The 50943-nt window shown below is 64.2% G+C and carries 51 protein-coding genes and 1 pseudogene; 38 read left to right on the forward strand and 14 right to left on the reverse strand.

What is annotated here, in order from left to right; all coding sequences use genetic code 11:
• The 4 genes from KBY72_RS06370 to KBY72_RS06385 form a co-directional block, all read left to right on the forward strand.
• Window positions 1–1060 (forward strand): class II fumarate hydratase (locus KBY72_RS06370; RefSeq protein ID WP_254993284.1); only part of this gene is annotated, 1060 nt, incomplete at its 5' end.
• A gap of 78 nt (window positions 1061–1138) precedes the next feature.
• A complete protein-coding gene (locus tag KBY72_RS06375) occupies window positions 1139–2830 on the forward strand; it encodes a putative bifunctional diguanylate cyclase/phosphodiesterase (protein WP_254993285.1) in 1692 nt (563 codons plus the stop codon).
• Between the two features lie 74 nt (window positions 2831–2904).
• On the forward strand, window positions 2905–3090 hold the full coding sequence (locus tag KBY72_RS06380; protein WP_254961575.1) for a hypothetical protein: 186 nt from the start codon (window positions 2905–2907) through the stop codon (window positions 3088–3090).
• Between the two features lie 161 nt (window positions 3091–3251).
• A complete protein-coding gene (locus tag KBY72_RS06385) occupies window positions 3252–4808 on the forward strand; it encodes an HAD family hydrolase (protein ID WP_254961576.1) in 1557 nt (518 codons plus the stop codon).
• Between the two features lie 15 nt (window positions 4809–4823).
• On the opposite strand, the gene KBY72_RS06390 is transcribed toward KBY72_RS06385, so the two are convergent.
• Window positions 4824–6206, reverse strand: a complete 1383-nt coding sequence (locus KBY72_RS06390) for a PhoH family protein (RefSeq protein ID WP_254961577.1) — start codon at window positions 6204–6206, stop codon at window positions 4824–4826.
• A gap of 94 nt (window positions 6207–6300) precedes the next feature.
• Here KBY72_RS06390 and KBY72_RS06395 point away from each other — a divergent pair, with 94 nt between their 5' ends.
• The 15 genes from KBY72_RS06395 to fba all read left to right on the forward strand — a co-directional run bounded on the left by KBY72_RS06395 (window position 6301) and on the right by fba (window position 19257).
• A complete protein-coding gene (locus tag KBY72_RS06395; RefSeq protein ID WP_254961579.1) occupies window positions 6301–7497 on the forward strand; it encodes a F420-0:Gamma-glutamyl ligase in 1197 nt (398 codons plus the stop codon).
• Between the two features lie 75 nt (window positions 7498–7572).
• Window positions 7573–8661 carry a GNAT family N-acetyltransferase gene (locus KBY72_RS06400; protein ID WP_254961580.1) on the forward strand — a complete coding sequence of 363 codons (1089 nt, stop codon included), beginning with the start codon at window positions 7573–7575 and terminating at the stop codon, window positions 8659–8661.
• On the forward strand, window positions 8658–9149 hold the full coding sequence (gene ruvX / locus KBY72_RS06405) for a Holliday junction resolvase RuvX (RefSeq protein WP_254942299.1): 492 nt from the start codon (window positions 8658–8660) through the stop codon (window positions 9147–9149). The genes KBY72_RS06400 and ruvX overlap by 4 nt, the downstream gene beginning before the upstream one ends.
• A gap of 19 nt (window positions 9150–9168) precedes the next feature.
• Window positions 9169–9729 carry a DUF3727 domain-containing protein gene (locus KBY72_RS06410; RefSeq protein WP_106501587.1) on the forward strand — a complete coding sequence of 187 codons (561 nt, stop codon included), beginning with the start codon at window positions 9169–9171 and terminating at the stop codon, window positions 9727–9729.
• Window positions 9729–10238: a YqeG family HAD IIIA-type phosphatase gene (locus KBY72_RS06415; protein ID WP_254961581.1), complete on the forward strand. Its 510-nt coding sequence runs from the start codon at window positions 9729–9731 to the stop codon at window positions 10236–10238. Before KBY72_RS06410 ends, KBY72_RS06415 begins: the two co-directional genes overlap by 1 nt.
• Window positions 10238–11326, forward strand: a complete 1089-nt coding sequence (gene proB / locus KBY72_RS06420) for a glutamate 5-kinase (RefSeq protein WP_254961585.1) — start codon at window positions 10238–10240, stop codon at window positions 11324–11326. The genes KBY72_RS06415 and proB overlap by 1 nt, the downstream gene beginning before the upstream one ends.
• Window positions 11327–11364: 38 nt before the next feature.
• On the forward strand, window positions 11365–12417 hold the full coding sequence (gene lpxD, locus KBY72_RS06425; protein ID WP_254961586.1) for a UDP-3-O-(3-hydroxymyristoyl)glucosamine N-acyltransferase: 1053 nt from the start codon (window positions 11365–11367) through the stop codon (window positions 12415–12417).
• Window positions 12418–12443: 26 nt separating this feature from the next.
• Window positions 12444–13526: a 3-isopropylmalate dehydrogenase gene (gene leuB / locus KBY72_RS06430; RefSeq protein WP_254961587.1), complete on the forward strand. Its 1083-nt coding sequence runs from the start codon at window positions 12444–12446 to the stop codon at window positions 13524–13526.
• A 48-nt stretch (window positions 13527–13574) separates the two neighbouring features.
• Window positions 13575–14477 carry a phosphoribulokinase gene (locus tag KBY72_RS06435; protein ID WP_254961589.1) on the forward strand — a complete coding sequence of 301 codons (903 nt, stop codon included), beginning with the start codon at window positions 13575–13577 and terminating at the stop codon, window positions 14475–14477.
• Between the two features lie 5 nt (window positions 14478–14482).
• Window positions 14483–14881, forward strand: coding sequence for a hypothetical protein (locus KBY72_RS06440; RefSeq protein ID WP_254961590.1), 399 nt, complete (start codon window positions 14483–14485; stop codon window positions 14879–14881).
• Window positions 14882–14888: 7 nt separating this feature from the next.
• Window positions 14889–15734: a prepilin peptidase gene (locus KBY72_RS06445; protein ID WP_254961591.1), complete on the forward strand. Its 846-nt coding sequence runs from the start codon at window positions 14889–14891 to the stop codon at window positions 15732–15734.
• A gap of 37 nt (window positions 15735–15771) precedes the next feature.
• On the forward strand, window positions 15772–16647 hold the full coding sequence (gene accD, locus KBY72_RS06450; RefSeq protein WP_254961592.1) for an acetyl-CoA carboxylase, carboxyltransferase subunit beta: 876 nt from the start codon (window positions 15772–15774) through the stop codon (window positions 16645–16647).
• A complete protein-coding gene (locus KBY72_RS06455) occupies window positions 16644–17048 on the forward strand; it encodes a hypothetical protein (protein ID WP_254961593.1) in 405 nt (134 codons plus the stop codon). Before accD ends, KBY72_RS06455 begins: the two co-directional genes overlap by 4 nt.
• On the forward strand, window positions 17045–18142 hold the full coding sequence (locus KBY72_RS06460; protein ID WP_254993286.1) for a Gfo/Idh/MocA family protein: 1098 nt from the start codon (window positions 17045–17047) through the stop codon (window positions 18140–18142). The genes KBY72_RS06455 and KBY72_RS06460 overlap by 4 nt, the downstream gene beginning before the upstream one ends.
• A 41-nt stretch (window positions 18143–18183) precedes the next feature.
• Window positions 18184–19257: a class II fructose-bisphosphate aldolase gene (gene fba, locus KBY72_RS06465; protein WP_106501579.1), complete on the forward strand. Its 1074-nt coding sequence runs from the start codon at window positions 18184–18186 to the stop codon at window positions 19255–19257.
• A 47-nt stretch (window positions 19258–19304) separates the two neighbouring features.
• Here the strand turns inward: fba and KBY72_RS06470 are convergent, their stop codons facing one another.
• Complete coding sequence (locus tag KBY72_RS06470) at window positions 19305–22175, reverse strand: UPF0182 family protein (protein WP_254993287.1); 2871 nt, start codon at window positions 22173–22175, stop codon at window positions 19305–19307.
• A 133-nt stretch (window positions 22176–22308) separates the two neighbouring features.
• On the opposite strand from KBY72_RS06470, the gene thrC reads away from it, so the two are divergent.
• From thrC to KBY72_RS06485, 3 genes are all read left to right on the forward strand, one after another.
• The gene (thrC, locus tag KBY72_RS06475) at window positions 22309–23574 is read left to right on the forward strand and encodes a threonine synthase (RefSeq protein ID WP_254960665.1); all 1266 of its coding nucleotides are present in this window, start codon (window positions 22309–22311) and stop codon (window positions 23572–23574) included.
• Window positions 23575–23586: 12 nt separating this feature from the next.
• On the forward strand, window positions 23587–23904 hold the full coding sequence (locus tag KBY72_RS06480) for a MoaD/ThiS family protein (RefSeq protein ID WP_254960667.1): 318 nt from the start codon (window positions 23587–23589) through the stop codon (window positions 23902–23904).
• A gap of 62 nt (window positions 23905–23966) precedes the next feature.
• A complete protein-coding gene (locus KBY72_RS06485; RefSeq protein WP_254960614.1) occupies window positions 23967–24935 on the forward strand; it encodes a cupin in 969 nt (322 codons plus the stop codon).
• Here KBY72_RS06485 and ftsH read toward each other — a convergent pair.
• Entirely contained in the window at window positions 24873–26705 is a 1833-nt protein-coding gene (gene ftsH, locus KBY72_RS06490; RefSeq protein ID WP_254960615.1) for an ATP-dependent zinc metalloprotease FtsH, read from the reverse strand. The two genes, KBY72_RS06485 and ftsH, sit on opposite strands and share 63 nt — an antisense overlap.
• Window positions 26706–26823: 118 nt before the next feature.
• Here ftsH and KBY72_RS06495 point away from each other — a divergent pair, with 118 nt between their 5' ends.
• On the forward strand, window positions 26824–27003 hold the full coding sequence (locus tag KBY72_RS06495; RefSeq protein ID WP_106501574.1) for a 50S ribosomal protein L32: 180 nt from the start codon (window positions 26824–26826) through the stop codon (window positions 27001–27003).
• A gap of 17 nt (window positions 27004–27020) precedes the next feature.
• Here the strand turns inward: KBY72_RS06495 and KBY72_RS06500 are convergent, their stop codons facing one another.
• The 3 genes from KBY72_RS06500 to KBY72_RS06510 are packed head-to-tail and all read right to left on the reverse strand — an operon-like array spanning window position 27021 to window position 28935.
• Complete coding sequence (locus KBY72_RS06500) at window positions 27021–27839, reverse strand: hypothetical protein (RefSeq protein WP_254960616.1); 819 nt, start codon at window positions 27837–27839, stop codon at window positions 27021–27023.
• Complete coding sequence (locus KBY72_RS06505; RefSeq protein WP_254960617.1) at window positions 27839–28186, reverse strand: DUF565 domain-containing protein; 348 nt, start codon at window positions 28184–28186, stop codon at window positions 27839–27841. The genes KBY72_RS06500 and KBY72_RS06505 overlap by 1 nt, the downstream gene beginning before the upstream one ends.
• Complete coding sequence (locus KBY72_RS06510) at window positions 28183–28935, reverse strand: HAD-IA family hydrolase (protein ID WP_254960618.1); 753 nt, start codon at window positions 28933–28935, stop codon at window positions 28183–28185. Before KBY72_RS06510 ends, KBY72_RS06505 begins: the two co-directional genes overlap by 4 nt.
• 97 nt (window positions 28936–29032) lie before the next feature.
• On the opposite strand from KBY72_RS06510, the gene recJ reads away from it, so the two are divergent.
• Together recJ and KBY72_RS06520 are read left to right on the forward strand one after the other, a co-directional pair.
• The gene (recJ, locus tag KBY72_RS06515; protein WP_254993288.1) at window positions 29033–30934 is read left to right on the forward strand and encodes a single-stranded-DNA-specific exonuclease RecJ; all 1902 of its coding nucleotides are present in this window, start codon (window positions 29033–29035) and stop codon (window positions 30932–30934) included.
• A gap of 1 nt (window position 30935) precedes the next feature.
• Window positions 30936–32261: a chloride channel protein gene (locus KBY72_RS06520; RefSeq protein WP_254993289.1), complete on the forward strand. Its 1326-nt coding sequence runs from the start codon at window positions 30936–30938 to the stop codon at window positions 32259–32261.
• Here KBY72_RS06520 and psb30 read toward each other — a convergent pair.
• Window positions 32240–32413, reverse strand: coding sequence for a photosystem II reaction center protein Ycf12/Psb30 (psb30, locus tag KBY72_RS06525; RefSeq protein WP_254960621.1), 174 nt, complete (start codon window positions 32411–32413; stop codon window positions 32240–32242). The two genes, KBY72_RS06520 and psb30, sit on opposite strands and share 22 nt — an antisense overlap.
• 85 nt (window positions 32414–32498) lie before the next feature.
• Between psb30 and KBY72_RS06530 the strand changes: the two genes are divergently transcribed.
• The 11 genes from KBY72_RS06530 to fmt all read left to right on the forward strand — a co-directional run bounded on the left by KBY72_RS06530 (window position 32499) and on the right by fmt (window position 42832).
• Window positions 32499–32870: a YkgJ family cysteine cluster protein gene (locus KBY72_RS06530; RefSeq protein ID WP_254960622.1), complete on the forward strand. Its 372-nt coding sequence runs from the start codon at window positions 32499–32501 to the stop codon at window positions 32868–32870.
• Window positions 32867–33217 carry a TMEM165/GDT1 family protein gene (locus KBY72_RS06535; protein WP_106501568.1) on the forward strand — a complete coding sequence of 117 codons (351 nt, stop codon included), beginning with the start codon at window positions 32867–32869 and terminating at the stop codon, window positions 33215–33217. Before KBY72_RS06530 ends, KBY72_RS06535 begins: the two co-directional genes overlap by 4 nt.
• A 15-nt stretch (window positions 33218–33232) precedes the next feature.
• Complete coding sequence (locus KBY72_RS06540) at window positions 33233–33535, forward strand: TMEM165/GDT1 family protein (RefSeq protein ID WP_106501567.1); 303 nt, start codon at window positions 33233–33235, stop codon at window positions 33533–33535.
• 135 nt (window positions 33536–33670) lie between these two features.
• Window positions 33671–36007, forward strand: coding sequence for an RNB domain-containing ribonuclease (locus KBY72_RS06545; RefSeq protein WP_254993290.1), 2337 nt, complete (start codon window positions 33671–33673; stop codon window positions 36005–36007).
• A gap of 3 nt (window positions 36008–36010) precedes the next feature.
• Window positions 36011–36694 (forward strand): flavin prenyltransferase UbiX, encoded by a 684-nt coding sequence (locus KBY72_RS06550; RefSeq protein ID WP_254960624.1) that lies wholly within the window; start codon window positions 36011–36013, stop codon window positions 36692–36694.
• A 27-nt stretch (window positions 36695–36721) separates the two neighbouring features.
• Window positions 36722–37210, forward strand: a complete 489-nt coding sequence (locus KBY72_RS06555; RefSeq protein WP_254960625.1) for a hypothetical protein — start codon at window positions 36722–36724, stop codon at window positions 37208–37210.
• Between the two features lie 59 nt (window positions 37211–37269).
• A complete protein-coding gene (locus tag KBY72_RS06560) occupies window positions 37270–37686 on the forward strand; it encodes a DUF2996 domain-containing protein (protein ID WP_254942098.1) in 417 nt (138 codons plus the stop codon).
• Window positions 37687–37734: 48 nt separating this feature from the next.
• Window positions 37735–38841, forward strand: coding sequence for a magnesium-protoporphyrin IX monomethyl ester (oxidative) cyclase (gene acsF / locus KBY72_RS06565; protein WP_254960627.1), 1107 nt, complete (start codon window positions 37735–37737; stop codon window positions 38839–38841).
• 181 nt (window positions 38842–39022) lie between these two features.
• On the forward strand, window positions 39023–40402 hold the full coding sequence (locus KBY72_RS06570) for a TldD/PmbA family protein (protein WP_254960669.1): 1380 nt from the start codon (window positions 39023–39025) through the stop codon (window positions 40400–40402).
• A 2-nt stretch (window positions 40403–40404) separates the two neighbouring features.
• On the forward strand, window positions 40405–41781 hold the full coding sequence (locus tag KBY72_RS06575) for a TldD/PmbA family protein (protein WP_254960628.1): 1377 nt from the start codon (window positions 40405–40407) through the stop codon (window positions 41779–41781).
• 10 nt (window positions 41782–41791) lie between these two features.
• Entirely contained in the window at window positions 41792–42832 is a 1041-nt protein-coding gene (gene fmt, locus KBY72_RS06580) for a methionyl-tRNA formyltransferase (protein ID WP_254960629.1), read from the forward strand.
• 247 nt (window positions 42833–43079) lie between these two features.
• On the opposite strand, the gene KBY72_RS06585 is transcribed toward fmt, so the two are convergent.
• The 4 genes from KBY72_RS06585 to KBY72_RS06600 all read right to left on the reverse strand — a co-directional run bounded on the left by KBY72_RS06585 (window position 43080) and on the right by KBY72_RS06600 (window position 45868).
• Window positions 43080–43295 (reverse strand): hypothetical protein, encoded by a 216-nt coding sequence (locus KBY72_RS06585; RefSeq protein WP_315859527.1) that lies wholly within the window; start codon window positions 43293–43295, stop codon window positions 43080–43082.
• A 65-nt stretch (window positions 43296–43360) separates the two neighbouring features.
• Complete coding sequence (locus tag KBY72_RS06590; protein ID WP_396093466.1) at window positions 43361–44638, reverse strand: DEAD/DEAH box helicase; 1278 nt, start codon at window positions 44636–44638, stop codon at window positions 43361–43363.
• Window positions 44639–44756: 118 nt separating this feature from the next.
• Window positions 44757–45104: a DUF6464 family protein gene (locus KBY72_RS06595; protein WP_106501557.1), complete on the reverse strand. Its 348-nt coding sequence runs from the start codon at window positions 45102–45104 to the stop codon at window positions 44757–44759.
• Entirely contained in the window at window positions 45101–45868 is a 768-nt protein-coding gene (locus tag KBY72_RS06600) for a TerC family protein (RefSeq protein ID WP_254960631.1), read from the reverse strand. The genes KBY72_RS06595 and KBY72_RS06600 overlap by 4 nt, the downstream gene beginning before the upstream one ends.
• A 43-nt stretch (window positions 45869–45911) precedes the next feature.
• On the opposite strand from KBY72_RS06600, the gene KBY72_RS06605 reads away from it, so the two are divergent.
• Window positions 45912–46664 carry a hypothetical protein gene (locus KBY72_RS06605; protein WP_254960632.1) on the forward strand — a complete coding sequence of 251 codons (753 nt, stop codon included), beginning with the start codon at window positions 45912–45914 and terminating at the stop codon, window positions 46662–46664.
• Here KBY72_RS06605 and KBY72_RS06610 read toward each other — a convergent pair.
• The 3 genes from KBY72_RS06610 to KBY72_RS06620 all read right to left on the reverse strand — a co-directional run bounded on the left by KBY72_RS06610 (window position 46653) and on the right by KBY72_RS06620 (window position 49550).
• Window positions 46653–48437: an EAL domain-containing protein gene (locus KBY72_RS06610; protein WP_254993291.1), complete on the reverse strand. Its 1785-nt coding sequence runs from the start codon at window positions 48435–48437 to the stop codon at window positions 46653–46655. The genes KBY72_RS06605 and KBY72_RS06610 overlap by 12 nt on opposite strands.
• Window positions 48430–48843, reverse strand: a complete 414-nt coding sequence (locus KBY72_RS06615; RefSeq protein ID WP_254993292.1) for a PAS domain S-box protein — start codon at window positions 48841–48843, stop codon at window positions 48430–48432. The genes KBY72_RS06610 and KBY72_RS06615 overlap by 8 nt, the downstream gene beginning before the upstream one ends.
• A gap of 74 nt (window positions 48844–48917) precedes the next feature.
• A complete protein-coding gene (locus KBY72_RS06620; RefSeq protein ID WP_254993293.1) occupies window positions 48918–49550 on the reverse strand; it encodes a hypothetical protein in 633 nt (210 codons plus the stop codon).
• Between the two features lie 221 nt (window positions 49551–49771).
• On the opposite strand from KBY72_RS06620, the pseudogene KBY72_RS06625 reads away from it, so the two are divergent.
• Window positions 49772–50943 (forward strand): annotated as a pseudogene (locus KBY72_RS06625) (transcription-repair coupling factor); the annotation flags it as partial.

Raw genomic sequence — 50943 nt, forward strand, 5'->3', positions numbered from 1 at the left:
GGTGATCGCCAATCGGGCGATCGAAGCCGCCGGTGGGGTGCTGGGCAGCAAGAGCCCGGTGCACCCCAACGACCATGTGAACCTCAGCCAATCCAGCAACGACACCTTCCCCGCGGCCCTGCATGTAGCCGTGGCGATTGAGCTGGAGCGCACTCTGTTGCCCGCCGTGGAGGCGCTGCGCGCCGCTCTGGCCGCAAAGGCCGAGGCCTTTGCCGCGATCATCAAGATCGGCCGCACCCACCTGCAGGATGCGGTGCCCCTGAGCCTGGGCCAGGAATTCAGTGGCTACGGAGCCCAACTGGATCTAGCCCTGGAAACCATCCGCGCCAGCCTGCCCCAGGTGCGCCAGCTGGCCATCGGCGGCACGGCTGTAGGCACCGGGCTGAATGCCCCCAGCGGCTTCGGCGAAGCGGTGGCGGCGCGACTGGCCGAGCGCCTCGGCCTGCCCTTCAGCAGCGCGCCCAATAAGTTTCAGGCCCTGGCCGGCCATGAGCCCCTGGCCGCGGCCCACGGGGCCCTAACGGTGCTGGCCGGCTCACTGCTGAAGATCGCCAACGACATCCGCTGGCTGGCCAGTGGCCCCCGCTGCGGCCTGGGGGAGCTGGTGATTCCGGAAAACGAACCTGGTAGTTCAATCATGCCGGGCAAGGTGAATCCCACCCAGGCCGAGAGCCTGACCATGGTGGCCGTGCAGGTGATGGGCAACAACACCGCGGTGCAGCTGGCCGCCAGCCAGGGCAATTTCGAGCTGAATGTGTTCAAACCAGTGATCGCCCACAACGTGCTCGAAAGCATCGAGCTGCTCGCTGGCGGCTGCACCAGCTTCCGCCAGCATTGCGTCGAGGGGCTCAGGGCCAATGAAAGCCGCATCGAAACCCTGCTGGATCAGAGCCTGATGCTGGTAACGGCCCTCACCCCGGCGATCGGCTACGACCGGGCCTGCGCCATCGCCAAGCACGCCCACAACCACCAGCTCAGCCTCAAGGAGGCCGCCCTGGTGCTCGGTGAGATCAGCGCTGAAGAATTCGATCGCTGGGTGCAGCCCCAGCAGATGGTCTGAAGCTGCCAAAACCAATAAACCTGCCAGCATTAAGCAAGAGGGTTCTGCCCTTCACGGACCAAGCTGAGAGATGAGGCCATGCCCCAACTTTTAAGCGACAGCGCCTTTGCTGACGCCGGCATCCCAATGGCCTTTGTTGTTCCCAGCGCCGAGCGGGGTGGTCTGGGCGAGATCCAGTCAGCCAATGGGGCCATGGCCTTTTTTACCGGCCGCTCGATGGAGGACCTGACGGGGCTGGCGTTTGCAGAGCTTGTGCACCGCGACGATGTCGCCCTCGGGGAAGACCAGCTCGCCAGACTCAGCAGTGGCCAGGTAGAGAGCTGCAGCTTTGAGAAACGCTTTGAGCACGCCGATGGCCATCGCACCTGGGGACTAGTAACGGTGGCCGAAGGCCACGACACTGGTGGCAGCCGCCAGGGGACCTGGGTGGTGCAGGTGCATGACATCTCCGAGCGCAAGCATTTCGTCGGCCAGCTGGAATACTTCGCCGACCACGATCCCCTCACCTCCCTCTTCAACCAGCGGCGCTTTCGCATCGACGTTGACAGCCAGCTCGCCTACGGCCGCCGCCACGGCTGTGGTGGGGCGGTGTTAATGCTCGACCTCGACAACTTCAAGGAGGTCAACGACCAGTACGGCCATGCCGCCGGAGATGCCCTGATCATTGCGGTGGCCACAGCCCTGAGCGGCAATTCCCGGGAAACCGATGAGGTTTCCCGCCTGGGAGGTGATGAATTCGCCGTGTTACTGCCTGAATCAGACCTAGCCGAGGCCGAAAGCCACGCTGAAAAGCTGCTGCGCGCCATCGCTGCGGTGGTAGTGGAAGGAGCCGGCCAAGGCATCACCGTGGCCGCCAGTTGCGGCGTGGCCGGCTTCACAACCGATGACGGCCAGTGCGCCGACGACCTGCTGATCAACGCCGACCTGGCGCTGTATCAGGCCAAGGAATCCGGCCGGGGCTGCGTCAAGGTGTATCACACCGACAGCGGCCTGCACGAAAAGGTGACTGCTCGTTTGATGTGGTCAGAGCAGATCCGAGAAGCCCTTGATCATGACGGTTTTGTGCTTCACGCCAAGCCGGTGATCGAGTTGCAAACCGATGCGATTGCCTTCTACGAGTTGGCAATCCGATTGCGGTCCCCAGGTGGGATTTTGATTCCGGCGGCGGTGTTTCTCTACATAGCCGAGCGCTTCGGCATGGCCACAGATATAGATGAATGGGTTACCGCGCAGGCCATCAACCTGCTTGAGCATACGAAGACCAAGCCGCCCCTCGCCCTGGGGATAAATATCAGTAGCGCCTCGCTGCAGGGGGATCGTTTCCTGCGATTTCTGCAGTCCCACTTAGCAGCCACCAGCTTTCCCCCTGAGCTGCTGATCTTCGAGCTCACGGAGGCTGTGGCGATGGCCAACTTGCAACGGGCCCGGCAGTTTGGTCAGGGCCTGGCCAAACTCGGCTGCCGGCTGGCGCTCGACGACTTCGGCGCCGCCTTCGGCAGCTTCTACTACCTGAAGCACCTACCCGTAGACCTGCTCAAAATCGCTGGCGAATACGTCCGCGGCCTTGGCACGGCAAACGATCCCGCCGACCACCTGATCATCGAGGCGGTGGTGAAACTGGCCAAGGGACTTGGCACCCTGGTGGTGGCGGAGTTTGTTGGCGACCGAGAAACCCGCCAGGAACTGCTTGCTATGGGGGTAACCCTGGGCCAAGGAGCCTTCCTGGGGCCATCGCGCGACGTTCACGACATCCCAGCCCTCCAGCCTTAGGACCGCCAGCAGGACCCTCGAATGGTCACATCCCCTACCGAAGCCGGGGCCACCGGCCTGGTGGGATAGGGACCATGGCCCAACCCAACCCACCCCTGCTAGAGCGCGATGCGCTTGCCAGCCTCAACCAGCTGCGTGATGGCCCCGCAGCCGTGCGCCTAGCCAGTCACCTGTTTATGACTTTTGCCGGCGGCCTGGTGTGGGCCCAGCAACCCTGGCCCCTGGTTCTGAGGCTTGCGGTCAACCTGGCGAGGCCCTAGATGCCTTCAATGCCGACTCGGCCCTGCGCCGGCGCCAATGGCAGCGCGAACGCGGCGACATCAGCGACACTGAGCGCCGCGCTTGCCTGGATTGTTGAGCCAGGCAAGCGACCGGCGAAAATAGGCTCAAACTTTTGACTGCTACTCGCAGCACTGCGCCGATGCCCCTGATAGCAATCAACGTCCTGCTGGAACCAGATGCTGCCACGGTTGAGAAAGCAAAGGCGATAAACGCTCGGCTGCGAGAAAACTACCCAGCCAGTTTTCCCCTAAATGCCAACCATGCTCCTCACATCACCCTTCTCCAGTTATATATAAAAACTGCAGACCTGGGCCTAGTAGCAGCTGCCGTGGCCAACGTGCTGCGTACAGAGCCCCCGATCAATATTGAAGGCAAAGCAACTGGCTACTTTGCATTAGCCAGCGAGAATCTAAAATTAGTGGGATTCAACATCGAGGCGACTCTCGAGCAGCTCCGACTCCAGCAAAAAATCATCGCTGCCATCGCGCCATTTGCCGTAAAACACGGCACAAATGATGCCTTTGCACCTCGCCTTGACGGCGGCGCAATCAGCCAAGCGACTATTGACTACGTGAACAACTTCAGCGATACGCGAACTGGCCCGAACTACCAGCCCCATCTGACCCTGGGCATTGGCACAAGTGATTTTGTTGAAGCTTTAGTAGCAGAGCCCTTTGAGACCTTTAGCTTCCAAACAGCCTCCGTGAGCCTTTACCAAATAGGCGATTTCGGTGTGGCCCAAAAAAAGCTGTACAACTTCTCTCGCCAAGTAGATCCGCTGCCCTCCTGGAATGAAGGGCATGTCAAACGAGCCATTGTTGCATTCATCGCCAAAGTCACAAATAAAGACTCACCCGCATACCTGCCTTCAGCCGAACGTATTGCTGTGCATGACAATGACGGCACGCTCTGGCCGGAAAATCCGCTGCCTTTTCAGGCAGCTTTTGCCATCGACGAACTGAAGCTGCGCATCCTCACCGAACCGAGCCTCACCTCAAACCCCATGGTGCAAGCTGCCTTGGACGGCGATCTTGCAAAACTCCTCGAAGGCAAACACTTCGATGGCCTGATGCAGATCCTGGCGATCACCCATGCAGGCATGACGGTAGAAGAATTTCGAGATGCCGTGCATGCATGGTTTACATCGGCCAACCATCCGCGCTATGGCAGGGCCTATGGCGAGCTCACCTACCAACCCATGCAGGAGCTGCTTCGCTATCTAAGCGATAACGGCTTTAAGAACTTCATTGTTTCAGGTGGCGGCGCCGACTTTATGCGGGCCTGGGTGGAACAGGTTTATGGCATACCACCAGAGCAAGTTGTTGGCTCAACATCGCGAGCCGTATTCGAACTGCGGGACGGCAAACCAGTAATCACCAAAACCCTCGATTACTTGTTCGTAAATGATAAGGCTGGCAAGCCAGTTGGCATCCATCAGTTTATCGGTCGCAGACCTGTGATTTGCTGTGGCAACAGCGATGGCGATTTAGCAATGTTGCAGTACACCACGATCAACAATCCTCGACCGAGTTTAGGGCTGATCGTCCATCACACCGACGCTGAACGTGAGTATGCCTACGACGCCAAGACGAACAGCAGCGGCAAGCTTGTAGAAGCCCTAAAGGAGGCGCCCCAGCAGGGCTGGCTAGTTGTGGATATGAAGCAGGATTGGAACGTCGTCTTCCAGCCCCAGTAAAAGAAACTGGCCGCGCTATAGCAAATTTGCAGCCAGCTCGGCCAGTTCACTGCGCTCACCCCGCAGCAGGGTCACGTGGCCGGCGAGCCGCTGGCCCTTGAAGCGCTCCACCAGCCAAGTGAGGCCGTTGCTTTCAGCATCCACATAGGGATTGTCGATCTGGTAGGGATCCCCGGTGAGCACAATTTTGGTGCCCTCGCCCACCCGAGTCACGATCGTCTTCACCTCATGGGGGGTGAGGTTCTGGGCCTCGTCCACCACCATGAATTGGCGCGGAATTGAACGACCGCGGATATAGCTGATCGCCTCCACCTCGAGCAGGCCCATGCCCTTGAGGTCGGTCCAATTGCTGCGCGGCCCGCGGTGACTGCCAGCAGCCCGAGCAGCACCCCGCCCCTCCTCCTCACTGCCGCCGAGCAGAAAGTCGAGGTTGTCGATAATTGGTTGCATCCAGGGACCCATTTTTTCGTCCAGATCGCCTGGCAGAAAGCCGATCTCCTTGCCGAGGGAAATCACCGGGCGGGTCACCAGCAGGCGCTCGTAGAGCCGCTCATCGGCCACCTGGTGCAGCCCAGCGGCCAGGGCGAGCAGGGTTTTACCGGTGCCGGCCTTGCCCACCAGGGTGATCAGCTGGATGCTGGGATCCAGCAGCAGATCAAGGGCAAATGTCTGCTCCCGGTTGCGGGGCTGGATGCGGCCGAGCTTGGCCTTGGGCGCTCGCTGCAGCGGCTGCAGGCTGGCGGTGGCGGCGTTGTAGCGAGCCAGCAGGGTGTGGGCCGGCTGGGCCCGATCGATCAGGGTCACACCCTCATTGGCCTGCAGCGGCGCCTCCAGCACCAGGCCCTCCACCACCAGACCTGGCGGCAGCTTGACCCGATCCATCTGCTCCGCATCCACCCACACCTCACAGAAGCCGGGGTATAGGTCGCCGATGTCAACCCGATCGCTGGTGTAGTCCTGGGCGATCAAGCCCACCGCATCAGCCTTGATGCGCAGGTTTGTGTCCTTGGTAACGAGCACCACCGGCGGCTGGCTACCCAGCACCGCCTGCAGGCGCTGCTCCTCAAGGGCCACCGCCAGGATGTTGTTGTCGCCGCTGCCGCCCTTGAGCTCGGGCGGCAGCTGGCTGAGGGTTTCGGCCCGGCAAAACACCACCTTGAGCGTGCCGCCCTGTTCGCCATTGGGCACCCCATCGGCCAAGTTGCCATGGGCGCGCAGAGCGTCCAGCAGCCGCGATACCTGGCGGGCATTGCGTCCCTTTTCAGCTGGATCCCGCTTGAAGCGGTCGATCTCCTCGACCACCTCGATCGGGATCAGGATGTTGTTGTCTTCAAAGCGGGTCAGGGCTGCCGGATCGTGCAGCAGCACGTTTGTGTCGAGCACGAAGGTCTTGCGCATGCCGATCACCAATTCCGTGATGGCGCGAAATTAAGACCACTAGGCCATTTACGCTCCGTCGATTCGTGCCTCGTCGCAATTGGCGCCTTCGTCCATGGCCTCCTCGCTTGCCGCCCTGGTTCTGCTCAAGCTCTTGCTGGTGCTGGCCCTGCTGCTGGGCCTCACCCTGGTAGTGCTGGAGGTTCGCCATCGCCTGCGCCCCGCCTCGCCGCTGCGGCTGCGCGCTGAAGACTTCCGCGTCGAAGCCGGCAGCGATGGCCTCACCGTCTCCGGCATGGTGACGATCCACAACCCCCACCAACGCATGGAGGTGATGGTGCCGGAGATCGAGCTGCGGCCCACCTTGCTGGGTCGGGGCGACCTGGCAGGCGTCACGGTGTCGAGTCGGATCGAGGCGCTGCATCCGGATGAGGAATCCCGCCCTGATGGCTACTGGGCCGCCTACATAGTCAAGGGGCGCAAGAGCACCAGCGCCCGCATCCAGATCAGCCTGAACGGCGCCCCGGGCCAGTCCCTAGACCAGCTGCTCGACACCCTCTGGCTGGAAATTCTCTGGGTCAACTACGGCCCCTTCGGCCGCCTCCATCGCCGCGATGGCGTGCTGGTGCCGCTGCAGCAACCCACTCCAATCTCGCCGGAGGCAGCGCGCTGGCGCGACGGCGACCGCTGCCGCGTGCTGCCAGTTGGCACCCACCTGCTCGGCGTGCTCGACGATCCTGAAGCTGTGCTGCGCCGCTACGCCGGCGAGCTGATCCAGCCCGGCGATGTGCTCACCATCGGCGAAACCCCCCTGGCGGTGATGCAGGGTCGCTATCACCACCCGGCCACCGTTCAACCCAGCGCCCTGGCCCGGCTGCTCTGTCGTGGCTTCCACCCCACCAGCTCCCTGGCCACCGCCTGCGGCCTGCAGTCCTTGATCGATGTGGTCGGTCCGGCCCAGGTGCTGGGCGCCTGGCTGATTGGCCTGGCCCTGAAACTGTTGGGCAGTAAGGGCTGGTTTTATCGCCTTGCCGGCGACCAGGCTCGCCTGATCGACGACATCACCGGCACCACACCCCCCTACGACCAAACGATTGTGCTCGGGCCCCAACAGCCCGCCGCCTTCTGCGCCGCCATGGCCCGCTCCTTGAGCGTGGCCGTGGCGGTGGTAGATGTCAACGATCTGGGCCGGGTCAAGGTGCTGGCCTCCAGCCCCGGCTGCGATGAAGCCCTGCTGGAGCGGGCCCTGCGTCCCAACCCGGCTGGTAATGCCAACGAGCGCACCCCATTGGTGCTGGTGCGCCCCAGCTGAGCCCCAGCCCAGCCAAGCCGCAACCAACTCTGGCGCCGATACAGTTGGTCTACCCGGCTGACTGGTAACGCCCCCATGCTCGGGATCCTGCAGCCGCCCTCTGCCCTTCCAGCACCACCCGAGCCTCCGGGGCCTGATAGCTGGCGGCTCGAAACCCTGGCTGGCTGGCACCTACCCCTACTCACCGATCCCGCCTTTCTGCCCCTGCAACCGGTGCTGCAGCGGGCTGTGCTGCTGGGCCTGCCCGAGCGGCTTATGCAGGCGCTTCTGGCTAGGCCCTCGCTCGCGCCCCAGGTGCTGGTGGCTCTCAGCGGCCAGAAGCCGCTCGGGCTGATCATCTGCCGCCGGCTCAACCGCAGTGGCAGTTGCTGGCAGATGCAGCACCTGCGCCTGGCCCCGAGCGCCGCCCGCCATGAACTGGCCAGCACCTTGCTGCGAGCAGCAATCCAGCGGGCCCGGGGAGCGGCCAGCTGGATTGCTGCGGCCTCCACCCTCGATGACACCCGCCTGGCCATGCTGCGCGAGCAGGGCTTTCAGCCCTTGCGCAGCGACCGGCTCTGGTGTTGGCCTGGCGCCCCTGCCGGCGGCGGCCCTATCTCGGCCAGCAGCCCCGCACCGGCAGAGCTGCAGCTCACACCCCTCAACCGCCGCAGCGCCACCCTGCTTTGGCACCTGGAGCAGGCCGCCTGCCCGGCCCAATTGCGTCAGCTGCTGGATCGCCGCGTCGAAGATCTGCTCGACCAGAGCCACGGCCGTGGCTGGATGTTGGTGGATCCCAGCCGGGAGCAGGCGGTGGCAGCCGTGCGCTGGAGCGGCGAGCACCCAGGCGGCGGTCACGATGTGGAGCTGAGTGTCCATCCCGGCTGGGAACACCTGGTGGGCGCTGCCACCGAATTGCTGCTGCACCAGGCCCAAGCCGGCCTCGGCGCCGGCGAACCCCTCTGGCTGCGCTGTGACTTGCGCGACGAATCTCGCCAGCGCTGGCTGGCTGACCTGGGAGCTCAGGAGCAAGGCGAGCGGGTGCTGATGGCGCGCAGCGTCTGGCGGCGTCAAGGGCTGCAGGCCCCGGCACGGGCCGCCCAGCGAATCGATGCCTTGCTGGAGCAGTGGCAACCCCGCCGCCGCCCCCTGCCCACCCCAACGCCCCTGGCCCCGCCGTTGTGAGCGCGACGCGATCACGAAGCGCCCCGCAGCCCCGCTCAGTGCTGGCCCTCGACGTTGGGCGACGGCGCATCGGCCTGGCGGGCTGTGACCCCCTCGGCCTCACCGTTACCCCCCTGCGGGCCCTGGCTCGGGGCTCCTTCGCCAGCGACCTAGAGCATCTGAACACCCTGGTGCAGCAGCGGCGGGTGCTGGCCCTGGTGGTGGGCCTGCCGCTAGATGCGGCTGGGCAGCTCACCGCCCAGGCCCTGCACTGCCAGCGCTATGGCGAGCGCCTGGCCCGCCGGCTGCAGCTACCCCTGGCCTGGGTAAACGAGCATGCCAGCACCTGGGCCGCCGGCGAGCGCCACGGGCTTCACGGCGACCGCAGCGGTGCCCTCGACAGCGCCGCCGCGGCCCTGCTGCTCGAACAATGGCTGCAAGACGGCCCCGATCCGGTGCTCCCGGCGACCATCGAACGCTGCCAGACGGCCGACGCTGCAGCATCCTGAAGAGATCCAATTCCAGCCCATGAGTTCCGAACCCCCTTCCCAGTCCAGCTCGGAGATCCCCGCCGATGTGCCCACCGTGCTCGTGCACGACAGCCGCGGCCGCCAGCTGCTCTGCTTCCTCGAGCAGCTGATCCCCCTCGATGGCCACGACTACGTGCTGCTCACCCCGGTCGACACCCCTGTCTGCCTGTTCCGCCTCGACGGCGACGAAGACCCAGAACTGATCGACACCATCGATGCCACCGAGCCGATCCTGTCGGTTGCCGATGTGGTGCTGCAGGAGCACGACCTCACCCTGGTGCGCTCTGCCGTCACCCTCACCGTTAGCGGCGAACTGGACGAGCCCGAACCCGATGAGCTCGATGACGACGAAGACGCTGATGACGACTCCGAGACCTACGAGTTGCTGGTGAGCTTCCTCGTAGACGATCTGGAATACGGGTTGTACATCCCCCTAGATCCCTTCTTCGTGGTGGCCCGCATGAATGGCGACGGCGCCTTGCTCGTGGAAGGGGAGGAGTTTGAGCGGGTACAGCCCCGAATCGAGGCTGAATTGGAAGAGCGCGAGGGCGACGACTGATGCTGCGCCAGCTGCTGCGCCCTAACTGGCTGCGGGAGTGCACCCTGGCCGAGCTGCCCCTGCAGGAGCTGCTCGACCAACCGATCCGGGCCCTGGTGCTCGATGTCGATCGCACCTTGCTGCCCCGCCGCCAGGCGGAGCTGCCAGCCAGCGCCCTGCGCTGGCTGCAGCAGGCGCGGCAGCAGGTGCCTATCCACCTATTCAGCAACAACCCCTCCCGCCAGCGGATCGGAGCAGTGGCGGCCCAGCTCGACCTGCCCTACACAATTTCCGCCGGCAAACCACGCCGCAGCGCCCTGCGTCGGGTGCTGGCCGAGCTCAACCTGCCCCACCAGGAGGTCGCCCTGATCGGTGACCGACTGTTTACGGACGTAATCGCCGGCAACCGGCTTGGCTTGTTCACAGTGCTGGTGAAACCGATCGATCCCCAAGGCCACCCCTGCAAGCGGGATCGGCTCCAAAAACTGGAGCTGCGCCTGGCTAACTGGGTGGGCACCAGCCTGGGCTGATGGCAACCCCATCCCACTCCATGCGCCGAGTGATCAAGGTGGGCACCAGCCTGCTACGGGGCAGCGCCGGCCGTCCAACGGCAGTGGTGATCTCCGATCTGGCTGCCAGTCTCAGCCGCCAACGGCGCCAGGGCGAGACCATCGCCCTGGTTACCAGTGGGGCCGTGGGTCTGGGCTGCGAAGCCCTTGGCCTGGGGCAGCGCCCCAGCGAAGTGGTGGCCCTCCAGGCCGCCGCCGCCGTGGGCCAGGGCCGGCTGATGGCCCTCTACCAAGACGCTTTCGCCGTGCGTGGGCTGGCGGTAGCCCAGGTGCTGCTGACCCGCGGCGATCTGGCCTCCCGCCGCCGCTACCAGAACGCCTGCCGCACCCTCGAGCAGCTGCTTGCCTGGGGAGTGGTGCCGGTGGTCAACGAAAACGACACCCTGGCCACCGACGAACTGCGCTTCGGCGACAACGACACCCTCTCGGCCCTGGTGGCAGTGGCGATAGGCGCCGATGAGCTGGTGCTGCTCACCGACGTGGACAGTCTTTATTCAGGCGACCCCCGCAGCGATGCCGAGGCCCGGCCGATCGAGGAGGTGGCCAGCCTGGCCGAGCTCGACAGCCTGCAATCGGTGGCCAGCGGTGGAGGGCAGTGGGGCACTGGCGGCATGACCACCAAACTCACTGCAGCCCGCATCGCCACCTCCAGCGGCATCCGGGTGCGCCTGGCTGACGGCCGTGACCCCGCCGTGCTCGATGCCCTACTGGCCGGCGAGCGGGTCGGCACCCTGTTCCAGCCCAGCCCCACCCCCCTTCCCGACCGCAAGGGCTGGCTGGCCCACGCGCTCCTGCCCAAGGGCAGCCTGCAGCTAGATGCCGGCGCCGAGAGGGCCCTAACCCAGCAGGGAGCATCCCTGCTGGCCGTGGGAGTGCAAGCGGTGGTTGGCGATTTCGAGCGCCGCGAGGCGGTGCGCCTGCTGGCCAGTGATGGGCGCGAACTGGGCCGGGGTCTGGCCAGCCTTAGCAGCACGGAGCTGCGAGAGCTGATGGGCAGCTCCGGCGTTGAGGTGGTGCACCGCGACCAGCTGGTGCTCACCAGCTGTTAAGGCCGGACCTACGATTCGCCCCGCTTCTCTTCCCTGGCATGCGCTTCAGCGAACTGCTCAGCCAGCTCAGCGAAGTTACGGATGCCAGCCTGCGGCATCTCGCTGACGACCCCGAGCTACACGGGGCGGCAGCCCTAGATCAGGCCCAGGCTGATCAGCTCACTTTTCTGGAACCAGGCAACGCCCTAGCTGCTGCCCTGGCCGGCAGCAACGCCGGAGCCATCCTGCTGCCAGCCCGCGGCGACGAGGCCGCAGCCCTGCAGCAGCTGGCCCAGGAGCGGGGCCTGGCCTGGATCGCCCTTGCTGATCCACGCCTGGCATTTGCCGAGGCCCTCGCTGCTCTCCACCCCCGCCGCCAGCCCGCCGCTGGCATCCACCCCAGTGCAGTGGTCGATCCAAGCGCGGTAGTTGGCATGGGATCCCACCTAGGCCCCCTGGTCGTGATCGGCGCCAACGTGCAGATCGGCGCCAGCTGCGTAATCCACCCCCAGGTGGTTCTCTACGAAGACGTGCAGATCGGTGACGACTGCGAGCTGCACGCCGGTGCCGTTCTGCACCCCGGCAGCCGCCTGGGCCGGGGCTGCGTCGTGCACTCCAATGCCGTGGTGGGCAGCGAGGGCTTTGGCTTCGTACCCACCGCCAATGGCTGGCGCAAGATGCCCCAGACCGGCCAGGTAGTTCTGGAGGAGGGGGTTGAGGTGGGTTGCGGCAGCACCATCGACCGACCCTCAGTAGGTGAAACCCGCATCGGCGCCGGCACCAAGATCGACAACCTGGTGCATATCGGCCATGGCGTCAGCACCGGCAAGGGCTGCGCCCTGGCGGCCCAGGTGGGCATCGCCGGCGGGGCCCGCCTCGGCAATGGCGTGATTTTGGCGGGCCAGGTGGGGCTGGCAAACAAGGCCGTGATGGGCGACCGAGCCATCGCCAGCTCCAAATCCGGGGTGCATGGCGAGGTGGCAGCCGGCGAGGTAGTGAGCGGCTATCCGGCCATCTCCAACCGCCTCTGGCTGCGCAGCTCAGCCATATTTAACAAGCTGCCTGAGCTAGCCAAAGCCCTGCGGCAGCTGGAGAAGCAGGCCAAGCCCTAGCCTCGCCGGCGGCGCCCCACCCCCCAATGACGACCAGCTACCGGATCACCCTGCTTCCCGGCGACGGCATCGGCCCGGAAATCATGGCGGTAGCCCGCCAGCTGCTGGATGAGGTCAGCAGCAGCCATGGCTTCAGCCTCGTCTACGACGTGCATCCCATGGGCGGCGTTGCCATTGACGCCACCGGCGAGCCCCTGCCCATCAGCACCCTCGAGGCCTGCAAGTCCGCCGATGCGGTGCTGCTCGCCGCCATCGGCTCGCCCCAATACGACAGCCTGCCCCGGGAGCAGCGCCCTGAATCGGGCCTGCTGGGGCTGAGATCAGCGCTGGGCCTGTTCGCCAACCTGCGGCCGGTGAAGATCATCCCGGCCCTGATCGATGCCTCCACCCTCAAGCGCGAGGTGATCGAAGGGGTGGATCTGATGGTGGTGCGCGAGCTAACCGGCGGCGTGTATTTCGGCACCCCCAAGGGACGCGTCGAGGCTGAGGGTCGGGTGCGGGCCTTCAACACCATGGCCTACTTCGACGACGAGATCGAGCGCATCGCCAAGGTGGCATTCGAGTTGGCCGTGGCCAGGAGCGGCCGGCTTTGCAGCGTGGACAAGGCCAACGTGCTCGATGTGAGCCAGCTCTGGCGCGACCAGGTCACCGCCATGGCGGCCGACTACCCGGCGGTGGAACTCAGCCATATGTACGTTGATAACGCCGCAATGCAGCTGGTGCGCAATCCCCGCCAATTCGACGTGCTGCTCACCAGCAACCTCTTCGGCGATATCCTCAGTGATGAGGCAGCCATGTTGAGCGGCTCGATCGGCATGCTGCCCTCCGCCTCCCTGGGGTCCAGCGGGCCTGGCCTGTTTGAGCCGATCCATGGCTCCGCCCCCGACATCGCCCGCCAGGACAAGGCAAACCCGATGGCAATGGTGCTCAGCGCCGCCATGATGCTGCGGGTCGGCCTGCAGCAAGACGCCGCTGCCACCGCCCTAGAAACCGCCGTCGACCGGGTGCTGGCCGCTGGCTACCGCACCGGCGACCTGATGAGCGAGGGCTGCACCCAGCTGGGCTGCCGCGCCATGGGAGAGCAGCTGCTAGCTGCCCTGGCGGGGTAGGCGCCGGCGACCTGCCAAACTCGCGGTCAGTTTCGTTGATTCCTGCGCATGTCGAAGCGTCACCCGGTTGTTTCTGTCACCGGTTCCTCCGGCGCAGGCACCAGCACTGTCAAACGCGCCTTCGAGCACATTTTTAAGCGCGAAGGAATCACACCTGCAGTGGTGGAGGGCGACAGCTACCACCGCTACGAGCGTGGGCCGATGAAGGAAGCCATGGCTACCGCCTTGGCCAATGGTGAAAACTTCTCCCACTTCGGCCCCGAAGCAAACCTGTTTGAGAAGCTCGAGGAGCTGTTCAAGGCCTACGGCGAAACCGGCAGTGGCCAGAAGCGCTACTACCTGCACTCCGTTGAAGAGGCCGCCGAGCACAACGCCCGGCTTGGCACCAACCTGGATCCCGGCCAGTTCACTCCCTGGGAAGCCATCCCCAACGGCACCGACCTGCTTTTCTACGAAGGTCTGCACGGTGGCGTCAAGGGCGAGGGTTACGACGTAGCCGGATTGGCTGATCTACTCGTTGGCGTGGTGCCGGTCGTGAACTTGGAGTGGATCCAGAAGATCGCTCGTGACAACAAGGAGCGCGGCTATCCGGCCGAGGCCACAGTGGACACGATCCTGCGCCGCATGCCGGATTACATCAACCACATCTGCCCCCAGTTCAGCCTCACCGATATCAACTTCCAGCGGGTTTCCACGGTGGACACCTCCAACCCCTTCATGATCCGGGAGATCCCCACGCCGGATGAATCCTTCGTGATCATCCACTTCCGCAAGGGGGCCCGCGAAAAGTGGGGCATCGACTTTGCCTACCTACTCGACATGATCCACGACTCGTTCATGTCGAGCCCCACCTCGATCGTGGTAGATGGCGGCAAAATGGGCTTCGCCATGGAGCTGATCCTTACGCCGATCATCCATCGCATGATCGAAGAGAAGAAGAAGCTGTCCTGATTGCAATGGCAACCCCTATTCTGGGGTTGCCATTGGTTTTGGTGAGGCCGATCTCCTTCGCCACACCCACGAAGAATCCTTCCCCGTCGTTTTTGATTCCGGGGGCTGCCAAAACCAAGGCCGCAAAATCATTGCGTCTCGACCAGATCAACAGCAGCCTGGTGATTCAGGCTGCTCGCCGCATTTTGTTTCAGTCTTTGGAGCTCGGCAACGCCGGCCACGAACCCTCCGGCGTGGTTCTCAATGGCAAGCAAATATTGCAGGGCAGGATTGTTTTCGACCAGCCGGTGCTGCTGCCCGATGAGCAATTTGTGCCCATTGATTTGATCCGTGGCGGCCTGGCACGGAGCGGTGCAGCCAGGCTGCGTCTACCCCGCAAACCGTCCTCTCCCCCTCTCGCCTGAGGCCCGTTTGAGCGCCCTTGCTCCGCTGCTTGCCAGCTCCCCAGCCGTGCCCGTTGTGGTGGCGCTACTTGGTGCCTGCGTAGGCAGCTTTCTCAATGTGGTGGCCTGGCGCCTGCCTCGGGAGGAATCGATCGTGCTGCCACCCAGCCACTGCCCCCGTTGCGGCAGCCGGCTGCGCTGGTTTGAGAATGTGCCCCTACTGGGCTGGTTGCTGTTGCGGGGACGCTGTGGCCACTGCGGTGCTCCGATCTCCTGCCGCTACCCCCTGGTGGAGCTGCTTAGCGCCGGGCTCTGGGTAGCGGCCCTGCTGGCCCAGCCGAGCGCCATGGGCAGCCAGCCCCAGCCCTGGCTGCTGGTAGCCGCAGGCTGGCTGCTGTTGAGCTGGCTGCTGCCTCTGGTGTTGATCGATCTCGATCGCCTCTGGTTGCCCGAACCCCTGTGCCGAATTGGCCTGTTACTAGGCCTGGCGGTGACAGCAGTGATCGGCTTCCAGCAAGGTGACGAAATCGGCCGAGAGCTGCTGTTTCACCATCTGGTGGCCGCTGGAGTTGGCCTGGTTGGCTTTGAAACGGTCAGTGCCTTGGCCCACAAGGCAATCGGCCGTCCAGCCCTGGGCCTGGGAGACGCCAAACTAGCTGCCCTGCTGGGGGCTTGGCTTGGTCTCACCGGGCTTGGCATCACCGTGATCCTGGCCGTGTTTGCTGGGGCGGTGCTGGGCAGCATCGGCCGGCTCAGCGGCCTGCTGGGCAAGCACCAGCCCTTTCCCTTTGGCCCCTTCCTTGCAGCTGGAGGAGCCGCCGTGTGGCTACTCGGCAACGACCTATGGCTGACCGTGCTGGGGCTGGTGTGGTGAAGCGCCTTAAATAGGTTGAGCTGTTGGTAAACGCCGCATGTCGCTGTTCGACTGGTTTGCGGATCGCCAGAAAAATGCCCCAACCGTGCGGGTCACCCAGGAGCCGGAGGAGGGCGATGGGCTCTGGAGCAAGTGCCCGGAATGCAGTTTGGTGGTGTATCGCAAAGACCTGGTGGCTAACGCCAGCGTTTGCAAGGGATGTGGCCACCACAACCGCATCGACAGCCCTGAGCGCATCGCCCTGATCGCCGACCCGGGCAGCTTCGAGCCCATGGATACCGGGCTCTCGCCCACCGACCCCCTCGCCTTCAAGGACCGGCGTAGCTACGCCGATCGCATCCGCGATAGCCAGCAGAGCACGGGCCTGCGCGACGCCGTGGTTACCGGTATCTGCCGCACCAGTGGCTTACCCCTGGCCCTCGGAGTGATGGATTTCCGCTTCATGGGCGGGTCGATGGGTTCGGTGGTGGGAGAGAAGCTCACCCGCCTGATCGAAACCGCCACCGCCCGGCGCATACCGGTGCTGATTGTCTGCGCCTCCGGTGGTGCCCGCATGCAGGAGGGGATGTTGAGCTTGATGCAGATGGCCAAGATCTCCGGCGCCCTGGAGCGGCACCGCCAGGCAGAGCTGCTTTACCTGCCCCTGCTCACCTACCCCACCACAGGGGGTGTAACTGCCAGCTTCGCCATGTTGGGCGACTTAATCCTGGCCGAGCCCAAGGCCCTGATCGGCTTCGCCGGCCGCCGGGTGATCGAGCAGACCCTGCGCGAAAAGCTGCCCGAGGGCTTCCAAACCGCCGAATACCTGCGCGACCACGGCTTCGTTGACGCGATCGTGGATCGCACTGAATTCAAGGCAACCCTGGCCAGCCTGCTCACCATGCACGGCTGCCGTGAAGCGGTGGCGGCATGAGCGGCCTGCGCCGGGCAGCCCACTCCCTGCTGCTGATGTTGCTGGTCGTGGGGATCCTGGCCGCCACGCCTGGAAGGGCCCTGGCTGGCCCGGTCGACTGGCATGAGGTGGCCAGCACCAGCGAGGGACGCCAATGGTGGGACGGTGGCAGCCTGCGCACCAGCCGCGGCGGCAATATTTCGGTGCTGACACGCTTCCAAAAACCTGTCAGCGAGGAGCAACCCAGGCCCCTCGCCGATCTCTACGTGATGGAAATCGACTGCGGCCAGGAGCTGTTCCGCGACACATCTATCAACGGCCTACCCCAGTTCCGAGCTGAATGGCAGCCGGCATCGGGAGACAACCTGATCAGCAGCGTGATCGGCGAAGTTTGTGCCACCGCAGCCGAGGGCCTCTCATGAGCGCTCCCCCGCTGAAGGTCGCCATTGCTGGCCTGGGCTTTGGCGAGGCCGTGCACCTACCGGCATTGCGCGCCTGCCCCGGCACCGAGCCGGTGGCCCTCTGGCACCCGCGCCCCGAGCGACTGGAAGCCGCCTGCCGCAGCGCCGAACTGCCTGGCCACAGCGACTTCGATGGGCTGCTGGCCAATCCGGCCGTCGAGGCGATCGTGATCGCCACCCCGCCGGGGCCGCGTTTTGATCTAGCCAGGCGCGCCCTGGAAGCGGGCAAGCACCTGCTGCTGGAGAAGCCAGTTGCCCTCAACGCCGAGCAGATCGAGAGCCTGCAACGGCTGGCCCTGCAGCGGGGGCTAACCGTGGCGGTCGACTTTGAATACCGGGCCGTTCCCCTGTTTCAGCAGCTCGCAGACCTGCTGGCCAGCGGCGTCCTCGGTAAATTGGTGCTGGTGAAATACGACTGGCTGATGGGCAGCCGAGCTGACCCCTCGCGCCCCTGGAGCTGGTATTCCCAGGCAGCCGAAGGTGGCGGGGTGCTGGGAGCGCTGGGCACCCATGCCTTTGACACCCTGCACTGGCTGGTGGGTCCAAGCCACTCCCTTAGTGTCCAATTGAGCACGGCAATTACCCAACGGCCCCTAGCCGATGGCAGTGGTCGCCTGGCCAGGGTGGATGCCGAAGACATCGCCTTGGTGCAGCTGGAGCTGGAAACACCACTGGGGCAGAGGGTGCCGGCCCAGCTCAACCTGGCCTCCGTGGCCCGCAGGGGCCGGGGCTGCTGGCTGGAGCTGTACGGCCGCGACGGCACCGCCGTGCTGGGCTCCGACAACCAAGCCGACTACGTGCATGGCTTTGGGCTGTGGCACTCCCAGGCGGGAGAGCCATTGCGGCCGGTTGAGGCTGATGACCGCTGGAGCTTTGCTCGCACCTGGGCCGATGGCCGGATTGCGCCGGTGCAGCGCATCCACAGCTGGTGGAGTGCGGCGGTGCGCGAGGGCCGACCGATGCTGCCTGGCTTGGGCGAGGCAGTGCTGAGTCAACGCTGCTGCGACTGGGCCCGCCTGGGAGCTGGCCAGAGCACTCCAAGGGGCATCACCTAGAGTCGGCGCCAGTTCAACTCCCGCCCCCGAGAGGTTTTCCCATGGCGCTCGTTCCGCTTCGGCTGCTGCTCGACCATGCCGCTGAGAACGGCTATGGCATCCCTGCCTTCAACGTAAACAACCTGGAGCAGGTGCAGTCGATCATGGAGGCGGCCAGTGAGACCGACTCTCCGGTGATTCTGCAGGCCTCCCGCGGTGCCCGCCAGTACGCCGGTGAAAATTTCCTGCGCCACCTGATCCTGGCCGCAGTCGAAACCTATCCCGACATCCCGGTGGTGATGCACCAGGACCACGGCAACAGCCCTGCCACCTGCTTTGGTGCTGCCGCCAACGGTTTCACCTCGGTGATGATGGATGGCTCGCTAATGGCAGACGCCAAAAGCCCCGCCAGCTACGAGTACAACGTGGCTGTCACCAAAGAGGTGGTCGACGTGGCCCACGCCATCGGCGTGAGTGTGGAAGGCGAGCTGGGTTGCCTGGGTTCCCTGGAAACCGGCATGGGTGAGGCCGAGGACGGCCACGGCTTTGAGGGCAAGCTCGACCACAGCCAGTTACTCACCGACCCCGCCGAGGCGGCCGATTTCGTCGCCAAAACCAAAGTTGACGCCCTGGCAATCGCCATCGGCACCAGCCACGGCGCCTACAAGTTCACCCGCAAACCCACCGGTGAAGTGCTGGCCATCAGCCGCATCGCCGAGATCCACAAAGCGATCCCCAACACCCACTTGGTGATGCACGGCTCCTCCTCGGTTCCCCAGGAGTGGCTGGACATGATCAACAAGTTTGGCGGCGCCATCCCCGAGACCTACGGCGTGCCCGTCGAAGAGATCCAGGAGGGCATCCGCAATGGCGTGCGCAAGGTCAACATCGACACCGATAACCGCCTGGCCTTCACCGCAGCTGTTCGGGAAGCGGCCTTCAAGGATCCCGCCAACTTCGATCCCCGCCACTTCAACAAGCCTGCCCGCCAGTACATGAAGCAGGTTTGCCTGGATCGTTATCAGCAGTTCTGGTGTGCAGGCAACGCCAGCAAGATCAAGCAGCGCGACATCAACTACTACGCTGGCCTCTACGCCAAGGGCGCCCTTGACCCCAAGGCAGCAGTCGCAGCCTGATCTGGCCAGCGATCGGATTCCAGGGGCCCCACACGGGGCCCCCTTTTTTATTGGCTCCGGCCAGCAGTACCGGCCAGGGTCAGTGAGCGGCCAGTTACCACCCCATTCTTGCTGCTCACGAGCTTGGCCAGGGCATCCTGAAGATTGCGCTCCATCACGAAGTTGGTGCCGTCCGTCACCACCACCCGCACCAGCGTGGGCAGGTTGTTGTTCTTGCTCTGCAGGTAGATGGGCTCCACATACAACAGCCCCCGACCCACCGGCAGCACGAGCAGATTGCCGTGGATCACGCTGGAGCCAGCCCGGTTCCAAAGGCCGAACTGATAGCTGATGGCGGGATCCTGCTCGATCAGTGAGGAGATCTGCTGCGGCCCCAGAAGTAGGCGCTGCTGGGGGAAGCGAACCAGCAGCTGCTGGCCGTAGTTGGGGGGATCGTTGCGGACAGCCAACCAACCCACCATGTTGGGACGCTTCAAGGGCGAGAAGGGGAGCAGCAAAACGAATTCCGGCTTGCTTTCTCCCGGCAGCTGCACCGTCACGTGATACGGGCGCACCGGCGTATTCGAGGATCCGTAGATCTCCAGCGGCACCGACCAGACGTCATCTCCGCTGTAGAAGGTGCGCACATCGGTTACGTGGTAACGCAGCAGCCGTTCGGCCTGCACCTGAAACTGGCTTTGAGGCACCTGAATGTGGGCCAGCAGCGACTTCGGCATGGCTGAGAGCGGTCTGAACAGCTCAGGGAACGCTTTCTGCCAGGTGCGCTGGATCGGATCACTGGGATCATTTACATAGAGCCAAACCTTGCCGCTATGGGCGTCAACCACGGCCTTCACCGGATTGCGTAGATAACGGATACCGGAGGGGTTGGCATCGCTATAGGGGTAGCTGCGACTGTTGGTGAAACCATCGAGCAGCCAGTACTGGTGCTGATCGGGGTCGTAGCCGGGGGTGGACGGCACCCTGGCCGTGACGAGGTAAGGCTGGCTCTCGAAGCGCAGAAACGGCGCCAGGGCTGCAAGGCGCTCACTTACCTGGCGGCGGAGCAGCAGCCGCGAATTTGGCTGCAAGGACCCCGTGAACAACAGCCGCGGCTCTGGCAGATAGGCCGCTGCCATCAGACGCTCCAGGGGACCGTAAATGGCCACGCCCCCGGCACCGCCGTAGTGGGAATAGATGTTCAGCTCCCCCTCGGAGTAGTCGAACTCCCGCACCTTGGTGGGGGCAATCACATAGGGCGCCTTGGCCGAGCCGAAATACAGGCGGGGCCGTCCCACAGGCAGAGCCTGGCGCACGGTGGAGTCAGGCAGGCCCAGTTGGGGGATGCCCTGCACCCTGCCGCTCCGCCCCAGGTCCTTGACGAAATACAGCGGCAGCCCGTCGGGACCGAAGGCATTCACAGGACTGACGGTGAAGCCGTAGCCATGGGTGAAAACCAGATGGCGGTTCAACCAGGTGCGGGAGTCCTTAGGTAGGGCTCCCGTATCGAGTTCCCGGGCAGCGATAAACACCATCTGGGAGCCCTGGCGGGCCGGATCGCTGCCCAGGGGATAGCGATCGACGGCCGCGGAGGGAAAGCGGTAGTAGAGGCGTAGCTGTTGGAGTTGGCGGTTGGCCTCCAGCAGGGGCTTGCTGTCCCACAAGCGGATGTTGGCCAGGGTGCCCGGCGCTTGCGCCAGATCGGCGGCGGTGAGGTTTTGGCGGGGCTGGAGGGTAAGCGTCTGAACGGATTCAAGGCCGAACGCCTGCCGCGTGGCCGCAATGGACCGCGCAAGATAGGGGGATTCAAGGACCAACTCCCGCGGCTGCACCAAGAACCTCTGCACCAAGGGAGCCACAATCCACTCGGTGATCGGCACGGCCAGGGCCGTTAACGCCAGAGGAATTAGGGCACCACGACGCAGCCACCCCTTGGGCAGCGGCACCAGCAGCCCCAGGGCCGTGAGTAGGAGCAGCCCGCTGAACAGCAGACGCAGGGGCAGGCGCACATGCAGATCCACAAATCCCGCTCCCGAGGCCACCCCACTGCCCTGCACCATCAGATCGAAGGGCGAGAGAGCATTGCTGAAGGCCGCCATCAGAGCCAGCACCGCAAACTGGGGCTGCAGCACTCGCTGCTGCAGGGAGCTGAGTCCTGGAAAGCGGAGCTCCGAGAGGCTCGTGCCCTCTGTGCAGGTCAGCCAGAGACAGCCAGCCAGGCCAACAACGGCCTGGGCCATCACCACACTGATCAGCAGATGCAACGCCGGCAGCTGCAGCACGGTAAAGCGCAGATCAAATCCCGTAACTGGGTCGACCTCGTGGAAAGGCACCGCCAGGAGAGCAGGCAGCCAGAGGCTCCAACCCCGAGCCAGCGCCGTGGCAGAGCCGGCCAGGGCCGTGGCTAAGCTGATCCGCAGAGTGGTGAGGGGCCAAAGCAGCAACGGCACCAGCAGCCCCGCCGCCAGGGCCACCACGACCAGAGGCCTGAGATCGGCCAACACGGGAATGCCTGTGATCACCTGGCCACTGAAGGGAGCGGCAATAAGGTCCCTGGCCTGCACCATCAGATAGGTGAGTCCTGCCGCCAGCAGCAAAAGCAAGACTCCAAGAACGAGCAGCAGCCGCCTCTGCCCGAGCACGACTAGGGGGGATTTGGGCAGGTCTTTGCTGGCAGCCTGCTGACGCAGACGCCAGCAGCGATTCAGCTGTTGCAGCTGGAGAGGAACACCCAGGCCCATCACAACGGCGAAGCCCAGCAGCTGGAGCAGCCAGCGGCGCATCACCACCATCTCAGCCCCGAACTGGGCAAACCAGAGCCTCTCAATGCCGAGCCTGGCAAACAAGAGCAGCAAGCCGAACAGCAGGGCTAGTGCGGCCAGCCAGCGCAGAGCGCCTAAGAGGCTTTCAGCGGAGAAGCGCGGGGAGGGTGCTGTCACCATCGGAGGCTAAGAAGTGAACCCCCCAGGTCAAGGGGCCCAGAAGGAAGAGTCAATACCCGAGCTCCAAGATCGGGTATTAAGAAGTCCCGGTTCCACCGCTGCTAACTTACTGTCAACACTTGGCGTGACTGTGACTGCCACCCTCTCCCGCTCCACCTTCACCGGATTGCGCTGCAAGGAATGCGGCCATCCCTACGAAGCGAGCGCTCGCCACGTCTGCGAAGACGTCTGCTTCGGACCGCTGGAAGTTGTCTACGACTACGAGGCGATCAAAAATCGGGTTAGCCGGGCCACGATCGAGGCGGGGCCCGCTTCTATCTGGCGCTACCGCGAATTCCTGCCGATTGAAGGCGATCCAATTGATGTAGGTACGGGCTTTACGCCACTGCTCAAAGCCGGCAACCTGGCCAAGCGACTCGGCCTCAAGAGCCTCTACATCAAGAACGACGGCGTCAACATGCCGACGCTCTCGTTTAAGGACCGGGTGGTGAGTGTGGCCCTCACCCGCGCCCGGGAGCTGGGCTTCACCACGGTGAGTTGCGCCTCCACTGGCAACCTGGCCAACTCCACCGCCGCAATCGCCGCCCACGCCGGCCTCGACTGCTGCGTGTTCATCCCCAGCGATCTGGAATTGGGCAAGGTGCTGGGCACCTTGATCTACAACCCCACATTGATGGCGGTGCATGGCAACTACGACCAGGTGAATCGCCTCTGCTCCGAGGTGGCAAACACCTTCGGCTGGGGCTTCGTCAACATCAACCTGCGCCCCTATTACTCCGAGGGCTCAAAAACCCTGGGCTACGAGGTGATCGAGCAGCTGGGCTGGCAACTGCCAGACCACATCGTGGCGCCCCTGGCCTCGGGCTCCCTGTTCACCAAGATCCGCAAGGGTTTTGATGAATTTATCAAGGTGGGGCTAGTAGAGGAGAAGCACGTGCGCTTCAGCGGCGCCCAGGCCGAGGGCTGCTCCCCGATCGCCCAGGCTTTCGCGGCAGGCCGGGACTTCATCACGCCGGTGAAGCCCAACACGATCGCCAAATCGATTGCCATCGGCAACCCGGCGGACGGCCCCTACGCCATCGACATCGCCAAGAAGACCAACGGCAGCATCGCCGCCGTCAGCGACCCCGAGATCATCGAGGGCATCAAGCTGCTGGCTGAAACCGAGGGCGTTTTCACCGAAACCGCAGGCGGTACCACCATCGCCGTGCTGAAGAAGCTGGTGGAGCAGGGCAAGATCAATCCTGACGAAACCACCGTGGCTTACATCACCGGCAACGGTCTCAAGACGACTGAGGCGATCGCCTCCTCCATCGGCGAGCCCTACCTGATTGAGGCCCAGCTCGACAGCTTCAAAGCGGCCTGGGCAAAAGCGCAAGCCTCCCACCAGGGGTGATCACCACTAGCACTGATCACCCCAGCCATTCCCCACGCCCCTCCAATCCCCGCCATGGCAGTTCAGGTTCTGATCCCCACCCCCCTGCAGAAGTTCACCAACGACGAGGCCAGCGTGGATCTTGATGCCTCCAGCGTGGATGGCCTGATCGATGCCCTCGAGGGCCGCTATCCGGGGATCAAGGGTCGGTTGTGCGATGAGGCCGGCAAATTGCGCCGCTTCCTCAACGTCTACGTAAACAGTGAGGACATCCGCTTCCTCGACAACCAGGCCACCAGCCTCAGCGACGGCGATGAGGTTTCGATTGTTCCCGCCGTGGCCGGCGGCTGACCGAAGCCTCCGGGCTCGAGCCAACTCTTAATAGTGTTCAGATCCCGCGAGGAGCCAGAGCAATGACCCAGGCCCCGATCCAGTCGATCCCCACTACCGGCTCTGCCCAGTGGCAAGCCAAGGCAGAGCTGTTCGACTACCGCCAGGCTGCCAATCCGGTGCGAGCAGGGCTAACCGAACCTATCCCCCTACGCCAATGGGACCCAGCCCTGCACCAGTCAGGGCCCACGGCGGTTCTGCCTCTCGATCTCAGCAGCGAGCTCGGCTGTAGCGCCCCGGCCACCAGCCCTGGCCTATCGGCCAACTTTTTGCGCATCGAAGCTGGTGAAGGCCTCAAGGCAGCGGCGAACGCCACCAGCTTGCTGTTTTATGTGTTGCAAGGATCGGGCAGCCTCAAGCGTGCTGGCACGCCGCAGCTTGACTGGAGCGCTGGGGATCTTTTTGTATTGCCAGCTGGCGAGCCCCCCCTGCTAACTGCAAAGGCCACCAGCGTTCTTTACTGGGTGCACGACGGCCCCCTGCTCAGCCACCTCGGCGTCAAGGCCAGCACCGCCCGCTTCGAGCCAACCCACTACCCCGCCGCCCTGCTGCAGCGCGAACTAGATCAGCTACTCGCCGATCCCAGCTCTGCACGCAGCAACCGGCTGAGCCTGCTGCTGGCTAACAGCGATCTGCCCCAAAGTCGCACCGTGACCCACACCCTTTGGGCCATGCTCGGAGTGGTGCCTGCTGGCGCCATCCAGCCACCACACCGGCACCAATCGGTGGCTCTTGATCTAATCATCGATTGCGACCCGGGCTGTTACACCCTGGTGGGAACGGAGCTCGATGCCAGCGGCTCCATCGCCAACCCCAGCCGCATCGACTGGCAGTCCGGTGGGGCCTTCATCACACCGCCGGGCTACTGGCACGCCCATGTGAACAGCAGCGAGCGGATGTCCCGGTTGCTGCCGATTCAGGATTCGGGCCTACACACCTACTTGCGCAGCCTCGACATCCGCTTTTCCGGTGGCCTGCAGGGCAACGGCTGAGCCAGCCGGCTGCGGATGGGCCGCCTCATGGCTTGTCACCACCGATCTGAAAGCCTCACCTTCGATGGTTTCATCTCGGATCAGCATTTCGACCAGCTCATCCATTAGGGCGCGGCGTGGCTGCAGCAAGGCCACGGCCTGGTCGAGGGCTGAGCTAGCCAGTTCGCGCACCAGGCCATCGATGCGATTGCCGGTTTCTCGCGAATAGGGCGGCTCGGAACGCAACCAATCGCGGCCGAGGAAAACCTCAGCCCCATCCCCCTCCAAGGCCACCGGGCCAAGACTGGAGAAGCCGTAGCGAGTCACCATCTCCCTGCAGATGCGGGTGACCATATCCAGATCACCACTGGCACCTTGGGTCACCTCAGCGGGACCAAAAACAACCAGCTCGGCTGCACGGCCACCCAAAGCAACCACAAGCCTGGCTTGCAGGTAGGCCTTGCTAATCAACCCGGAGTCGAGGATCTCCTCGTCCGGCATCATTCGGGCAAAGCCGCCAACTCCGCCTGAGCGCGGCAGCAGGGTCACCTTGTCGAGGGGATCGGCCTTCGGCACCAAGGTGGTGAGTAGGGCATGGCCCACCTCGTGATAACCAATTAACCGCTTTTTGGCACTGTCCTGCAGCGGTGCCGCCGTCAGGCCCATGGTGATGCGTTCGAGGGCACCGGCTAGGGCGCCGTCGTCGATCTCGCTCTGGTGATGGCGTGCCGTGAGGATGGCTGCCTCGTTGAGCAGGTTGGCCAGATCGGCCCCAGAAAAACCCGGGGTGCGGCTGGCCCAGGCCGAAAGCGACACCGCCCCAGCCAGGGGGCGGCTACGGGCATGGACCGCAAGGATCGCCTCACGGCCGCGGCGATCTGGCAAGTCAATGGTGATGCGGCGGTCAAAGCGACCGGGCCGCATCAAGGCGCTATCGAGCACATCAGGTCGGTTTGTGGCCGCCAGCAGAATTACTCCGGAGTTGTCCGCGAAACCATCCATCTCGGTGAGGAGCTGGTTGAGGGTCTGCTCCCGCTCATCGTTGCCGCCACCGATACCAGCACCTCGCTGGCGACCGACCGCATCTACTTCGTCGATGAAAATGATGCAGGGCGCTTTGGCTTTGGCCTTGCGAAATAGGTCTCGCACCCGACTGGCACCAACCCCCACGAACATCTCAACGAATTCGGAAGCGGCCATCGAGAAAAACGGCACGCCGGCCTCACCGGCAATGGCTCGGGCCAAAAGGGTTTTGCCAGTGCCTGGTGGCCCCACCAGCAGCACACCCTTGGGGATCTTGGCGCCCACGGCGGTGAAGCGTTCCGGCTCCTTCAAGAAGGTGACCACCTCCTGCAGCTCCTCCTTGGCCTCACCGATTCCGGCCACATCCTCAAATCGCACCGCCACGCCGCCCTCCTCCTGCAACCGGGGCTTACTGCTGCCGAAGCCCATGGCCCGATTGGCCACCTGGGCCGAGCGACGGATCAGGAGAGCAAGTCCAGCCAAAAGCAAAAGCACCAACAAGCCATTAGCCACCAGACCAGCCGTGGCGCCATCAGCCCGGTCGTCGCGCACGTTGAGGGGCACCTTCGCCTGCTCGGCGGTGCGCAAAAGCAGCTGATCGTTACTGAATACCGGCACCGTGGCCTGGCGTCCGTCGTCGAAGCGCACCCGCACTTCCCGCTGCCGCAACGACAACTCCAGATCCTTGACCTTGCCCGCCTGAAGATCCTTCAGCAACTGGCTGTAGGAGGGAGCAGGGTCGCGAGGCGATAGTCCGTTCAACCGCATGGATTGCCCAATTGGAGAAATGCTGTCGCTCACTAGGTTCTGTCTTTGCACTGAGCTTAGCGATTTGACGAAAGGCCAGGCGACAACGGAAGATCTTGGTTTGATGTAGTAGGCCGGAATGGCTGTTCCTAAGAAGAAAACTTCCCAGGGCAAGCGCAATCAGCGCCATGCCACCTGGAAGGGCAAGGCGGCAGTGGCAGCTCAGAAAGCTCTTTCCATAGGCAAGGCAGTGCTGAGCGGCAAGGCCCAAGGCTTCATTTATCCGGTAGATGAGGAAGGCGACGACGGCGAAAGCTGATCGTCCCGAATAATCAATTAGGTCTCTGAGCTAACGCAGCAGCTGCCACCAATCCAGCGGCGGCGGCTGTCCAGCACTGCGTAACCACTGGCTAGCTCAAGCAGGGGATCCTGATAAAGGGATGGGGGCAGGGAACAAAGGCTGGCGCGCACCACGCGATCCAGCTCAGTCGCTGGCAACCAGGCTTCGCCTCGGCGGCGCTGTTTTGCTTCCGCCTGCAGGCGCCAACGTCGCGGTGATTGCCAGCTTTGGGGACGCAGCAGCCATAGCTGGGCCCAGCGCTGCCAAAGCGGCTGATAGGCCTCAAGAGCTTGGTCCCAGTGGGGCAGCCAGGCGAGTTCCTCGGCATTCAGCCCGGCAGGGGGCTCAATAGTGGCAAGGGCTTCCCTGCCCAGGGAGCGGCAACCGAGTAGCCAGCCCTCCAACAGCAACACCTCCGCTTCCACCAGCTCCTCAGCAGAGCGGTCACCCAGTCCACCCCGCAGGGTCTTGTCAAAGCGAGGCAGCCGCAGGGCTCCGCCGGCCTGCCAGACGTCGAGACAATCCAGCGCCAGGGCCACGTCATGACAGCCCGGCGGCAGCCGGGATACGCCAAAAGGGTTGCCTTCAAGCGCTCGTTGCCGCTGCTCCCAGGGCAGGTAAAAGTCGTCGATTGAGGCCACTGCCAGCCCCAGCCCCAGGCCGGCGGCCCGTTGCTGCAGCACTCGAGCCATGGTGGATTTACCAGCTCCCACCGGCCCATTGAGGGCCAGCACCGCGCGCTGGCCACTGCGGCCCAGCAGCTGCAACTGGGCCAGCAGGGGTTGCACAAATCTCCGCTCTAGCTGGGAATCCATCAGGTGCCGAGCTTGAAGGCCTCAATAACCACTGCGTACACCATGCCAATGCGCAGGTTGTCGACCAGCACCCAGCCGAGTCCGGGCGTGGCTCGAACCAAACGGCCGCGCACGCGCACGACCAGCTCCACCAGCAACACCATTGTGAGCACCGCCATCGGGCGCCCACCGGGAATATGCAGCAGCACGTATGCCGTGAGATTGCTGCCGGCGTAGAAGCCCAGCAGCAGGGCCAAAACCACGCTGCTGCGCAGGCGCCAATTGCCTCGCAGATTGCCCAGCAGCTGGGCTACTAGCCGCTCGATAGCCCGATTGAAGCGGGTGAGCTGCAGGTTCGAACGCGTCACGTGGGCGAATCCTCCAGCAAGGCCTGGACATAGGAGAGCGTGATCTGCCCGCCCTGACAAGCGGGCCCCCGCAGCACGGCCGCCCCGGCGCCCAACTGATCCACCACCGCCCGCGCCCGCGCAAAGCGCTGCGGCGGTTCCGCACTGCCGTAGTGACTAAGGGTGAGCAGGCAGGCCAGTCCGGCGCTAGCGGCAGCCGCAAGACCATTGCCGGAATCTTCCAGGGCCAGCGCCGTGCTGGCGGGGTAGCCCAGCTGTTGCAGGGCCAGCCGGTAGGCCTCCGGATCGGGCTTCTTGCGGGCCACATCTTCGCCGCACACCCAGAAGGCGAAGTGCTGGCAGAGCCCCCCCAGCAGGTGCTCCGCCAGCGCCGCCACCGCGGCGCGACCGCTGGTGGTCACGATCACCTGGCTCAGGCCAGCCGAGCCAGCAGCAGCGATCAGCTCAGCCACCCCGGGGCGCAGCCGCAGCTCGCCGGCGGCCACCAGAGCTCCGTAATGGTCTTGCTTGCGGGCCTGCAGCTCAGCGACCATCTCTGGCGGTGGCGGCTCGCCCAGCAGCTCCGTGAGAGCAAAAGTGATCCGCTCCCCGCCACCGCTGATGGCCAGCAGCTCGCCATAGCAGGCGGCATCCCAATGCAAGGGCACGCCAACGTCGGCAAAGGCGCGGTTAAAGGCCAAGCGATGGCCATCCCGCTCGGTCTCCGCCATGGTGCCGTCGACATCCCAGAGCAGGGCTTGCAGGGCCATCAGCTGCTCGCACCAGGGCTCATCAGGCTAGGGCTCATCGCTTCTGGGGGATGCGGCCTAGAGGCAGGTCCCGCACAATGACTTGGTACCGGTTGTTATGTCGTTGCTGCCTGCCCTCCACGAGCAACGCTGGCACCTGCCCGCTCCATTGGCGCCTGGCGCCCTGCAGGCGGCCCCGGCCAGCGATCCCCTGCCCGAACCGCTGCTGGCGCTGCTCAGCCGCCGCGGCTTCACCAGCCCGGAGGCAATCGCCGCCCTGCTGGATCCGGAGGCAGCACCGGCGGCCGGGCGCCACTTCCCCGACCTGGCCAAGGCCGTCGCGCGGCTGAAGCGCGCCTGCAGCCAGGGGGAAGCGGTGGCGATCTGCGGCGACTATGACGCCGACGGGATGACCAGCACGGCCTTGCTGGTGGGGGTGCTGCAGCGCCTTGGCGCCAGGCCGATCGCGGCGATCCCCAGCCGCATGGATGACGGCTACGGCCTCAACGCCGCCATGGTGGAGAAGCTGGCGGAGCAGGGGGTCGCCCTGCTGGTGACCGTCGACAACGGGGTGTCTGCCCTTGAGGCACTGGAGCGGGCCAAAGCCCTTGGCGTCGAGGCGATCCTCACCGACCACCACACGATTCCCGATCCGCTGCCACCGCACCTGGCCCTGCTGCATCCCCAGCGCACCCCGCCCGGATCCCCCTATCGGGGCCTGGCGGGGGTGGGGCTGGCCTATGTGCTGGCGGCGGCGCTCTGCCAAAGCCTGCGGCACACCGACGGCCAGCAGATTGCTCTCAATCTGTTTTGTATCGGCACGATCGCCGACATGGCTCCGCTCGTGGGGGTAAACCGGCGCTGGCTGATCGACGGCCTGCCCGAGCTGAGCCGCAGCCCCCTGGTGGGGCTCCAGGCCCTGCAACAGCTAGCGGGCCTCGACGAGACGCCCCTCGATGCCCAGGCGGTGGGCTTCCAGATCGCGCCGCGGATCAACGCCGTCGGCCGACTTGGGGATCCCCAGCTGGTGGTGGAGTTGCTCACCACCGAAGATCCAAGCCGGGCCCTGGCCCTGGCCCGCGATTGCGAGGCGCTCAACCGCCAACGCCGCGACCTCTGCACCGCCATCGAAGCCGAGGCCCTGGCCCTGCTCGAGGCCGATGGTCCCCAGCGCCCGGCCTTCCTGCTGCTGGCCCAGAACCACTGGCACCACGGCGTGATCGGCATCGTGGCCGCCCGGCTGGTGGAGCGCTTCGGCCTGCCCGCCGCCCTGCTCGCTGGCGAGGGCAACGGCCGCCTGCGGGCCTCGGTGCGGGCTCCCCGGGGCTTTGCGGTGGACGGGGCCCTGCAGCAGTGCGCATCCCTGCTGGAGCGCTTCGGCGGCCACCCCGCCGCCGGGGGCTTCACCGTGCGCGCCGAGCAGGTGGCCGCCCTGCACGAGCAGCTCAACCAACTGGCCCAAACCTGGCTGCAGCAGGCAGGCCATGGCACCCCGGTAGAACCGGAAGCCCTGCTCAGCTTCGAGCAGATCAACCGCAGCTTTTACCGCCAGCTGCAACGGCTCGAGCCCTTCGGCATCGGCCACCCCCAGCCCGTATTCTGGAGCCAGGGCTGCCAGGTGGCGACCCAGAAGCTGTTGCGCGGCGGCCACCTGCAACTGGAGCTGCGCCAGGGCGAGGCGAGCCTGCGCGCCATGGGCTGGCGCTGGCAGGGTGAAACCAACCTGCCGGCCTTGCTGGATGTGGCCTACCGCCTGCGGCTGGACTCCTGGCAGGGGGAGGAGCGGCTACAGCTGGAGCTGGTGGGCTTGCGAGCCAGCGCTGGTGGAGCCGTTGATGGTGGTGAGGTGGTGTTGCAGCACCACAACCGCACCTACTGGTGTCGCCGCGAGGGGGCTGGGCTGGTGGTGCGCAATGCGGCCGGCGACGAACTCACAAGCGCCGAGGGCGCCAGCCACGACCACCCCTACGTAAGAGGCCTGATGCAGGATGCGGCCCTGGCCCTGGGCCTGGTCGCCTGAGATGTCCTTACCCCTAAACCGCGGCCAGCTCCACTTCCTGTTGCAGCTCCTGCTTTTAGGGCTGCTGGTGGGCTTGGCTTGCTGGCCCCTGAATCTGGTGGATCACGCCCAGGAGCTGCTGCTGCAGCGCTTGCCCAACTTTGCCGGCGGGGCCTGGACGCTGCAGGGCCTGGCGATAGCCCTGGCGCCGGTGCTGGTGATGCCAGCGCTGCTTTGGCTTCAGGCCGGCCCCTGGGGCCGGGGTGCGGGCTCGGGCATACCCCAAACAATCGAGAGCCTCGAGAATCCCGAGCAGGCCGCTGCCTTGATGGCACCCTTCGCCACCGTGGCGCGGCTCTGCATCTGGTCGGCGGCCAGCCTGGCCCTGATGCCCCTCGGCCGCGAGGGCCCCGTGGTGCAGTTGGGAGCGGCAGTGGCCCACGGCCTGCGGCAACGCTTCCCCCGCTTGCTGGCCAAACTCAGCACCCAGAGCCTGATGGCAATCGGCGCCGGCGCCGGCCTAGCGGGGGGCTTTAACAGCCCGCTAATGGGAGCTGTGTTTGTGGTGGAAGAACTCACCGGACGCTTCCAAACAGCCGTGCTGTGGCCGGCAGTGGTGGTCTGCTCAGCAGCAGCCCTGGTGAGCAATCTCGCTGGCACACCCCTTTTCACCCTGGGCATGGTTCAGACCACCCAGCCGGAATGGCAGCAACTGCTATGGGCCCTGCCCGTCGGGGTGGGTGGCGGCCTGCTGGGCGGCCTATTCAGCCGCATCCTCTGGCAGAGCTCGGCCCTGCTGCGCCAGCGAGTACGGCAGCGGCCCCTGGCCTGGGGGCTGGGGCTGGGATTGGCCCTTGGCCTGATCGCCTTGGCCAGCGGTGGCTGGAGCGGTGGTGATGGCGAAGCCCTGATGGCTCAGCTGCTTGAAGGTCGCGGCAGCTTGCCGGTGCCAGGCTCGCCCCTCAGCGTGATCGGCTGGCTGCTGGTGGTGGCAGCCCGATTGGTGGCACCGATTTTGGCCTTGGCAGCGGGAATACCCGGGGGCCTGATTGATCCAGCCTTCGCCATTGGGGCCCTGTTTGGCAGCGGCAGCCTGGAGCTGCTTGGGGACAGCAGCGAGCTTGGCTTGGCCCTAGGTATGGCGGCAGCCCTAGCCGGGGCTACCCAGTTGCCCCTGATGACGGTGCTGTTTGCCCTGCGCATGGCAGGGGATCAGCAGTGGCTCTTCGGCATCCTGCTGAGCGCCGTGGTGGGTGCCTATGTGGGCCGCCAGATCCAGCCTGAGCCGATTTATCACGCCCTCTGGAACCTCGGCCGAAGTGGCGATCAGAGTGCGCCGCGGCGGTAGAAGAGCACGAAGATCACGGCAGGACCAGCCAGGGTGATCAGCGCCAGGGCGGCAAAATTGGCGATCAGGTGGAAGTCGATACCCATGGAGATTGCTGCCGTAGAGCAGTAGTCGCTGTGGGCACAGGTTAGGGGTCGATCCCAGCGGCCCATGCCTGCCGGCAGGCTCTGTGACGGCTTGTCACAGCGGCAGTAGAGCCTTGAGCTGTGGCTGAATGGAGTTAATCGCTGCAGGGGGATGGCCAGGGACGATCGGGCCCATTGGGGATGCATCACCGGCTGCGGAGCCTGCTGCCGGCTGGATCCCAGTCTGCGTCAGGAAGCAATCGAGGCGCTTAGCCCAGAGCAGCAGGAGCAGTATCTGGCCATGGTTGGCCCCGATGGCTGGTGCATCAACTTCAACACCGGCGCGCGTAGTTGCCGCATCTATGCGGACCGACCTGACTTTTGCAACGTGGCCAACCTGGTGCAGCTGTTTGGCACGGTTGACGATCCAGGCGCCGGCGACCGCCTGGCTATTGGCTGCTGCCTGCAGCAGATCCGCAGTGAATACGGAGGCCGTGGCAGGGTAATGAAACGCTTTAGGCGTGCCATACGGAAGCGTTTATGAGCAGCGAACCCGATCCAAGCGCCAACCGGGCAGGCAGTTGGGGTGCCGCCTTCCTGACCACCTTCACCACGGTCTTCCTGGCTGAGCTTGGGGACAAGACCCAGCTCGCCGCCCTCCTGCTCTCTGCCCAATCAGGCAGGCCAGTTGTCGTGTTTGTTGGCGCCTCCCTGGCCCTGATTAGCTCCAGCCTGGTAGGGGTGTTACTTGGCCGCTGGCTGGCCAAGGTGATGCCGCCACAGCAGTTGGAGCGCCTGGCGGGAATCCTGATGGTGGCCCTGGGCCTGTGGCTGGGCCGGCAAGCCGTACTGGGCCTGGTTCCCAGCCCCTCCGACCTTCCCCTCTCCTAACCGCAGCGCTACGCCATGCCCTTCGCCCTGCTCGCTTCCACCTTCGCCACAGTGTTTTTGGCTGAGCTGGGAGACAAAACCCAGCTGGCCATCGTGACCATCAGTGGCACCTCAACCCGCCCTGGAGCGGTGTTTGCCGGCAGTTCCGCTGCCCTGGTGCTGGCCAGCCTGCTGGGCGCAGCCGCCGGCGGCTCCCTATCCGCCGTGATCCCCACCAATGCCCTGCAGCTGGCAGCCTCGGTTGGCTTTCTGGTGATCGGCGCACGCCTGATCCAGCGATCGAGCAGCCCGGAAGCCGAAGAATCGTCAGCTGACTAATATCAGTCCATGAAGGCCTTGGCGGCCGTGGGCATCGCTCCGAGTCCAGTCCGCCATCAACCGGCTTCAGTCCAGCCACCGCCCCTGCACCCCGGGTTCTCCGGGGCGGCCCCCTGCCAACCAGCCCTCCCATCGATGAAGTTCACGGTCGCCGACCTGCTCGACCAGCTGCCCGCCCAGGAAGCCCTGCCGCTGACAAAGCTGGAAAAAGCCCTGGGCATCAGCCAAAAAGCTGAAAAGCAGCAGCTTCAGATCGGCCTCGACGGGCTCAGCCGCCTTGGCCTGCTCGAGGTCAGTGAGGCCGGCGTCGCCCGCCGCGAAGACCCTGAACTGATCGCCGCACGGCTGCGTTGCTCCAGCAAAGGCTTTTGCTTTGCCCTGCGCGAAGACGGCGGCGAAGACATCTACATCCGCGATCACCAGCTCAACCACGCCTGGAATGGCGACCGAGTGCTGGTGAAGGTGACCCGCGAAGGCGGCCGTCGCCGCTCACCCGAAGGCGGGGTGCAGTGCGTTCTTGAGCGCCACACCACCTCGCTGCTGGCCAAGGTCGAGCAGCAGGATGAGCGACTGGTGGCCACCCCCCTAGACGACCGCCTGCTAACGGCGGTGGAGCTGCCAGCTGGCGACGCCGCCCATCTCGATTGCGAACAGGCATCGGTGGTGGAAGTGCTGGTGGACCGCTATCCGGTGGGGCAATTTGCCCCTCAGGGTCACGTGGCGCGCAGCCTGCCTGTAAACGGGGGGGAAGAAGCCGACCTCGACCTGCTGCTGACCAAGCACCGGCTCCACAGCCGCCCCCAGCCACCCCGGGCAACCCTCAAAACCCTGGCCGCCAAGGAGCGCATCGACCTCACCGCCCAAGCCACCCTGCTGCTTGAACCATGGAGCGGCAAGGAAGCCCCCGCTCTGCCAGCCCTGAGCATTGAGGAGCGCGACGGCGGCTGGACCCTGTGGGTGCACACCCCGGCCATCGCTGAGCGCTTCAGCGCCGGCAGCACCCTGGACACCTGGCTTCGTAACCAGGCTGACGCTTACTGCACCGGAAACCAGTGGCTACCGCTGCTGAGTCCAGCCCTGGCCAAGGCCAGTTCCTTCAAGGTCGGAGAGGTGCAGGAAGCCCTGTCGGTGGCCCTGGAGCTGGGCGCTGACGGCAGCCTTGAGCACTACCGCTTTAGCCGCAGCCAGATCAATCCCGTGGCGGCAGTCGGTTTGGAAGCACTAAACGCCCTGGCGGAGCGCAAACCCAAGAGCCGCACCGTGCCAGCGGCGCTCAAGGGGCTGAAGGAGCAGCTGGGCCTGCTGGAGCAGCTCATCGCTGTCACTGGCCTCCTGCGCCAAAGGCGGCAAGCGGCAGGATCCCTCGACCTCAACCTGCCCCTGCCCGCCATCGACAGCCTGGGAGATCTGGCTGTGCCCGGCCCCGACAGCGCCCTAGCTGGCTGGCTTGTGAGCCTGGAGCCCCACCATCCCCTGGCCCTGATGCGCGAAGCGGTGCTGCTAGCCGATCAGGCCCTAGGCCAGCACCTGGCAACGTTGGAACTGCCGGCGATATATGCCACCAATGCCCTGGCGGACCCCAGCGACCTCAACGACGTTGCCCGGGCTGCTCTGGCCCTCGACATCCCGCTGGAGCTGAGCGAAGAGGGCAATGCCAGTGCGGCTGAATTGGCCGCCGCCTTCGCTGGCACCGACCGCAGCCGGGCCCTGCAGCAGCAACTGCAGGCCATCCTCAAACCGATCCAGCTCAGCACCAGCCCCGGACCCCATGCCCTGGCCGGCCTGCTGGAAGAGGGGGCAGCCCTAGCCCCCTGGTGCTGCCCAACCCTGCACTACGCCGACCTCTGGAACCAGCAACTGCTGGTGCTGCTGCTCACCGAGGGCAAGGACCGCCCCAGTGTGCGCCACAAAACCACCGTCGATCTGGCATCGGATGCCTGCCACGGCGCCATCGACTGGCCGCTGCTGGCCCCTAGCCAGCTCACTCCCTACCTGGAAGTTCAGGAGCATGGGCTGGTGCAGCGTCTCAATGGCCGGCGCCGCTTTTTATCTGAACTGCAGGCCGACCTGCTGGCCATGCTCCAGGCCCGCCAGGCCGAGCCCTTAGTGGGGCAGGTGCTTCCTGGGGTAATCAGCGGTGTGCAGAGCTACGGCTTCTTCGTGGAGGTGCCCCCTTCCCAGGTGGAAGGCCTGGTGCACGTCAGCTCCCTCAAGGACGACTGGTACGAGTACCGCTCCCGCCAAAACCGCCTGGTGGGACGCAAAAACCGTCGCACCTACATGCTCGGTGACCAGGTGCAGGTGGAGATCCAGAAGGTGGATGCCCTGCGCCACCAGATCGATCTGGCCGTGGTATTGCCCGATGGCTACGAGAGCGATACGGCCGACTCCTATCCCCAAAACCAGGACCAAAACCAGGACCACGACGACATCGACCCCTTCGCGCCCATCGCGGTACTGAGCGAGGTCTGAGCCATGGTTCGGCCATCCGGAACCAGCTCCGGAACGGGGCCGGTGGTGCTGGCCGTTTCTGGCGCCTCGGCCCAGCCCCTCGCCCAGCGGGCCCTGCAATTGCTGCTGGAGGCGGGAGAAGCGGTGGAGCTGGTCACCTCTCGCGGAGCCATTGGCGTCTGGCAGGCCGAACTGGGACTGAGGGTGCCCTCAGAACCTGATGCCCAGGAAGCCTTTTGGCGGGAACGCACCGCTGTAAGCACCGGGCAGCTGCGCTGCCACCGCTGGAACGACCAGGCCGCTGGCATTGCCAGTGGCAGCTTCAAAACCCGCGGCATGGTGATCCTGCCGGCCTCCATGGGAACCGTGGGGCGCATCGCTTCGGGGGTAGCCCTGGATCTGGTGGAGAGGGCCGCCGATGTTCACCTCAAAGAGGGGCGCCCCCTTGTGATCTGCCCGAGGGAAACCCCCTGGAGCCTGGTGCACCTCCGCAACCTCACGGCCTTGGCCGAGGCTGGTGCCCGCATCGCCCCGCCGGTGCCTGCCTGGTATCACCAACCCCAATCGATCGAAGACATGGTGGATTTTCTGGTGATCCGCGTCTTTGACGTGCTCGGCTACGAGCTTGGCAACCTGCGCCGTTGGCAGGGGCCGCCGCACCAGCCAGGATCCCAAGGGGCACCAGCCGCCGGGACGACTTCCCTCTAGGCCGCCCTCCTCACCCCAGTCGATCCTTTGGCCCTGCTGCAACGCCTGCTGCTGCTCCCCCTGCTGGCTCCCCTGCTGCTGGTGCTGCTGGTAGGCGCCCTAAACCCCCGACCCAATGCGGCCCTGCGCCTGCTGGTTTGGACCAGCCCGGCCCTGCCAATCGGAGCCTGGATAGCCCTGGCCGCCAGCGCGGGAGCCGGGCTGAGCGCCGCCGGTGCCGCCCTAGCCCTGCGCACTGGGCCGCTCACCCTGCGCCGTCAAGTTGGCCGCGGCGCCAGTGCCCCCGAGGAGAACTGGAGGCAGCCGCAGCAGCAAAACCAAAGCGAGCCAGCAAGGCCAGCCCCTCGAGCCGCCGCCGGGCCGCCGAGACCCCCTGGCGAACCAGCCCCAACCGTTGCCGTGCCATTCCGGGTGATTCGCAAAGGCAGCAATCCAGCTTCAGCAGGCGAACCGGTTGTGACCCAGGCCGCTGCCGTGGGTGATGGCTGGGACAGCCCCAGCAGTGACGACTGGTGAGCTAACTGCCTAGCAACCTGCGTAAAGTCCAAGGACGATGCCGAAAGGGGCCTGCAACGGTGAGCGAATCCGCCCAGCCAGCTGCCAAAGATCAGCCCGCAAAGGCCAAACCGCCTGCAGTGGAAGACCAGCCGTTTGAGATCTTTGTGCCCCAGCTACTGATCCCGGCCCTGGCCAAAGAGATCCAGGGCTACGGAGGAGCTGCTGCCGAACTGGCCTTTGTGCAAGGAGCCATGCCCGTGGTGGGGTCGGAGTGCTGGATGGTTCAAGGGGAGCTGCCGGGTCGGCGTCGCTTCTGGCTGTGCTTCACCAAACCAGATATCAGTTCAGCCAAAACGGTGGCTTTGGCAGAGGCAGGCGGCCAGCCAAGCCTGCTGGAGTCGTTTCTGATCGACGAGAAGAAGATGAGCCTGGCGCTGCTGGTATCGCGGCTGGTGCAGCGGCTCAACGGTCAGAAATGGCTCGGCCCGAACTGACGGCCACGCCCTCTACGATGCAAGAACTGCCGTAAGCCGCAAGCCTCGATGGTGCCTCCAGCCTCAACTGCCAGCGCTACCGCCAGCCCCAGTCAAGCCTCTGTGGGCTCGCCCGGTGCACCAGCCGTCAAAGATCCGGCCAAGGACACGATCCTTACGCCCCGCTTCTACACCACAGATTTCGACGCCATGGCGGCGATGGATCTGCGGCCAAATGAGGTGGAGCTTGAGGCCATATGCGAGGAGTTCCGCAAGGACTACAACCGCCACCACTTCGTGCGCAACGGCGAGTTTGAGGGGGCAGCCGAGAAGCTAGATCCTGATACCCGCAGGGTTTTCGTTGAGTTTCTTGAGCAGAGCTGCACCTCTGAATTTTCTGGCTTCCTGCTCTACAAGGAGCTCAGCCGCCGCATCAAAACCAAAAATCCGCTGCTTGCCGAGTGCTTTGCCCACATGGCGCGCGACGAGGCCCGTCATGCTGGCTTCCTCAATAAAGCCATGGGAGATTTTGGGCTGCAACTCGACTTGGGCTTCTTGACCGCCAGCAAGTCGTATACCTTCTTCAAGCCTAAATTCATCTTCTACGCCACCTACTTGAGCGAGAAGATTGGCTACTGGCGCTACATCGCCATCTATCGCCACCTAGAGCAAAATCCAGAAAGCAAGATCTTCCCGATCTTTAACTTCTTCGAGAATTGGTGCCAAGACGAGAACCGCCATGGCGATTTCTTTGATGCCTTGATGAAGGCTCAGCCAGACACCGTGCGGGGCTTCACCGCCAGGCTTTGGTGCCGCTTCTTCCTGCTGGCAGTGTTTGCCACCATGTACGTCCGAGATGTTGCTCGAAAAGAATTCTACGAAGCCCTGGGCCTCGATGCTCGCGAATACGACAAGGTCGTGATTGCTAAAACCAACGAGACTTCCGCCAGAGTGTTCCCCGTGGTGCTGAATGTTGACCATCCCAAGTTCTACACCCGCCTAGAGCGTCTGGTTAGCAACAACGCCAAGCTCAGCGAGGCCGACGTAAGCAGCGCTCCTGGAGCAATAAAAGTTTTGCGCAAACTGCCTTATTGGATCGCCAATGGCGCAGAAATGGCCAAGCTTTATTTCACCCCTGCCATCCGCAGCGAGCAATTCCAGCCCTCAGTTCGCTGAGCAAGTGCGCTGATTTTTTCTTGATGCGCTGACCATTCTGATATGCCTGCCAGCCTTTGCCTGGCCTGCAGTTACATCATTCCTTCGCTGAGTTCTTTTGGTTGCCTCCAAACCGGTTGTTCTCCAGTCGGCTGCAGCCCAGCCGGCAGTGGTAGCGGCAGATGCATTTGATCAAAGCTGGATGCTGCGGCTGGAGGCCTTACTGGCGAGCGCCAGGGCAGCAGGTGCCGATTTAGTTGAGATATTCCTGGAGCGCACCGACCACCTCGGCGTCTTGGCTGAGCAGGACACCATCACCAGCGTCAGCCCAGCCTTCGGCATGGGCGCTGGTATCCGGGTGTTCCTGGGCGACCGCGATGGCTTTGTTAGCACCAACGACCTGAGTGATCTCGGCCTGATGCAGGCCCTTGAGCAAGCCCTCGGCATGCTCGGATTGAGCCACAGCAGCAGCAACTCCAGCCCCTTCGAAGGTCTGCAGGTGATGCGAGATTTCGCCGCCGCCAAGCTGGACTGGCTTGATAGCTGCCCCTCCCTAGCTGAAGCCACCTTGAAGCTGCTGGAGGGCACCTGCCGCCTCGAGCACCACGGCAGCCACCTACAGGCCAGGCGCGGCAGCTACTCCCGCGACTGGCAGTCGGTGCTGGTTGCTGCCAGTGATGGCACCTTTGCCCGCGACATCCGCCTGCACCAGTCCCTCGGTTTAAACGTGCTTGCCGCCGACGGCGACCACCGCGCCGGCCTCGGCCGCCGCTACGGCACCTCCGATCGCCCCGATGACCTGCGCCAATGGGACGCGGACGCCGCCGCCCAGGAGGTGTGCTCGAGTGTGGGCACCATGCTCTACGCCGATTACGTCGAAGCCGGTCAGATGCCTGCGGTGCTGGCCAACCGCTTCGGCGGCGTGATTTTTCATGAGGCCTGCGGCCACCTGCTGGAAACCACCCAGGTGGAGCGGGGCACCACCCCCTTTGCTGAGATGGTTGGCCAATCCATTGCCCACGAGGCCGTCACGGCCATCGATGAAGGCCTCAGCGACGGCGCCTTCGGCTCCCTTTCTATGGACGACGAAGGCATGGAGCCCCAGCGCACCGTGCTGATCGAAAACGGGGTTCTCAAGCGCTTCCTCAGCGATCGAGCCGGCGAACTGCGCACCGGCCACAGCCGTACGGGCAGCGGCCGGCGCCAGGGCCATACCTTTGCTGCGGCCAGCCGCATGCGCAACACCTTCATCGCCGCCGGCCCCCACACCCCCGAGCAGCTGATCGGCTCCGTCGACAAGGGGCTCTATTGCAAATCGATGGGCGGCGGCAGCGTCGGCCCCACCGGCCAGTTCAACTTCGCCGTGGAGGAGGGCTACTTGATTGAAAACGGCCAGCTCACCAAACCGGTAAAGGGGGCCACCCTGATTGGCGAAGCCAAGGAGGTGATGCCGCGCATTTCGATGTGCGCCAACGACCTGGAACTAGCAGCGGGCTTCTGTGGCTCCGTGAGCGGCAGCATCTTCGTGACCGTCGGCCAGCCCCACATCAAGGTGGATTCAATCACCGTGGGAGGACGCTGACCATGACCCAGCCCACCATCCAGACCCTGAACGCCGAGGCCCTCAGCGGCCGGCTCCAGCAACTCGCCCAAGGCGCCGGCATCCAGCAATGGGATCTCGGCGCCTCCTGCAGCACCGACACCTCCGTGCAGGTAGACCGCGGCGAAGCCAAACAGATGAAAGGGGCCCAACGCAGCGCCATCACCTTGCGGGTGTGGAACGGCGACGGCCTAGTTGGCATTACCAGCACCTCAGACCTCAGCGATTCCGGCCTGGCCCGGGCCTTGAGCGGCGCCCGCGACGCCAGCGCCTTTGGCAATGCGGAGGAAACCCCGGCGTTCTCGACCCTGGCCACCGCACCCCTGGCCCCACTAGATCAACCGCTGCATCAACCCCAGCCGATCCTCAGCCTGCTGGACACCCTCAAACAGGCCGAACGGCAACTGCTTGATCGCCACATAGCAATCGCCACAGTTCCCTACAACGGCCTAGCCCAGCGCAGCAGCGAGCGCCTCTATCTCAACAACGAGGGGGCCTGCCGCCACCAGACCCTGACCACCGCCAGCCTCTACCTCTACGCCAGGGCAGAGGAAGCCGGTCGCAAACCACGCAGTTCCGGTGCCGTGCGCCTGGCCTACGGCACCACCGAACTCGACATCGCCGGCTGCATCGAAGAGGCCGCCGAGCGCACGATCGCCCACCTTGACTACGCACCGATCGAAACTGGTTACTACACCTGTGTTTTCAGCCCGGAAGCCTTCCTCGACTTGATCGGGGCCTTCAGCAGCCTCTTCAATGCCCGGGCCGTGCTCGATGGGGTGAGCCTCAGCCACCGCGACTCCCTCGGCGACAGCGTTGCCGTGCCCTTTCTGAGCATCCGCGATAACGGCCTGCACCCCGGCAATGTGGGCGCCTCTGCCTTTGATGGCGAGGGCACCCCCACCGCGCCCCTAGACCTAGTGGCTGGGGGCGTGCTGAAAAACTTCCTGCACTCGGAGGCCACAGCCCGAGCATTTGGGGTGGCGCCCACCGGCCATGCCGGCATGGGAGCAAAGGTGTCGGTGGGGGCCGATTGGTTCGAGATTTGGGCTACCCCTGGCAGCGACGGCGGCCAGCAGGGTCTAGATCGCTTAAACCATTCCGGCCCCGTTGTGGTGATCGACTCCCTGTCGGCGCTACATGCTGGAGTTAAAGCCAGCCAGGGTTCCTTCTCCTTGCCCTTTGACGGCTGGTTGGTTGAGGGTGGGGTCAGCCGCTCGATCGAAGCCGCCACCGTCGCTGGCGACATCCGCACCGTGATGAAGGCGATCGTCGGCTTTGAAGGCCTGGCCAAGATCACCCCGGATGGCCTCTGCCCTTACGTCTGGGTGGAAGGGCTCTCGATCACCGGCGAGGCCTGATCATCTGTCCTTGAAGATCCTGTTTTGGGGCACCCCCGCCTACGCCGTGCCCAGCCTTGATGAGCTGGTGGCGGCAGGGCACGAGCTGGTGGGGGTGGTTACCCAGCCAGATCGGCGGCGGGGGCGGGGCAAGGACTTACTGCCAAGTCCTGTCAAGGCACGCGCCCTGGAGCTAGGCCTGCCGATATTCACGCCGGAGCGGATCCGCCGCGAGCCCGAGCTCCAGGGCAGGCTTGGCGCCCTCGGCACCGATGTGTCCGTTGTGGTGGCATTTGGCCAGATCCTGCCGCCAGAGGTGCTGGCCCAGCCCCCCCTGGGCTGCTGGAACGCCCACGGCTCCCTACTGCCCCGCTGGCGTGGCGCCGGACCGATCCAGTGGTGCCTACTGCAGGGCGACAGCAGCACCGGCGTCGGGATTATGGCCATGGAGGAGGGCCTCGATACCGGGCCGGTGCTGCTGGAGCGCTCTATCTCCATTGGCCTGCTGGAGAACGCCCAGCAGCTGGGGCAGCGGCTCGCCCAGCTCAGCGCCGAGCTGCTGGTAGATGCCCTGCCGCGCATCGAAACCGCCGGAACGGGACCAGAAGCCGAACGGCTAGCCCGGCTCGGGGTTCGTGTCCAGGGAGAAGTGGGCCTCAGCTACGCCCGGATGCTCACCAAAGACGACTTGTTAGTCGACTGGAACCAGTCGGCTCTGGAAATTCATCGTCGGGTGATGGGCCTGTACCCCGGCGCCGTCACCCAGTGGCAGGGCAAGCGGCTAAAACTTCTAGCCACCGAACCTCTGGTCGCCAGGCTCGCTTCTCAACTGAGCCCAGAAGCCCGCTACTTACTAGCGGAGCCAGCAGCATTTTCGAAAGGATTGTTGTCGGCAGCAGCGGCGCCCGGAACCGTGCTAGCGCTTGCTGCCGATGCGGGCCTGGTGATTGGCACTGCTGGCTGCCCATTGCTGGTAAGAGCAGCCCAACTGGAGGGCAAGTCACCTGCCCAAGGCCAGAGCTTGCTGCAACAACTGGGCTGCAGCGCAGGTGATCAGCTTGGGATCACCTAGACCCAACTTAAGTTCTGTGTTGCTAGGGCTCCCTCACTTTTCGGCGCTAGTAACCGCAGCTAGAGAGGAAGAAGACCTTGCTCGGCAACCATGGGAAACGACAGGCCGCTACGTGGTCAGCCATGAGCAACAGCCCCACTTGCACCACCGGGTAGCAAACCTGGCCAGCGCCTATGCCACCTGTCACGGTTTTGAAATGGGGCGACAGAACAGCGGGCCCCTAGCTGCCCAGGCAGCTGGTTGATCCTCAAGGCTCGCCCGCAGACAGTGGAGCGGCAACTGCCTTGCGGTGGATGGCGTGCAGCCCCTCAAGTTGGTTGTGCACAGACAACAGCTGGTCGCGGATGTGCTGGCTGTTGTCGATGCGCCCCAGGGCCAGCAGCATCGACTCGATCTGAACCTTGCAGTCGATCAGGACTCGGCATTCAGGGGATCCGGGCTCGTAGGGCATAGGGGCATTCATCAACGTCCCTATCCGAGCGGAGACAACCCTTAGCCGGTGTGTCGATTGCTGCCGTTAGGGCTAGATCAACGCCCAGAGCTGTAGCGCCCCCGACGGCCCCCGTCGCTGCCGCTGCGGGAGGGTCCGGCTGGGGGTCCACCCCTGCGGGCACCACCGCCCCTGCCCTTACCCCGACCACCGCTGAGATCCAGGGGTGGAGCAGAGAGCACCTTGGGCTCAAAACCGGGCACCTCCTGCCGCGGCAGACGGGTGCCGATCATGCGCTCAATGGCCCGCAGTAGCTCACTTTCCTCAGCTGCCACCAGGGAAATTGCGTGGCCGTTGTGGCCGGCCCGGCCGGTGCGGCCGATCCGGTGTACGTAGTCCTCCGCCTGGTTCGGCAGGTCCAGGTTGACCACGTGGGGCAGCTGGTGAATGTCAATGCCACGGGCAGCCAGGTCTGTTGCCACCAGCACCCGCAAAGAACCAGCCTTGAAGTCGGCCAAGGCTCGGGTGCGAGCTCCCTGACTCTTGTTGCCATGGATAGCCGAAGCCGACATCCCCTCGCGGGTGAGTCGCTCGGCCATGCGGTTGGCGCCGTGCTTGGTGCGTGAAAACACCAGCACCTGCTGCCAGTTGTTGCTGCTGATCAAGTGGCTGAGCAGATCACCCTTGCGATCCATGTCGCAGGGATGGAGCAGGTGCTCCACCGTGGGAGCGGTGCGGTTTTCGGGAGTGGCCTGGAGCTGCACCGGGTTGTGCAGCAGGCCGGTGGCAAGGCGGCGAATATCCCCAGAGAAGGTGGCTGAGAACAGCAGGTTTTGACGCTTGGGCGGCAGCAGGGCCAGGATTTTCTGGATATCGCGGATGAAGCCCATATCCAGCATCCGGTCGGCCTCATCGAGCACCAGGATCTCGACCCGGTCGAGCCGCAGGGCTTTCTGCTGATAAAGGTCCATCAGCCGGCCCGGGGTGGCTACCAGCACGTCAGTGCCGCGCTGCAACCTGGAAATCTGGGGATTCACCTTGACCCCGCCGAACACCACGTCGCTGCGCAGATCGAGGTAGCGGCCGTAGGCCCGCACGCTTTCGCCAACTTGGGCAGCCAGCTCGCGGGTAGGGGTGAGCACCAGGGAGCGAACAATGCCGGCGCGGGCGGGGGGGCCGTGGCGCAGGCGCTCCAGCATCGGCAGGGTGAAACCGGCGGTCTTGCCCGTGCCGGTCTGGGCCGCCGCCATCACGTCGTGACCCGCCAGCACCGCCGGGATGCACTGGCCCTGGATCGGTGAGGGCTTGGTGTAACCCTTTTCGGTTACCGCCTTCAAGATCGGCTCACCCAGCCCAAACGATGCAAAGTCGAGCAGCTCGGGAGCATCGCTGCTGAGCGCAGCAGCGTCCACCGCCGCCGGACTGGAATCGGCAACCTCTGTGCCGGATCGTGGAGAGGGCTGACGGATTGCAGGTGTTGCGTGATCCCCCACCCTAGGGACCAGCGAAGTGGCTGCAGCGCTCGCATGGGCCATCGGGAAGCACGGCACAGCGCAGCAGCGGGCTGCGGGCGTTGAAACGGCAATCGGGGTTCCCGATCACCCACTGGTTTTGCCACCAGCGGGCATCGGTGGGCTGGCGCTGAGGCTTCACCTGCAGAGCGACACTGGCAAGTTCGTAGCACCCATTGCGCAATTGATAGCGGTGGCGCCGCTGCAGCACCAGAAAACTGCGGCCGCCAGCCTCAAGCCAACGGCCCGGATGGGGCACCTCAGCCAGCTCTGGCACCTCAAGCCAATCGAGCAGGCGATCGCTGCCGATCTGGCGCAGCTCCACCCTCATGGCTCCAGCGGTTTCGGCTCCAGAGGCAGGCGCACCGAAAAGCCCCAAGTAAACAAGGCAGCCACCAGCAGCAGCAGCAGCCACTCCGGCGCCACCACCTGGGGCAGGCCCAGGCGCAGCAGCAGCTTCATACCCACCAGACCCACCGCCAGGTAGCCGGCCGTTTCCAGATGCTTGTAGACCTCAAGCCAACGAATAAACAGCTCTGCGGTGAGTCGCAGGGCGATAACGCCGATCACCCCACCGGCCATCACCAGCCACAGCCGATCACTCACCGCCACCGCTGCGGCAACGCTGTCAAGCGAAAAAGCCAGATCGGTAAGGGCCAGGGTGGCCACAATTGAGCCAAGCCCGGCGGGGTGCAGCGAGCCGGGCTTGGCTCCTGCAGTGGCTGCACCATCAGCAGCACCAGCCGCGCCGGCCCCCTCTTCGGGCTCAGACCACACCAGCAGCAGGTGGCGCCCGCAAAGCCACAGCAAATAGGCCGCCGCCGCCAGTTGCAGCGGCCAGAAATTCAGCACCCAGCGGGCAGCCACGATCAAACCAAGCCGAAAAACCAGGGCCAAGGCCAGGCCGAGGTTGAGGGCCTGGCGCTGACGGGCCGGATCCTCCAGGCCCCGGGCGATAGCCGCCAGGGCAATGGCATTGTCGGCGGAGAGCACCGCCTCTAAGGCCACCAACAGGGGCAGCAACAACAGCACCTCACGCCACTGGTCTGCCTGGTTCAGCAGGGGGGTGAGGGATTGGATCGACTCCGCTTCCACGGGCTGCAGCGGGTCAAGATGGGATTCACTCTAGAAAGCTGGGTTGGAGCATCCGTTAAGCGAACTGCAGTTCAACGTCCAGCTGCTCCATGCCGAACCAGGCAGCCGAGTGGTGCTGGTGCAAATAAGCCGTGCTGGCCAGGTAATCGACGCAGCACTGGGCGAAGCAGCGACCGCCGAGGCTGCAGAAGACCGAGCCCGCCAACGCCTGGGTGAACACCTTCCAGTAGCCGCGCCCCCTACTGCGAGCGCACCCACTGCGAACACACCCACGCCCGTCCGGATTAGTAGTACGCCCCCCCAGGTTCAGCCCAAACCCCAAGCCGAGCGCCCAGCGGCGCCCAGCCCCCCTCCGGCACAGGCGATCGAAGAACCGCCGGCCGACCCGGAGGATTGGAGCAGCGAGTTGGCCCGACTGGATTTACAGCTGCAGAGACTCGGCTGGAATCGCGAGCAGGAGGCCGTTTATCTCGAGAGGGTATTCGGCCACCCCAACCGCAACCGCCTCACCAGCTATGGGGACCTGCTGGCCTACCTACAGGCCCTAGAGGGCTTTGCCGATGGCAGCGACCCCGCCAGCGCACCACCCCCCTTACGCCGCAAGGAGCTGCTCAGCCAGTGTGAGGAGCTGCTTAGCCAGTTGCAGTGGGATCTGGGCCAGGGTCGTGCCTTCCTCGAGAAGCACTTTGCACTAACCAGCCGCCAACTACTTAGCGACAGCCAACTGCTTCAATTTAATATGTTGCTGGAAAGTGAGTGGCTCGCCCAAAGCTCACCCGCAACTTTAGGGAACTAAAAGTTCAGCTGGCTGGGGAAAGGGGGCTGGGTGGCCAAACAGGAAGCCCTGCCCCCTTAAGCAGCCCATCGCCAGTAGGGCTTCTGCCTGGGCTTCAAGCTCAACCCCTTCGGCGATCACATCCAAACCAAGATCGAGAGACAGCCTGATCATCGAGTCCACAACTACCCTACGACGAGGATGGTTCAGCAGACCGGCCGTAAAACTACGATCGATCTTGATTGCATCAATGGGCAGTTGGGATAGCCAGGACATACTTGAATAACCAGTACCAAAGTCATCTAGATATACTCTACAACCCACTGCACGCAGGATGTTCAGCTCGTTAATTGCGGTGCGAGGACGATCTATCAAGACGGATTCGGTGACCTCAACAGCCAGGCGCCCTAAATCAACCTCATAGCGCTCTGCGATGGCAATCATCCGCCCAGCAAGACCCTCCCGGCAGACTTGCAGCGGACTTATATTGATCGAAATTACAAGATCAGGGGCTGTATTCTCTGTCAATTTCAGCACCGCCAAGCAACGGTGCAAAACAAGATCACCCAATTGATCAATCAAGCCCACAGACTCGGCAACCGAAATAAATTCGCTTGGCGCCATCCAGGCACCCTCAAAATCACGAATACGGACGAGCGCCTCGAAGCCAATCGAATCCCGGCTCTTTAGATCAACAACAGGCTGAAAATCAACCTTAAGTAGATCACCATCAATTGCAGACTGCAACTGGCGCTTTATCAAAACTCCCCGCCTGACCTGAGCATCAATTACGTTGTCATAGATGGTGATTGAGCGCTCATCGCTACCCTTAGCCGCATACATCGCCAGATCAGCACGGCGCAATAACTCATCTACAGTGACCTCAGGATCATCAGTAGAGGCAATACCCACAGACATGCTGGGTGTAATCGAATAATCCTGTGAAATCCAGGGCTTGGAGACCAGAGCCTGCAAGCGTTCCGCCAGCCGTACTGCTGCCATTGGCGTGGGCACACCAGGGCTCAACACCACGAATTCATCCCCCCCCAGCCTGGCAAGCACATCCTCAGGACGAAGGGTGGATTGAAGCCGTTTACCCAACTCAATCAACAACTCATCACCAACTTGATGGCCGTAGGAATCATTTACTTCCTTAAAACGATTTAGATCGCAAAACAGTAGTGTGACTAAGCCGGGCCGACGACGTAGCTGCTGCAAGGCTATTGCAATCCGAGCGCGCAGGCCTCGACGATTGGGCAAGCCAGTCACGGGGCACTTCATCACCTTGGCCGCTAGAGCCAGCTGCTTCGACTGCAGATCTATATACTTTTTACTGGTTGACAACCATTTCTCTTCGATCTGCTGGCTTTTCTGCTGCAGCTCATCGAATGAGATCCGAGCACTCACATCCCGAAAGGAGAACATCAATGGATTTGGCACCTCCGTGACTACGGGACGCCATTCGATTTCCAGAGCATGCACCGGATCTTCACTGAGAATCACGGTGACAAAAACAGTCTTCAGCAATCCCCCTCGGGTCTGCTCAATGGTAAGGATTGGTTCACCAACAATATTTAGTGGCAGAATCCCGTGAAGATCCACTCCGAGTATCTCAAGCCTGGACTTACCTACAAATTTATCAAAAGAGGCGTTTGTCCACAGCACTTGGCCGATCGCATTGACCAGAACGAGTCCTTCACTTATCTGGCCAAGGGCAGAATCAAGCCGGCCCAAGGTGCGGCGCAACTCAACGACCAGTGTCGTTTCGTCATTTGGAGTGGAGGCTTCAGGCATCAGTCTCCATACAGCCTGGCAAGGGGGTGAGGGTGGCCCCGAAAACCCAGCCAGCCTCGCGCTTTTCTCCCAAAATGAAATGCTCAGACACCACCTCACTACCGTCGGCGCAGACGGTTTTCAGACGCAACGGGTGCGCAAGAATGGTGGACTGCTCCGTGGCCTGGAAGCGGGAAAAGCCCAACTGGTGAGACATCTGAAAAGCACCCGGCAAGATCAGGCTCAGGGGTTGGCCGCGCAACTGATCTTCAGTCCAGCCGTAGGCCTGCTCGAAAGCCTTGTTAATCGAAACCACTTGTCCTAGGGAATCAGCCAATACAAAGGGCCTATCTCCGTTCTGCAGGGATTCAATGGTGGGTTGAACAGAGGCCGCAGTGCTCTCTGGCTGGGACTGTTCGGTAGCCAAAATTTACTCGATCTATGGTTGAAATTATATGGTGCCCATTGAAAACTTTTGCGCAAACGGGCCGACCCAACCGTTTAGGTGCCGCAATGGCGGCGCACCAACTGAGCCCCCAGGTTCAAGCGGGTTTGATTGGCATAGGCCTCCCGCTCCAGTTGCCGCTCCTGCTCCGATGCCTGGCTGTAGACAGATTCATTCAGCACACCATTTAGGTGATCGGGCAAGGCTGAGGGCAAACCCAGGGGCCGGGGGCGGGAACGCAACCCCCGGTTGCTGCAGCTCTGGGCAACGTGAATCGCCTCATGGTTGAGCACCCGGGCAAACTCCACACTGCCCTTAGCCACCACCCGGGGCTGAATGCGCAGGGTCCGTGCTGCCGGGTCCCATTCCCCCGCCGCCCCAGGCTTGCGGGGCTGACCCAGCTCCAGACGCACCCCGGCTTTGGCCAGCACTATGAGCAGCTCACCGATCGCCAGGCGCTCGGCCCCAAAGCTGGGCGGGTTGGCGATCAGGGCCCGCAGCTCCGCCACAGACAGCCTGGGTTCGTTGGCCCGGCGGCGGTAGTGGTAACGCACCGCACCACTGGGAAGGGTTTCAGCCCGCGGCAGCCACTGACGATCAGCTGTAGCCAGTCGCTGCAGCAAAGCCGCCTCCTGTTCAGGCAGCAGACCTGCCGCCTGGGCCGTTGGGCGCGCAGGCTCGCTTGCCAAGCAAGCCCCCAGCAGAGCCAGCAAGCCGCCCAGCGCCAACACGGCTGGCGCCTTAGCCAGCCGGTTAGTAGGGAACAGGCTCTTGGTGTTGAACAGCCTCTTGGTGTTGAACAGACAGCTGGTCTTGGACAGACAGTGAAGTCGAAGCAGAAGTTGGCGGCAACCAACACCACTCTGGTGCCAGTTGCGAAGATCGGAGCCTTCTGAGATTCCCTGACCCCATGCCCCTCACCGCCCTGGTGCGCCAGCTGCAGCAGGTGCCCCTCACCGGCGAGGTTTTGCTGCGTCTGCAGCGGGCCGACCGACTGCGGCTCAGTGGGGCGGGGCGCAGTGCGCGGGCCCTGGTGAGCAGCGCCCTGGCCGGGGCTGCCGAGGCGCCCTTGCTTGTTCTGGTTCCGACCCTGGAGGAAGCGGGCCGCTGGGCAGCGCTGCTGGAGCTGATGGGGTGGAACAGCTGCCAGCTCTACCCCACCAGCGAGGGCAGCCCCTACGAGCCCTTTGACCCCACCAGCGAAATCACCTGGGGCCAGTTGCAGGTGCTCAGCGAACTGCTGGATGCCCCCCGCCGCCTGGCAATCGTGGCAACGGAAAGGGCCCTGCAGCCGCACCTGCCGCCTCCCGAAACCCTGCGGGATCAATGCCTGAGTCTGCGTAAGGGCGACACGATCGACCTTGAACAGCTCGCCACCACCCTCAGCCGGCTGGGCTACGAACGGGTGCCCACCATCGAGCAGGAGGGCAGCTGGAGCCGGCGCGGCGACATCGTTGATGTGTTTCCGGTGAGTGCCGAGCTGCCCGTGCGGCTGGAGCTGTTTGGCGAAGAACTGGAGAAACTGCGGGAATTCGATCCCGCCTCCCAGCGCTCCCTAGACGCCATCGAGGTGGTGCGGCTCACACCCACCGGCTACGGCCCCCTGATCGCCGATGCCCTGCGCGAGTCGATGCCGGATGGGCTCGAGCAAATGCTCAGCCCGGAGGCCCTCGAGCAGCTACTCGAAGGGGGCACCCCGGAGGGCATGCGGAGGCTGATGGGCCTGGCCTGGCAGCAGCCGGCCTCCCTGCTGGATTATTTGCCGCCCCACACCCTGATCGCCATCGATGAGCGGCGCCACTGCCTCTCCCATGGCCAGCAGTGGTTTGACCATGCCTGCGACCACTACGCCGACGTGGTGAAGGAGCTGGAACTAGAAGCCAGCGCGGCGCCGACGATCCTGCCGCCGCTCCTGCATCGCCCCGCGGCAGACGCCCTGGAGCAGGCGGAGGTATTTGCCGGTTTCGATCTGGCCGAGCTGCACGAAACCGACCAGCACCCCAACAGCTTTGACCTGGCCTCTCGCTCGGTGCCGGCCTACCCCAATGCCTTCGGCAAGCTGGCAGGCCTGGTGAAGGGCTT

The sequence above is a fragment of the Cyanobium sp. BA5m-21 genome (genome assembly GCF_024346235.1).
Taxonomy (GTDB): domain Bacteria; phylum Cyanobacteriota; class Cyanobacteriia; order PCC-6307; family Cyanobiaceae; genus Cyanobium_A; species Cyanobium_A usitatum.

Bases quoted from the DNA above. Each gene is read 5' to 3' on its own strand.
- KBY72_RS06375 (WP_254993285.1), top strand. From the start codon at position 1,139: ATGCCCCAACTTTTAAGCGACAGCGCCTTTGCTGACGCCGGCATCCCA.
- KBY72_RS06380 (WP_254961575.1), top strand. From the start codon at position 2,905: ATGGCCCAACCCAACCCACCCCTGCTAGAGCGCGATGCGCTTGCCAGC.
- KBY72_RS06385 (WP_254961576.1), top strand. From the start codon at position 3,252: ATGCCCCTGATAGCAATCAACGTCCTGCTGGAACCAGATGCTGCCACG.
- KBY72_RS06390 (WP_254961577.1), bottom strand. From the start codon at position 6,206: ATGCGCAAGACCTTCGTGCTCGACACAAACGTGCTGCTGCACGATCCG.
- KBY72_RS06395 (WP_254961579.1), top strand. From the start codon at position 6,301: ATGGCCTCCTCGCTTGCCGCCCTGGTTCTGCTCAAGCTCTTGCTGGTG.
- KBY72_RS06400 (WP_254961580.1), top strand. From the start codon at position 7,573: ATGCTCGGGATCCTGCAGCCGCCCTCTGCCCTTCCAGCACCACCCGAG.
- KBY72_RS06410 (WP_106501587.1), top strand. From the start codon at position 9,169: ATGAGTTCCGAACCCCCTTCCCAGTCCAGCTCGGAGATCCCCGCCGAT.
- KBY72_RS06415 (WP_254961581.1), top strand. From the start codon at position 9,729: ATGCTGCGCCAGCTGCTGCGCCCTAACTGGCTGCGGGAGTGCACCCTG.
- proB (WP_254961585.1), top strand. From the start codon at position 10,238: ATGGCAACCCCATCCCACTCCATGCGCCGAGTGATCAAGGTGGGCACC.
- lpxD (WP_254961586.1), top strand. From the start codon at position 11,365: ATGCGCTTCAGCGAACTGCTCAGCCAGCTCAGCGAAGTTACGGATGCC.
- leuB (WP_254961587.1), top strand. From the start codon at position 12,444: ATGACGACCAGCTACCGGATCACCCTGCTTCCCGGCGACGGCATCGGC.
- KBY72_RS06435 (WP_254961589.1), top strand. From the start codon at position 13,575: ATGTCGAAGCGTCACCCGGTTGTTTCTGTCACCGGTTCCTCCGGCGCA.
- KBY72_RS06440 (WP_254961590.1), top strand. From the start codon at position 14,483: ATGGCAACCCCTATTCTGGGGTTGCCATTGGTTTTGGTGAGGCCGATC.
- accD (WP_254961592.1), top strand. From the start codon at position 15,772: ATGTCGCTGTTCGACTGGTTTGCGGATCGCCAGAAAAATGCCCCAACC.
- KBY72_RS06455 (WP_254961593.1), top strand. From the start codon at position 16,644: ATGAGCGGCCTGCGCCGGGCAGCCCACTCCCTGCTGCTGATGTTGCTG.
- KBY72_RS06460 (WP_254993286.1), top strand. From the start codon at position 17,045: ATGAGCGCTCCCCCGCTGAAGGTCGCCATTGCTGGCCTGGGCTTTGGC.
- fba (WP_106501579.1), top strand. From the start codon at position 18,184: ATGGCGCTCGTTCCGCTTCGGCTGCTGCTCGACCATGCCGCTGAGAAC.
- KBY72_RS06485 (WP_254960614.1), top strand. From the start codon at position 23,967: ATGACCCAGGCCCCGATCCAGTCGATCCCCACTACCGGCTCTGCCCAG.
- ftsH (WP_254960615.1), bottom strand. From the start codon at position 26,705: ATGCGGTTGAACGGACTATCGCCTCGCGACCCTGCTCCCTCCTACAGC.
- KBY72_RS06495 (WP_106501574.1), top strand. From the start codon at position 26,824: ATGGCTGTTCCTAAGAAGAAAACTTCCCAGGGCAAGCGCAATCAGCGC.
- KBY72_RS06500 (WP_254960616.1), bottom strand. From the start codon at position 27,839: ATGGATTCCCAGCTAGAGCGGAGATTTGTGCAACCCCTGCTGGCCCAG.
- KBY72_RS06510 (WP_254960618.1), bottom strand. From the start codon at position 28,935: ATGGCCCTGCAAGCCCTGCTCTGGGATGTCGACGGCACCATGGCGGAG.
- recJ (WP_254993288.1), top strand. From the start codon at position 29,033: ATGTCGTTGCTGCCTGCCCTCCACGAGCAACGCTGGCACCTGCCCGCT.
- KBY72_RS06520 (WP_254993289.1), top strand. From the start codon at position 30,936: ATGTCCTTACCCCTAAACCGCGGCCAGCTCCACTTCCTGTTGCAGCTC.
- psb30 (WP_254960621.1), bottom strand. From the start codon at position 32,413: ATGGGCCGCTGGGATCGACCCCTAACCTGTGCCCACAGCGACTACTGC.
- KBY72_RS06530 (WP_254960622.1), top strand. From the start codon at position 32,499: ATGGCCAGGGACGATCGGGCCCATTGGGGATGCATCACCGGCTGCGGA.
- KBY72_RS06535 (WP_106501568.1), top strand. From the start codon at position 32,867: ATGAGCAGCGAACCCGATCCAAGCGCCAACCGGGCAGGCAGTTGGGGT.
- KBY72_RS06540 (WP_106501567.1), top strand. From the start codon at position 33,233: ATGCCCTTCGCCCTGCTCGCTTCCACCTTCGCCACAGTGTTTTTGGCT.
- KBY72_RS06545 (WP_254993290.1), top strand. From the start codon at position 33,671: ATGAAGTTCACGGTCGCCGACCTGCTCGACCAGCTGCCCGCCCAGGAA.
- KBY72_RS06550 (WP_254960624.1), top strand. From the start codon at position 36,011: ATGGTTCGGCCATCCGGAACCAGCTCCGGAACGGGGCCGGTGGTGCTG.
- acsF (WP_254960627.1), top strand. From the start codon at position 37,735: ATGGTGCCTCCAGCCTCAACTGCCAGCGCTACCGCCAGCCCCAGTCAA.
- KBY72_RS06570 (WP_254960669.1), top strand. From the start codon at position 39,023: ATGCTGCGGCTGGAGGCCTTACTGGCGAGCGCCAGGGCAGCAGGTGCC.
- KBY72_RS06575 (WP_254960628.1), top strand. From the start codon at position 40,405: ATGACCCAGCCCACCATCCAGACCCTGAACGCCGAGGCCCTCAGCGGC.
- KBY72_RS06585 (WP_315859527.1), bottom strand. From the start codon at position 43,295: ATGAATGCCCCTATGCCCTACGAGCCCGGATCCCCTGAATGCCGAGTC.
- KBY72_RS06595 (WP_106501557.1), bottom strand. From the start codon at position 45,104: ATGAGGGTGGAGCTGCGCCAGATCGGCAGCGATCGCCTGCTCGATTGG.
- KBY72_RS06610 (WP_254993291.1), bottom strand. From the start codon at position 48,437: ATGCCTGAAGCCTCCACTCCAAATGACGAAACGACACTGGTCGTTGAG.